General features: G+C 36.1%; 39 protein-coding genes, 4 tRNA genes and 1 pseudogene (1 of these 44 running past the window's edge). 23 read left to right on the forward strand and 21 right to left on the reverse strand.

The annotated features are described in order from the left end of the window. Together PVV59_RS06565 and PVV59_RS06570 are read right to left on the reverse strand one after the other, a co-directional pair. Positions 1-141, reverse strand: a pseudogene (locus PVV59_RS06565) (alpha-ketoglutarate permease); the annotation flags it as partial. Between the two features lie 1335 nt (positions 142-1476). Continuing rightward, entirely contained in the window at positions 1477-2784 is a 1308-nt protein-coding gene (locus tag PVV59_RS06570; RefSeq protein WP_273755366.1) for an MFS family transporter, read from the reverse strand. A gap of 219 nt (positions 2785-3003) precedes the next feature. Between PVV59_RS06570 and PVV59_RS06575 the strand changes: the two genes are divergently transcribed. The 7 genes from PVV59_RS06575 (at position 3004) to PVV59_RS06605 (ending at position 12018) form a co-directional block, all read left to right on the forward strand. Further along, positions 3004-3798, forward strand: coding sequence for a thymidylate synthase (locus tag PVV59_RS06575; RefSeq protein WP_273755367.1), 795 nt, complete (start codon positions 3004-3006; stop codon positions 3796-3798). After that, positions 3795-4304 carry a dihydrofolate reductase gene (locus tag PVV59_RS06580; RefSeq protein ID WP_273755368.1) on the forward strand — a complete coding sequence of 170 codons (510 nt, stop codon included), beginning with the start codon at positions 3795-3797 and terminating at the stop codon, positions 4302-4304. The genes PVV59_RS06575 and PVV59_RS06580 overlap by 4 nt, the downstream gene beginning before the upstream one ends. Before the next feature lie 119 nt (positions 4305-4423). Beyond that, entirely contained in the window at positions 4424-5572 is a 1149-nt protein-coding gene (gene hflK / locus PVV59_RS06585) for an FtsH protease activity modulator HflK (RefSeq protein WP_273755369.1), read from the forward strand. Positions 5573-5574: 2 nt separating this feature from the next. After that, entirely contained in the window at positions 5575-6510 is a 936-nt protein-coding gene (gene hflC / locus PVV59_RS06590) for a protease modulator HflC (protein ID WP_273755370.1), read from the forward strand. A gap of 150 nt (positions 6511-6660) precedes the next feature. Then, complete coding sequence (locus PVV59_RS06595) at positions 6661-8187, forward strand: Do family serine endopeptidase (protein WP_273755371.1); 1527 nt, start codon at positions 6661-6663, stop codon at positions 8185-8187. A 919-nt stretch (positions 8188-9106) separates the two neighbouring features. Continuing rightward, complete coding sequence (miaA, locus tag PVV59_RS06600; protein WP_273755372.1) at positions 9107-9979, forward strand: tRNA (adenosine(37)-N6)-dimethylallyltransferase MiaA; 873 nt, start codon at positions 9107-9109, stop codon at positions 9977-9979. 236 nt (positions 9980-10215) lie between these two features. Further along, positions 10216-12018 (forward strand): acetolactate synthase 3 large subunit, encoded by a 1803-nt coding sequence (locus tag PVV59_RS06605; RefSeq protein WP_273755373.1) that lies wholly within the window; start codon positions 10216-10218, stop codon positions 12016-12018. A gap of 661 nt (positions 12019-12679) precedes the next feature. Here the strand turns inward: PVV59_RS06605 and PVV59_RS09925 are convergent. The 4 genes from PVV59_RS09925 to PVV59_RS06625 all read right to left on the reverse strand — a co-directional run bounded on the left by PVV59_RS09925 (position 12680) and on the right by PVV59_RS06625 (position 16067). Then, positions 12680-12895 (reverse strand): TauD/TfdA family dioxygenase, encoded by a 216-nt coding sequence (locus PVV59_RS09925; protein ID WP_273755406.1) that lies wholly within the window; start codon positions 12893-12895, stop codon positions 12680-12682. 356 nt (positions 12896-13251) lie between these two features. Next, a complete protein-coding gene (locus PVV59_RS06615) occupies positions 13252-13683 on the reverse strand; it encodes a hypothetical protein (protein WP_273755374.1) in 432 nt (143 codons plus the stop codon). Between the two features lie 27 nt (positions 13684-13710). After that, on the reverse strand, positions 13711-14919 hold the full coding sequence (locus PVV59_RS06620) for an MFS transporter (RefSeq protein ID WP_273755375.1): 1209 nt from the start codon (positions 14917-14919) through the stop codon (positions 13711-13713). 212 nt (positions 14920-15131) lie between these two features. Beyond that, complete coding sequence (locus tag PVV59_RS06625) at positions 15132-16067, reverse strand: D-2-hydroxyacid dehydrogenase family protein (RefSeq protein WP_273755376.1); 936 nt, start codon at positions 16065-16067, stop codon at positions 15132-15134. Positions 16068-17107: 1040 nt separating this feature from the next. On the opposite strand from PVV59_RS06625, the gene PVV59_RS06630 reads away from it, so the two are divergent. From PVV59_RS06630 to ilvC, 3 genes are all read left to right on the forward strand, one after another. After that, complete coding sequence (locus PVV59_RS06630) at positions 17108-18229, forward strand: ATP-dependent RecD-like DNA helicase (RefSeq protein WP_273755377.1); 1122 nt, start codon at positions 17108-17110, stop codon at positions 18227-18229. Positions 18230-18307: 78 nt separating this feature from the next. Continuing rightward, positions 18308-19042 carry a pyridoxine 5'-phosphate synthase gene (locus PVV59_RS06635; RefSeq protein ID WP_273755378.1) on the forward strand — a complete coding sequence of 245 codons (735 nt, stop codon included), beginning with the start codon at positions 18308-18310 and terminating at the stop codon, positions 19040-19042. A gap of 1080 nt (positions 19043-20122) precedes the next feature. Then, a complete protein-coding gene (ilvC, locus tag PVV59_RS06640) occupies positions 20123-21142 on the forward strand; it encodes a ketol-acid reductoisomerase (protein ID WP_273755379.1) in 1020 nt (339 codons plus the stop codon). A 119-nt stretch (positions 21143-21261) separates the two neighbouring features. On the opposite strand, the gene PVV59_RS06645 is transcribed toward ilvC, so the two are convergent. The 5 genes from PVV59_RS06645 to PVV59_RS06665 form a co-directional block, all read right to left on the reverse strand. Continuing rightward, the gene (locus tag PVV59_RS06645; RefSeq protein ID WP_273755380.1) at positions 21262-22653 is read right to left on the reverse strand and encodes an amino acid permease; all 1392 of its coding nucleotides are present in this window, start codon (positions 22651-22653) and stop codon (positions 21262-21264) included. Between the two features lie 707 nt (positions 22654-23360). Beyond that, positions 23361-24761, reverse strand: coding sequence for an amino acid permease (locus PVV59_RS06650; protein ID WP_273755381.1), 1401 nt, complete (start codon positions 24759-24761; stop codon positions 23361-23363). Positions 24762-26113: 1352 nt separating this feature from the next. Further along, on the reverse strand, positions 26114-26722 hold the full coding sequence (locus tag PVV59_RS06655; protein WP_273755382.1) for a fumarylacetoacetate hydrolase family protein: 609 nt from the start codon (positions 26720-26722) through the stop codon (positions 26114-26116). A gap of 314 nt (positions 26723-27036) precedes the next feature. Further along, positions 27037-27243 carry an NAD(P)-dependent oxidoreductase gene (locus PVV59_RS06660; protein ID WP_342752508.1) on the reverse strand — a complete coding sequence of 69 codons (207 nt, stop codon included), beginning with the start codon at positions 27241-27243 and terminating at the stop codon, positions 27037-27039. Positions 27244-28252: 1009 nt separating this feature from the next. Continuing rightward, positions 28253-29836, reverse strand: a complete 1584-nt coding sequence (locus PVV59_RS06665; RefSeq protein ID WP_273755383.1) for a TerC family protein — start codon at positions 29834-29836, stop codon at positions 28253-28255. Positions 29837-30286: 450 nt separating this feature from the next. Here PVV59_RS06665 and PVV59_RS06670 point away from each other — a divergent pair. Then, positions 30287-30362 (forward strand) — tRNA-Lys (locus tag PVV59_RS06670). Positions 30363-30951: 589 nt separating this feature from the next. Here the strand turns inward: PVV59_RS06670 and PVV59_RS06675 are convergent. The 3 genes from PVV59_RS06675 to secD all read right to left on the reverse strand — a co-directional run bounded on the left by PVV59_RS06675 (position 30952) and on the right by secD (position 36289). Beyond that, positions 30952-31905 (reverse strand): YbhN family protein, encoded by a 954-nt coding sequence (locus PVV59_RS06675; RefSeq protein WP_273755384.1) that lies wholly within the window; start codon positions 31903-31905, stop codon positions 30952-30954. 27 nt (positions 31906-31932) lie between these two features. Continuing rightward, positions 31933-33678, reverse strand: coding sequence for a YbaL family putative K(+) efflux transporter (ybaL, locus tag PVV59_RS06680; RefSeq protein ID WP_273755385.1), 1746 nt, complete (start codon positions 33676-33678; stop codon positions 31933-31935). A 97-nt stretch (positions 33679-33775) separates the two neighbouring features. Next, positions 33776-36289, reverse strand: coding sequence for a protein translocase subunit SecD (gene secD / locus PVV59_RS06685; RefSeq protein WP_273755386.1), 2514 nt, complete (start codon positions 36287-36289; stop codon positions 33776-33778). A gap of 636 nt (positions 36290-36925) precedes the next feature. Between secD and PVV59_RS06695 the strand changes: the two genes are divergently transcribed. The 3 genes from PVV59_RS06695 to PVV59_RS06705 all read left to right on the forward strand — a co-directional run bounded on the left by PVV59_RS06695 (position 36926) and on the right by PVV59_RS06705 (position 41081). After that, positions 36926-39289 (forward strand): mechanosensitive ion channel domain-containing protein, encoded by a 2364-nt coding sequence (locus PVV59_RS06695; protein WP_273755388.1) that lies wholly within the window; start codon positions 36926-36928, stop codon positions 39287-39289. Beyond that, positions 39283-39555 carry a hypothetical protein gene (locus PVV59_RS06700; RefSeq protein ID WP_273755389.1) on the forward strand — a complete coding sequence of 91 codons (273 nt, stop codon included), beginning with the start codon at positions 39283-39285 and terminating at the stop codon, positions 39553-39555. Before PVV59_RS06695 ends, PVV59_RS06700 begins: the two co-directional genes overlap by 7 nt. A 590-nt stretch (positions 39556-40145) precedes the next feature. Beyond that, positions 40146-41081: an outer membrane protein gene (locus PVV59_RS06705; RefSeq protein ID WP_273755390.1), complete on the forward strand. Its 936-nt coding sequence runs from the start codon at positions 40146-40148 to the stop codon at positions 41079-41081. Positions 41082-41445: 364 nt separating this feature from the next. Here PVV59_RS06705 and PVV59_RS06710 read toward each other — a convergent pair. Further along, positions 41446-41531: transfer RNA gene (locus PVV59_RS06710), tRNA-Leu, on the reverse strand. Positions 41532-41678: 147 nt separating this feature from the next. Here PVV59_RS06710 and ilvA point away from each other — a divergent pair. The 3 genes from ilvA (at position 41679) to PVV59_RS06725 (ending at position 45189) form a co-directional block, all read left to right on the forward strand. Continuing rightward, positions 41679-42956 (forward strand): threonine ammonia-lyase IlvA, encoded by a 1278-nt coding sequence (gene ilvA, locus PVV59_RS06715; RefSeq protein WP_273755391.1) that lies wholly within the window; start codon positions 41679-41681, stop codon positions 42954-42956. Positions 42957-42991: 35 nt separating this feature from the next. After that, the gene (locus PVV59_RS06720; protein WP_273755392.1) at positions 42992-43522 is read left to right on the forward strand and encodes a hypothetical protein; all 531 of its coding nucleotides are present in this window, start codon (positions 42992-42994) and stop codon (positions 43520-43522) included. A 284-nt stretch (positions 43523-43806) separates the two neighbouring features. Then, positions 43807-45189, forward strand: a complete 1383-nt coding sequence (locus PVV59_RS06725) for a DEAD/DEAH box helicase (protein WP_273755393.1) — start codon at positions 43807-43809, stop codon at positions 45187-45189. Positions 45190-46523: 1334 nt separating this feature from the next. On the opposite strand, the gene PVV59_RS06730 is transcribed toward PVV59_RS06725, so the two are convergent. Then, positions 46524-46598, reverse strand: a tRNA-Asn gene (locus tag PVV59_RS06730). 186 nt (positions 46599-46784) lie between these two features. Here PVV59_RS06730 and PVV59_RS06735 point away from each other — a divergent pair. The 6 genes from PVV59_RS06735 (at position 46785) to PVV59_RS06760 (ending at position 53963) form a co-directional block, all read left to right on the forward strand. After that, positions 46785-46858, forward strand: a tRNA-Cys gene (locus PVV59_RS06735). 237 nt (positions 46859-47095) lie between these two features. Continuing rightward, positions 47096-47770 (forward strand): protein-L-isoaspartate O-methyltransferase, encoded by a 675-nt coding sequence (locus PVV59_RS06740; RefSeq protein WP_273755394.1) that lies wholly within the window; start codon positions 47096-47098, stop codon positions 47768-47770. Between the two features lie 57 nt (positions 47771-47827). Then, complete coding sequence (locus tag PVV59_RS06745) at positions 47828-49129, forward strand: TolC family outer membrane protein (protein WP_273755395.1); 1302 nt, start codon at positions 47828-47830, stop codon at positions 49127-49129. Positions 49130-49376: 247 nt separating this feature from the next. Further along, positions 49377-49943 (forward strand): DUF2497 domain-containing protein, encoded by a 567-nt coding sequence (locus tag PVV59_RS06750; protein WP_273755396.1) that lies wholly within the window; start codon positions 49377-49379, stop codon positions 49941-49943. A 52-nt stretch (positions 49944-49995) separates the two neighbouring features. After that, entirely contained in the window at positions 49996-52719 is a 2724-nt protein-coding gene (locus tag PVV59_RS06755) for a valine--tRNA ligase (protein WP_273755397.1), read from the forward strand. A gap of 452 nt (positions 52720-53171) precedes the next feature. Then, positions 53172-53963: a tetratricopeptide repeat protein gene (locus PVV59_RS06760; RefSeq protein WP_273755398.1), complete on the forward strand. Its 792-nt coding sequence runs from the start codon at positions 53172-53174 to the stop codon at positions 53961-53963. A 103-nt stretch (positions 53964-54066) separates the two neighbouring features. Here the strand turns inward: PVV59_RS06760 and PVV59_RS06765 are convergent, their stop codons facing one another. The 5 genes from PVV59_RS06765 to xth all read right to left on the reverse strand — a co-directional run. After that, positions 54067-54813: an amino acid ABC transporter ATP-binding protein gene (locus PVV59_RS06765; RefSeq protein ID WP_273755399.1), complete on the reverse strand. Its 747-nt coding sequence runs from the start codon at positions 54811-54813 to the stop codon at positions 54067-54069. An 11-nt stretch (positions 54814-54824) separates the two neighbouring features. Then, positions 54825-55541 (reverse strand): amino acid ABC transporter permease, encoded by a 717-nt coding sequence (locus tag PVV59_RS06770; RefSeq protein WP_273755400.1) that lies wholly within the window; start codon positions 55539-55541, stop codon positions 54825-54827. Between the two features lie 2 nt (positions 55542-55543). After that, entirely contained in the window at positions 55544-56296 is a 753-nt protein-coding gene (locus PVV59_RS06775) for an amino acid ABC transporter permease (RefSeq protein WP_273755401.1), read from the reverse strand. A 140-nt stretch (positions 56297-56436) separates the two neighbouring features. Next, the gene (locus PVV59_RS06780; protein ID WP_273755402.1) at positions 56437-57342 is read right to left on the reverse strand and encodes a transporter substrate-binding domain-containing protein; all 906 of its coding nucleotides are present in this window, start codon (positions 57340-57342) and stop codon (positions 56437-56439) included. Positions 57343-57465: 123 nt separating this feature from the next. Next, on the reverse strand, positions 57466-57671 hold the 3' end of the coding sequence (gene xth / locus PVV59_RS06785) for an exodeoxyribonuclease III (protein ID WP_273755403.1). 577 nt of this gene lie beyond the right edge of the window; 206 of the gene's 783 nt are visible here — the last part of the coding sequence; its start codon lies beyond the right edge, outside the window; it ends in the stop codon at positions 57466-57468.

Here is a 57671-nt window from a genome sequence, read left to right on the forward strand (position 1 = left end):
AAATTGTGATGCAAAATAAACCGATGCAAAGGAGTAAGCATAAAAGTCGTACCATTCTACCAGATTTCCTGATGCACTGGATATGATAGCAAAAATACGTTTCCTTGTATCATGTGGATCTACAGTTGTTTGGTTACTCATGAAATTTCCCCCTTTTAGATTGATAACTTTTCTGCTCGTTAAAGTTGTTAATGATGTATAGCATAAAAATACAATTTTATAATGATAATTTATTAGAAAAATATTTTATTTAAAATTTAGATAGAATAAATAAGTTTATATTATAATAAATAAAATAAACTTTAATTGAACTATAGTATGAAATATAACTTAATTTATACTGTTTATAATTAATAAATCGTCTTTTATTTCATGCTTAAACGCTTTTGTATAGTTTTAAAACTTATGATGATGAAAGAATGAGCTTGTACATTTAAAGTTTAGAACTTTCATTGTAAGATTTTTCTAGAGCGATTAATGCTGTTTTGAGCTTATGGTGTATTATTAAATTGTGTGCTTTTAGAATCTTTTAAGGCTTTTTTTGTTTCATTGTAAATTATTGGCATATGAGAGTGTTTTTGAGGATATGGATATTCTTTGGCTTATGGGTTTGATGTTGTGTCGTAAAATGGTATTACTGGCTATTACATGTGAGATTGGTGTGTGGGTAAAAATCTATTGATGAACTATTTCAAGTATCAAGGGAATGTGCAATTTTAAGGACTAGAGAATAGAGTATAGTAGAGCTAACAAATAGTAGAATGATAGCCGTTTGCACTTTTATTAGTATTAATTATGAAGATATTAGTATTAATTATGAAGAGGTTGGTCCACAATGTTAAGGAGTTCTTGAGCCCTTTAGTTTTTGAGACGGTTTATAAGAGCCATTTTTAGTCCTTTCTTATACAATTTTATCCGCCATGGCTTTTCCCCTACTTGTAATGTGTAAACGAGAGGTGTTTTAAGTTGGTTCAACATAAAAAAATATCAAATGAGAAAACCTTACGTGATGTTGGGTTTTAATTCAAGTTAAAAGATGCTAGATATATCATTATAAATCAATGTATTGTGTGATTTATCCTTCTCAGAGGGCTTTACTGTTATGCTCTTTACGGGTGTCATCGTGAAATGGATTTGAGTCTATTTGAGAAATGCATCTTAAAAAAAGTGCGGAAATTCATAACGTAATGGGCCTTTTCTATTTTTCATGGGGGCTTTAATTTTGATGAGGAATAGAAGTATTAAAATAAATCAAACGTCTTTTTGTCTTCAGCAAACGAAATTAAGCCAAAGAATCATCTCTTCATAACAGTGCGGAGCCACCGCTTATTTTTATAAGTGCCCTATGTGGGAAGAGAGAAAATTTCTTCTTTAGTGAGTTTAGAGGGATAAAAATAAAAAATTGCAAGCTTTAATTTCTCGTAGAATAGATACAAAAAAGCCTAGAATTCTAGGCTTTTTTGTTAGGATCAAAAGTTAATCAATATCATCTCCTTGTAAATATCCTTTTTTGCGAGCATCTGGCATTAAGAGAATTGCGATGAAGGCGATAATCATCATGCCTGCTATGTAAAAATGAAATATAGATTCATAGCCGACTTTTTTAAATTCAAGCGCGACAGCTTCAGCAGAACCACCAAATAGTGCGTTAGCAATAGCATAAGAGAGACCAACCCCCATTGCTCGGATTGAAGCAGGAAACATTTCTGCTTTTACGATACCAGAGACGGATGTATAAAAGCTCATAATACAAAGCATGCCAATAATAATGGAGAGAGCAACCCACATATCATTAGTATTTCCAATAATTTTAAGTGCAGGAATTGTAAAGATGATAGATAAGGAACTCCAAATAACCAGTGAAGCTTTTGTGCCAATTTTATCTGCGAGAGAACCAAAGAGGGGTTGGAGTAGCATAAAAACAAATAGTGCGGCCGTCATTATTGTTGTCGCAGTATGTTTATCAAATCCGGTTGTTGTTATCAAATATTTTTGCATATAAGTGGTACAGGTATAAAATGTCAGCGATCCTCCCGCTGTAAAACCGATAACTAAAAGGAACGCTTTTCCGTGGTTGCGTAGAAGTTCTTTAAGACTACCAGCTTGTTTTTTAGAACGGCTTTCTTTAGTGGTTGTTTCGTGAAGTGAACGACGTAGATAAATCGCAACAATTGCGCCACATCCACCAATCGCAAAAGGAATACGCCAGCCCCATGCTTTTAATTGATCTTCAGAGAGATAGAGGGCGAGAATAAACATAACCAAACTTGCAAGAAGTTGACCTCCAATGAGCGTGGCATATTGAAACGAGCTAAAGAAACCGCGACGTTTTTTTAGAGCAACTTCACTCATATAAGTCGCTGTTGTTCCGTATTCACCGCCGACTGAGAGCCCTTGAAGCATGCGGAGTAAAATGAGAAGAATTGGTGCTACTGCTCCAATCGTTTCATATGTAGGAAGAAGGGCGATGAGAAACGAACCACCACACATCATAAAAACGGAAATTAGCAAAGAGCGTTTACGTCCATAACGATCCGCAATGAATCCAAAGAGCCAACCGCCAATGGGACGCATGAGGAAACCTATAAAAAAGACGAAGGAAGATTTTAAAAGTTCGGCAACAACATCTCCATTGGAGGGAAAAAACTGTGAGGCAAAATAAATAGATGTAAAAGAATAAACATAAAAATCATACCATTCCACCAGATTCCCTGATGCACTCGATATGATCGAAAGAACACGTTTCCTTGTATCATGTGGTGCTAAAGATTCTTGTTTTTCCATAGTCAATCCCTTATTTTACATTCAGCCATCTTTGTTCATTATCCCTCTATGTTATTTTCTTAGAATCTGTCTATAGTATTTTATCTTTTGCATCAAAAATTTAGTCAGATCATGATAATTTCTTGTGTAAGATGTTTTGGGAAAAAGATTTGAAGTATGTTTGTACAGATTTTATAGTTTTTATTTTCTATAATGAAAAGAATCGGACATAATAGCTCCATGAAGTCATATCTTACTCTTTTATCTCACGTCTTAAATCAGGGCATTGATCGCACAGATCGAACGGGTGTTGGAACGCGATCTATTTTTGGGTATCAGATGCGCTTTGATTTGCAAGCAGGATTTCCATTGTTGACGACAAAGAAATTACACTTGCGTTCAATTATTTATGAGCTTTTGTGGTTTCTTAAAGGCGATACAAATACCGCATGGTTGAAAGAGCATGGTGTGTCTATTTGGGACGAATGGGCTGATAAACAAGGAAATCTTGGTCCTGTTTATGGGTATCAGTGGCGTTCTTGGCCAGCTCCTGATGGGCGTCATATTGATCAAATAAGTAATCTGTTGACTATGATTAAGGAGATGCCTTATTCTCGTCGTCTCATTGTATCAGCATGGAATCCCGCATTGATAGAAGAAATGGCTCTTCCACCTTGTCATTGTTTCTTTCAATTTTACATTGCTGAGGGTAAATTATCCTGTCAGCTTTACCAGCGTTCGGCGGATATTTTTTTAGGAGTTCCATTTAATATTGCGTCCTATGCATTGTTAACGATGATGATTGCGCAAGTCAGTGGCCTTAAAGTTGGTGATTTTATTCATACATTGGGGGACGCTCATCTTTATTCTAATCATTTTGAACAGGCAAAATATCAATTGTCTCGTGTACCAAATGCTTTGCCATGTATGCTTATAAATCCAGCGGTAACAGATCTTTTTTCTTTTAAATTCGAGGATTTTGAATTGCTTAATTATGAAGCACACCCCCATATTAAAGCCCCGGTAGCAATATGAAGATTTCCATTTGTTTAATTGCCGCTGTTGCAGAAAATGGTGTTATTGGTTGTAAAGGTACAATGCCTTGGCATTTATCAACAGATTTGCAACGCTTTAAGGCGTTGACGTTGGGTAAGCCTATTATAATGGGGCGAAAAACTTGGGATTCTATCGGAAGACCTTTACCAAGGCGCACAAATATTGTCATTACGCGCGATTGTACTTTCAGCGCTGAAGGGGCAGTTGTTGCACATTCTTTATCACAGGCTTGTTCTCTTGCCACAACTGTTGCTTCTCAAAATGATGTAGAGGAAATTTTTATTATTGGTGGGGGTGAAATTTTTAAACAAGGGTTTGGACTTGCTGATAAAATATTTCTTACAGAAGTTTTAGCTTCTATGGAAGGTGATTGTTTTTTTCCTATTTTTGATAAAGAAAAGTGGACTGTCGTGCAAACACAAGATATTCCAAAAGGGGATAAAGATAGTCATCCGACACGTTTTGTTGTTTACGAGCGGAAATGATTTTTGTGATATGAAGTGTAAAGGGTTTATTAGCTGCGTAATTGAGATAAGAGAAACCCTATAGGCTTTAAGTGAAGGATCGGTATTTGAATGAATGGTAATCAGTTAAAGAGGTGATAATGCCCTGGACAAATCAAAATGGTGGTGCCCCATGGAGTGGCGATAAAAATAAGAACAGCGGTGACAAAAAGACATCGGCTAATAAGAATATTTTTGGTTCTGGTGGCAATAATGGTGGCGGAAATGGCCCCAATCTCGATGATATTTTGCGTAAAGGACAGGACCATTTTAAACAATTTAGTCGGGGCGGCATTTTTGTTTTGTTCCTTCTGATTGCCGTGTGTTTTTTTCTCTATCAGTCACTTTATATCGTTCAACAAAATGAGCAAGCAGTAGAATTGCGTTTTGGTGTGCCTAAAGAAGAAATTATCGGTGATGGTTTACATTTTCATTTTTGGCCAATTGAAACTTACATGAAAGTACCTTTAACGGAAAAAACAATTGCAATTGGTGGACAGCCTGGACAGAGACAACAAAGTGAAGGCTTGATGCTGTCGAGTGATCAAAATATTGTGAATGTCAATTTTTCTGTTTACTATCGCATTTCACATCCAGGACAATTTTTATTCAATGTGAATGATCAAGAGGGAACTGTTCGTCAGGTCGCTGAAAGTGCAATGCGGGAAGTTATTGGCTCAAGACCTGTTGATGATGTTTTACGCGATAAAAAAGAAGAAGTTGCTAACGATGTGAGAAAGATTACCCAGTTGACTGTCGATAAGTATCAGCTCGGGGTTGAAATAAGCCGTGTATCGATCAGTGAAGCTGCTCCTCCTACCAAAGTTGCTGCAGCGTTTAATTCTGTTCAGCAGGCTGAGCAGGAACGTGGACGAATGATTGAAGAAGGAAATCGTGTGCGTTTTACGAAGATTGGTTTAGCAAATGGTGAAGCTTCACGTACACGGGAAATCGCAAAAGGTGAAAAAGCACAAATGATTGAAGAGGCAACAGGGCGTGCTGAACGTTTTCAGGCCATAGCCCGTGAAGCTGCAGTTTCACCAGAGGCTGCACGGTATCGTCTTTATATGGAGACGATGGGGCGTATTTTTTCTTCACCCAATAAATTGGTTCTCGATCAAATTAATTCTCCTGCGGTGCCTTATCTTTCTTTGAATGAATTGCTGCGTAATAATTTATCAGAAAAAGAAAAAATAAAATCAGCACGTTCTACATCGCTCTTGAATACTCAGATTTCCGGAGGACGTTAATAATGCAGCAGTCTCGTTTTTTGTTTGTTTTTAGTACCATAATATTTTTTTTGATCATGTTGTGGATGTCATTTTTTATTGTCTATCCTCGTCAACAAGTTGCTATTAAGCGTTTTGGACAAATCGTTAAGGTAGAATCTAATCCTGGAATTTATGTAAAAATACCTTTTGTGGATAAGATGATTGTGGTGGATAATCGTTTATTGCGTTATGATGTTCCTACACAATCTGTGCAAGTTCGTGGGGGGGCTTATTATGAAGTGGATGCGTTCTTTATTTATCGTATTACGGATCCTAAATTGTTTTTACAACGTATTGCTTCAGGGCGCCCGCAAATTGCAGCGCGTGAAAATCTTGCACCACGTTTTATTGACGCTTTGCGAGCTGTTTATGGTAAGAGAGAATTTAAAGCAGCCTTATCGGATGAGCGAGGCGCGATGATGGCCGAGGTTCAAAGGCAATTTTCTATAGATGCAGGTTCGCTAGGTATTAGAATTGTTGATGTGCGTATTCGAAAAACCGATTTAACCGATGCTGTTTCGGAAGATGTTTATCGGCAAATGGCTGCGGAGCGGGAAGCAGTTGCGGAAAATATTCGCGCTCGTGGTCAACAAGAGCGAGATCGTATTGTCGCAGAGGCAAATCGTGAATATGAAGAAATTGTGGCGGCTGCAAAGCGTGATGCTGAAATTACGCGCGGTGAAGGACAGGCTGAAAGTATTCGCATTTTACTCAATGCGAGAGAAGCAAATCCATCTTTTTACGATTTTTGGTTAGCGATGGAACAGTATAAGAATTTAGAGAAAATACCGATGGTGATTTCACCAAATGAGGATTTCTTTTTTTATTTTAGAAATTTTCCGCAAGCAAAGAAAAAAAATTCATCAGCAATGAGTCCTAGTTTGAGTAAAACTGATTCAAAGTCCAGCGGAGAATAGATGAAACAGTGTATAGAGCGTACTCGTGTGGGAAGTATGCTCTATCGCTGCTTGTTTTTATGATGAATGTAAAAGAATGTTAAGCCATACCGATTTTGCATTAATAACTATTAAGTAAGGATCTTTACAGCTTTGGTTTAAAGGCATGTCATGGGTAGAAGTATCGTGAGTAGAAATATATTTTTGAAGTTTTTTATCACAAGAGTTGTTTTTTGTGTGATTTTATTTTTATCAGGATCCATGCGTTTGTCTTGGAGCGCAGAGATAAATAAGACATTGCCTTCTGTTCCTGATTTAGCTTCTGAGCTTTTGGAAACGGTTGTAAATATTTCTACGGCACAGACTGTTGAAGGAACAGAACAGGATGAAAATACTTCGATACCCGTTATTCCAAAAGATTCATTGTTGGAAGAATATTTTAATGATTTTTTTACACCCAAAGAGGGGGAAAAAAATAGTCAATTTCAAAAGGTGCGTTCTTTGGGGTCTGGTTTTGTAATTGATGCGCAAAAAGGGCTTATTGTTACAAATTATCATGTTATCGTTGATGCTGATGATATTGAAGTGAATTTTACGGATGGTGCAAAACTTAAGGCGAAGCTTCTTGGCAAGGATAGTAAAACGGATTTGGCGTTGCTTCAAGTGGATGCGGGAAGTAAAAAATTAAAAGCTGTGCGTTTTGGTGATTCAGAAAAAGCACGTATTGGTGACTGGGTTATGGCGATTGGTAACCCTTATGGTTTTGGAGGGAGTGTAACGGTTGGTATTATTTCTGCACGTAATCGTGATCTTAATGCTGGTCCTTATGATAATTTTATTCAAACAGATGCAGCGATTAATCGAGGGAATTCTGGTGGTCCGTTATTTGATAGAAATGGTGAAGTCATTGGCATTAATACAGCCATTGTTTCTCCTTCTGGAGGATCGATCGGTATTGGGTTTGCTATTCCATCGGATATGGCTCTTTCTATTATTAATCAATTGCGTGATTTTGGAGAAATAAGACGTGGTTGGCTGGCTATTCGTATTCAACCGGTGACAGAAGATATTGCAAAAAGTTTAAAACTAGAAAACGCTGTAGGAGCGTTGGTAGCTGGTAAAATAGAACAAATGGAAAAAAATAATGTCGATAATAGCCAGTTGCAAACAGGAGATGTTATTCTGTCTTTTGGGAATGCCAAAATTAAGCATGCACGTGATTTCCCCCGTTTAGTCGCGGAGAGTTCAGAAGGGAGCGTTGTGGATGTTACTATTTTACGGAATGGGCAAGAAAAAATCGTAAAGGTTACGCTTGGACGTTTGATTGAGACCGATGACAATGAAGATACAGAAGAAGAAGTCGATGATAAAGAAAATAATGATCTGCCGAAAAGTGTGACAATGCAATTGATGGGCATGACATTATCTGAATTAACAGAGGATTTGCGTCATCGTTATTCAATTTCAGATAAACTTCGAGGACTCGTGGTGACATCTGTTACACAAAATAGTACTGCGGATAAAAAGCGTATTCGCGTTGGTGAAGTGATTGTTGATATCAATCAGAGTGCTATTATAACAATTGATGATGCTAAAAAACGTTTTTATAAATTACGTGAAGCTGGACGCAAAAATGTTTTACTCATTGTAGCGCGTCCAGATGGAGAGTTGCGGTTCGTAACGATCCCAATGGATTGATGCCTAATGGATTGATGTTTGAAGAATTTGTTTTTATTAGTCTTACATATATAGGTATTTAGGTAGCTCAGCGTGACATCTATCTAGTATCTTTAAGCTCATTTCATGATGGAGCGTATTGATTGTATGACATAAAGTCCATTGGATGGCTCCATTTTGCGCTAAATAAAAGTGCAAGTTAGCAATTGTATTTACCGTCTTTCTTAAAGTAACTTTCATCTCTTTGGATTACGCAGGTGAATGGTATTGATCTCATGCCTTATGAGAGAGGGGGAAAAATAAATCAATCTTATGGAGCTTGCAGGTAAATTGCAAAACGCTTAATTATTATTGTAAATAATGTTTTACTGAGGGAAACTTTCAGCCTTTGTAATTATATTTTTTGTACTGTAGAGAACGTTTTTTCTCTTCAGTTTGAAAAAGTTATTCCATAGAAAAATCGTATTATACTCAATCAAGTTATTGATGTATTAACATCTTATCTTTATGACAAATGAAAAAATAGTTATAAAAAAGAAAGCATGAAGAAAAAAGCTTTAGAGCCTCTTATTATAAGTCAGAGCAATATGCTGGTGTTATAGGAAAAATAAATCTGTTTGATTTTATAAGGTTAGCTTAGTATTATTGTCATAAATGAGAATGAAAAGCCTACTTTTAGTGGTCTAATGGACAAAATGATTATGGCTAGGGTTTATTATTGAAGTATGATCGCAAAGATTCTTGGGAAATTCCTTTGATGTTGTTATTAAACCCATTTTTTTTCTTTTATAATTTTTATAAAGTTTTTCTTTATATTTAAGGTGAGGTCTTGTTCGTATTTTTATAAAGGTTTTCTTTATGATAATGAAGAAAAATACAGAGGCTTTGCAGGTAGTTATGCATGTTGCAATAAGTTTCTGATTGATAGGAATTGCTCTTCATGACACAGAGAACAATTACATTGATAGCAGGGCCCACGGCAAGTGGAAAATCAGAACTTGCTTTGCAAATGGCTCAAGAAAGAAATGCTCTCATTATTAATACGGATTCCATGCAGGTTTATGACGTTTTAAATATTTTAACGGCACGGCCGAGGGTGGCTGATACCGTGATTGTTCCACATTATTTGTATGGTCATGTGAATCCTTCAGTGAATTATTCAGTAGGACAATGGTTGTGTGATGTTGAGAAGCTGTTGGTTACTTTTACATCGAGATCCATTATTTTCGTTGGTGGAACAGGACTTTATTTTCGTGCTCTTTTGGAGGGGATTTCGCAAATTCCTCATGTTCCAGATGTTGTGCGGCAGAAATGGCGCTTGCTGCTTGATAAAGAGGGACCTGAAAGTCTTTATCGTCAGTTGTTACAGATTGATGCTGTTGTTGCTGAAAAAATTTCTTCGCAAGATGGGCAGCGTATTGTTCGTGCTTTGGAAGTTTATGATGCAACAGGTAAGAAATTAAGTTGGTGGCAGAAGCAAAAAACAACGCCTCTCATTGCGTCCCATTGTGCTGAAAAAATTCTTCTCATGCTACCACGTTCTTTGCTTTATGAACGCATTCATAAACGTTTGGACTCTATGATTGAAAGAGGGGCATTAGAAGAGGTGGTGGCCATAAAGAAACTTATGCTTTCTTCTTCGTTACCAGCGATGAAAGCGATTGGTATACCTGAATTTATGGCTTATTTGGATGGATATAGAAGCTTTGAAAATGCTCTGGAAGCGGTGAAAACACAAACGAGAAGATATGCAAAAAGACAAATGACATGGTTTCGTCATCAATTTGATGAAGAATGGAGGCTTAGTTCTTGATGAAAAAACTGGAGCTTTAAGAAGAAACTTTGGAGAAAATATTAATTTTTTATTGACGAATGGGTTCAATGGAATTAGAGATTTTTCTGTAAAGGATTTTTTTTATATATTTTGTGCATTAGAATAATGGGGGAGATCATACAATATGTGTTGTGTAGAGGACTCCTTGAGAGTCTTTTTTTATGGGCTCCGTTAGGGGCTTTTTTATTGTCCTATCAAGTAGGTGAGTGGGAAAAATGACAAATGATCCAAGACAGCAAGAGAGTGTAGATGGAAAAGTAATGTCGGGGGCTGAAATAGTGGTTCAAGCTCTTATAGATCAAGGGGTTAAACATATTTTTGGTTACCCTGGTGGGGCTGTTCTTCCTATTTTTGACGTTCTTTATCATCAAGATACACTCCAGCATATTTTGGTACGTCATGAACAAGCAGCGGGGCATGCCGCTGAAGGCTATGCACGCAGTACTGGAAAGGTCGGTGTTATGCTGGTGACTTCTGGTCCAGGGGCAACGAATGCTGTGACACCTTTGCAAGATGCACTCATGGATTCTATTCCTCTTGTTTGTTTTTCTGGTCAGGTAGCGACAACGCTGATTGGAACAAATGCTTTTCAAGAGGCTGATACGGTTGGAATTACAAAGCCTTGTACGAAGCGTAATTGGTTGGTTAAAAATGTCAATGATCTTGCAGATATTATTCATGAAGCTTTTTCTTTTGCACGTTCGGGACGCCCAGGACCGGTTTTGATTGATATTCCTAAGGATGTTCAGTTTGCTTCAGGATTTTATAGGGCGCCTCAAGTCCAAGAATCTTTACATTCTTCTCTACCGCTGAAAGGGAATAATCGTGATGCCATCAAATCGGCTGTTTCTCTTTTAGTTGAGGCAAAACGCCCTGTTATTTATTCTGGTGGTGGTGTTATTTCATCGGGGGGGGAGGCTATCCAGCTTTTGCGTAATTTGGTTCAATGGGGAGATTTTCCAATTACTTCAACCTTAATGGGACTTGGTGCGTATCCTGCTTCTCATAAAAATTGGCTTGGAATGCTGGGAATGCATGGAACCTATGAGGCGAATATGGCTATGCATGATTGTGATGTCATGTTGGCTGTTGGTGCGCGGTTTGATGATCGTATCACGGGGCGATTGGATGCATTTGCACCTCATGCACGTATTATTCATATTGATATTGATCCTTCTTCAGTCAATAAAATCGTCAAAGCAGAAGTTCCACTGATTGGCGATGTGGAGCATATTTTGACAGATATAATGCAACATTTGCATAGAGATCAATTAAAGTTTGATCAAGAAAGTCGAAAAATATGGTGGATGCAAATTAATCGCTGGAGAGCTCGTAATTCATTGACATATATGAAAAAAAAAGATGTTATCATGCCCCAATATGCTCTTGAACGGCTTTATGCACTGACCAAAGAGGGGGATACTTATGTGACGACGGATGTCGGACAGCATCAGATGTGGGCAGCACAATATTATCATTTTGATGAACCAAAACATTGGATGACTTCTGGTGGTCTTGGAACGATGGGGTATGGTCTTCCTGCGGCTATCGGTGTTCAAATAGCACATCCTAATGCGCTTGTTTTATGTATTTCTGGTGATGCCTCCATTCAAATGAATATTCAAGAGCTTGCAACAGCTATTCAGCATGACACACCTGTAAAAATTTTTATTTTAAATAATCAATATATGGGGATGGTTCGCCAATGGCAGCAATTGCTGCATGGTAATCGTCTTTCTCATTCTTATACGGAATCGATGCCTGACTTTGTAAAATTGGCACAAGCTTATGGAGCGGTGGGAATTTATTGTTCAAAACCCGATGAACTTGATGATAAAATTCAGCAAATGATTGATTGTGATAAGCCAGTTCTTTTTGATTGTCGTGTTTATCATTTAGAAAACTGTTTTCCTATGATCCCATCGGGATGTGCCCATAATGAGATGTTATTACCCGATGAGGCAAGCGAGGAAGCTGTTGCAAATGCTGTTTCTTCTGAGGGAAAGATTCTTGTATAAAATGAATATGTTAACAAAATAGTAAAGGATAATGATGAAGTCTTTGGAGTCTTCATCTCTGTCTCTTCTTTGTGGAGAGTTCCTATTATCCTTAGAGCTCATTTTATGATTTTCATTTTTTGTTTAAAGACATGGGGTGTATTATTATTTGCTCATCTAAAAAATATTATAAGTCGTGTGCCCAACTATGTTTGAATTTATTTGTACGCGATGTTTATTTTTTAATTCATATGTTCACATTAATAGCTATTTCGTTGCATTATTTTAGATAATACATTGCATTATCTGTTATAAATTAATTATGTTATCTCAATATATGAAAGATTCCATCGTGCAAGAAAAAAAGCTGCCGTGCTTGAAAGGTGCAACTATGCAAACCGTCATACTTGTGAAAACAATAGAAAAGTTTGTCACTATGTTTTGGTTTTGCATTATGAAATTACTCCAAATCACTCTTTTAAGGGCTTGATAGGATAATCACCCTAGCGGCTTGGAAGGAAAGGCAAAAATAACAAAGATCAAATGCAGTCATAGAAAATTAATTGACCACTATAGCTTATAATCAGGTAGTAACCTCACTTGATTATGCAGGAGAAATCTATACATATGAGATGTATCGTCAATAATATATAATACTCACCATCATATCATTATCAGGACATTAGCATTGAAAATCAAAGACTCTTTCTTTTATTTGTTCTACATATCGATGATTCCATAAGTCTGCAGACACAAATACTCTTTGAATCCACCGCATTGGATTTTTATAACGATCAAATGATCCAGAAAATTTATCTCTAGAGTGTAGAGCCATTCTGTTATCAATGTATAATAATCTTCCTGGTTGTACATCAATTCCAAAAGATACAGCCTTAATAGCTTCATAAAAATGATCTAAAGCGTCCTTGGCTTTTTTTGGACTGTGGTTCTAACATGCCCGGATAAAAAACAGCGCTGATATCTGGGAATTCACCGTCCCCTTGAACGAGGGGCACTTTACTTGTAGAGGTTACCCCATTTTTTCTCCATCTCATAGGGAACATTAATTATATATAAATTATCCCTTAAACTCCTCAAATCCTCTTCACTTAAAAGTTTTAAAGCTAGACGTGCATCAGATATTCTCGTTAACGGGCCATCAACATCATTGCGAACACCAGTTAAAAGTATCCCTTTAGGAGATAAATTTAAACCTTTTATAAATTTTAGTGCAGCATTTTCTCTATGAAAATCTCACTCAACTTCAGATCCTAATCCTGTATAATCTTTTTTATTATCCTCTAAAGGAACCAGGTTATTTACTATATGTTTGCCTTCAAACTTAATTGAATAAGGCTCTCCGATCAATAAAGAAAACATCATAATTAAATTTTCGCTCATATAGCTACTTTTACAAGACGCATCTAAATTATAAGGATTAGGTGACGTATTAATTTTTCTATCAATAGGAAGGTTTTCAAAGACTAAATATGGTCTAGGGGTAATAGACATCTTTTGGTTCATAAGAATTGCCAAGATTCTATGGGGTAGCAGCGAAAATGCTATTTTTTTTAGCTTAACCGAATATTCAATACCACCGTATGGATCATAAATAATATGGTCTAAAGCCTCCCAAAGATTGTCTCTTTCGACATTGCTCAACTCAAAAGTATTTTCATTTATCATTATAGTTTCCTCCCCAATTATATTCCCCTACTTTTTTATTAAGAAAAGTGAAAAAACAATCATTAAAATTAAAATCAACCATGTTAGTAAATAAGTGTCTGTAAAATCTTGGATTAATCCAAATAATGGTGGAGCAGCAATAATTGCGATTTGATTGACAGACATTGCTAATCCCAGAGAAAAGCCAACGCTTTCTTTCGGCGAGGAGTCTACAATATAAGCAACCCAAGGGCCATACCATCCTAATCCAAAAAAACCTAACCAAGCAGATAAAAGAGTTAAATAAATTATGGATCCGCTCAAGCTCAAAATTAATATTAAAAATCCCAAAACGACTGCAATCATGCAAAACAAGACAGGAAAAAATCGTCCTTTTTTACAATGATCACTCCACGCTGCTAAAATAATTCTTCCTAAGGCACCAGAAGCCTGTGAAACAAAAAACAAATAAGTACTTTTATCTAGAGGCAGGTGATAGATTCTATAAAAATAAACAGTTATAAAAATGGTTAAAACATATTGGACGATCACAAGTGAAACGCCTGAAAAAATAATATTCTTCATATGCGGCGCAGCCAACATCGCAAGACGAGACCTTACATTTGCATAGAACGAAACTTTTGCCTTGCTTTTTGGAACGATAGCGACAACTTTTGCGGGTGCGTGATAAAAGATAATAAAGATACATCCCCCTAAAAAAGAAACGATGGCACCGACCAAAAACGCACCTTGTATGCCATAGACAAGCGCACTCGCAGGAAGAACCATCCCAGCTAATGCCCCACCTAATGGTAGTCCCGCCTGCCTTATTCCCATTGCAAATCCGCGTTGCGATTGTGGAAACCATGCAGAAACAGATTTAGCGCCACTAGGTTGAGCAGAACTATAAAATCCCCCTACAATGAGCAAACAAACCAAAAGGAAAATATAGTTATCTGCGATTGCTCCCAACAAAAGAGCGACAGAAACGCCGAGTGCGCCAACGCCAACAATATAGCGCTCGTTAAACTTGTCTAGTAATTCGCCAGCTATAAGTAAGCCAATAATAGGTAGGAATTGCGCTGCTGAAGACAGCAAACCTATTTGAGAGTCACTCAGCGAGAAATCCTTCTTAAAAAATTCAGCTAAAGGACCAATCCCTTGAACAAAGAAGCAGGCTGATGCTTGAGAGATAGTGGCAACAAGCAATACAATCCATCGATAATAATTTTTTTCTATAAATTGATGATTGCTCACTCAGCCCCCTACAATGAGAGGATATTGGTAGTCTTTTTAATAATGATTGCAACAATAAATGAGGTATTTTATGCGGATGACATAAAAATTTGTTAATATGATTGGTATTAATATACAAGCTAAGGAATATGCTTCATTTAAGGAAATAAGCTATTATGTGTCGTGCAAATTTGATACGCTAGCGATATAAGATAAATTTTACAAACATTAGCTCAGCCGGCATTAAGCGTCTTCATAAAAGACGCTATATTTTGGAAAGCTTTTTCCATATAATTCTCAAAGCTTTCTTCAGTCACATAGCCCAGATGTGGTGTGCAAAGAACTCTCTCTGATTGCAATAATTTGCTCTCATATACTGGCTCGCTGTCATAAACATCCAGTGCAAAGTAAGTTGAATTTTCCAAACTTAGTATTTTTTCTATTGCCCCTTTTTCAACCAAAGCTGAACGCGCCGTGTTGACAAAAAGAGCATGGGGTTTCATACTCAACAGATCATCTAGTTGAATGATTTCTCTGGTTTTATCGCTTAAACGTAAATGTACAGATATAATGTCAGGACGTGTAAAAAAATCATTTTTTGAATGCGTAAAATAATAACCTAAATTTTTTGCTTCTTGTGTTGAACGCTCGCTCCCATAAACCAAAATGGACATGCCAAAAGCTTGAGCATATTGAGCAACCTTTTTCCCAATACGCCCAAACCCGAATATTCCAAGAGTAGCCCCTTTCATTTGGTTGCCAAATGTTGTTTGCCATCGTCCTTTTTTCATATCAGACACAGATTTACAGAATTTTCTCCGCGCAGACATCATTAAGAGCCAGGCAAATTCAGCAGCAGAAGTTGGATCTCCACCACCATCTAATATTTCAATTCCTAAGTCTCTACAAGCTTCTATGTCAATATGTGAACCTATAGGGCCTGTTTGGCAGATTAATTTTAAATTTGGCAGTTTCAGGAGAAGATTTCTATCAACTATAGTCCGCTCTCTGATTAAGATAAGAATATCTATCTCTTTGAGCTTATCTTCTAAATCACATTCTTGAGCTAAATTATTTATAACCAGCACTTCATGCGATTTCATTAATTTTTTAATAGACTGTAATGTTAGGGTGGCTTTTTGATAGTCATCTGGAATTAATATTTTCAATTTAAATCCCCCGTTTTATTCATCAATATTTGAGCCATTATTTCATTTCTAAAACAACCAAAAAGCAATCTCACTGCTGATTTTTTGACATAACGCCAAGCCTATTAACAAATTATACACCTTGATTTCATTGTATTTCTAGCAATAAGAATAGTATTAATCAGTTAGTCTTTATAAACTTTAACACATTGCGACAAAAAGAAAAAGTTTGATTGAGTAAATGGAGAATTGCGCTTTTCTCATATTCTCGGGGACAAACCTGAAGTGCTACGCTGGACATGAAACCATGTCCCAGTTTCCTTATAATAGACTAGCAAGAAGGTCATACTTACGAACCAGATTTTATTGTCGAAACAGAAAAAGCTCCATATTTGTGCGAGATAAAGCGTGCTTCATATAAGCGTGATGTCTCTCTTTGTCGTTGAGATATAACTTATTTGTAGCATGAAGAGTCAATTTATTAAAATCATGATAAGAGGGAGATAGGAACTTTATAGCTGTATCATCATAGGATTAATTAGGCTTGTTGAGAGCTATTTCTCTTTCTGCCAAAAGGTTCTTGATATATTTCATTATTATTTCGTAAGAGTGGATGTACTTTATTTTTATGTGCAAGAAAGCCGATTGATTGTGTAAAATAGTATTCATAAAATTACATTATTTTTATCTTGTTAAGGATATTTTTTCTAGCAAGGGTTTTGCAATTGCAATGCTCTTTTTCTCATTCTAAATTTTGGTTAGAAAAAGTGTATAGAGGTGTTATTTTAAATTTAAGATATGCATATTCCATTGTTGGTGTTACTGTTGTAAAAAATGATATTTTATTTGATAAGTATAAGGTGTTACAAAGAAGATCGATGTATAGATAAAATTTAGATTGCTACAATATCTTGAAAAAGCAATGGGTAAATAATTGATAATTGTGCTACGAAAGTTGTTAGATGGGCGTGTGTCAGCAATTCTTAATAAAAAAGTTTTTCTTGATAGTCGTTTTTTTTCAAAATACTGCTCTTTTTATGCAAATCTTATGTTGGTAAGCTATGCAGTTTTCACGGGAACAGGATAATGCATTGAAGGCTGTTGGTGCGTGGTTGAAGGAAGGGCGTTCTCCACTTTTTCGCCTCTTTGGCTATGCGGGGACAGGCAAGACGACACTTGCGCGCTATTTTGCTGAAACAGTTGATGGTTCTGTCCAATTTGCTGCTTTTACAGGAAAAGCGGCACAGGTTTTGCGTTCTAAAGGTGCAAGCAATGCTTGTACTATTCATTCGTTGATCTATTGTCCGCGTGGAGAAGAAGAAGTTTCTGACGAAGTAACAGGGAAAAAGTCTATTGCACCGACATTTGCACTCAATCGGAAAAGTGCTGCTGCGCAAGCTGCGCTTATCATTGTTGATGAGTGTTCGATGGTGGACGAACAATTGGCACGTGATTTAATGAGCTTTCGAACACCTATTCTTGTTCTGGGTGATCCAGGCCAATTGCCTCCTATCTCAGGAGGGGGCTTTTTTTCTAATGGTGAGCCGGATTTTCTTCTTTCAGAAATTCATCGGCAAGCACGTGATAATCCGATTGTCCGTTTGGCTATGGATGTGCGTGAAGGACGTGATATTACTTATGGTGATTATGGAGCAGCGCGCGTTATTACACGCAAAGAAGTGAATCAACAATTGGTGTTGGAAGCTGATCAGGTGTTGGTAGGAATTAACCGAACACGCCATCTTTATAATAAGCGTTTGCGTGCGCTGAAGGGATTTACATCAGATTATCCTCAAGCAGGAGATAAGCTTGTTTGTTTGCGCAATGATCCTCCTAAAGGCTTGTTGAATGGTTCTTTATGGAAAGTGATGACTTCGCAGAAGGAAACTGTTAAGCCAAGTATGAGCCTTCTTATTAAACCAGAAGAAAGCGAGCGTGGGGTAGCGAAAATTAAGCTTTTAAAAGCAGTGTTTGAAAATCCTGATCATGAGATTTCGTGGGCGTTAAAAAAGAGATATGATGATTTTGATTATGGATATGCATTAACTGTTCATAAAGCACAAGGATCTCAATGGGATAATGTTGTTTTGTTTGATGAGAGTTTTGCATTTCGCGATATGTATGCGCGGTGGCTCTATACAGGAATTACGCGTGCGGCAGAGCGTTTAACAATTGTTCGCTAGATAAAGAATTTTATTTTCTGGAATTATAGGGCTGAGGGTCTTTTTTCTGTCTTTAAGTATAGAAATAGAGGAGTGTGTATGGCAATCAAACTTTCTGTTAATCTTAATGCTATTGCTGTTTTGCGCAATCGGCGTAATCTTCCTTGGCCAAATGTCAACAATATTGGGCATATAGCACTTACAGCTGGTGCTGCGGGTTTGACAGTTCATCCACGTCCTGATGAAAGACATATTCGTTTTGCTGATCTACCAGATATACATGGTTTAATTCACAGCATGTTTCCTCGTGCTGAATTTAATATTGAAGGTTATCCAAGCGAGACGTTTTTGGATAGAGCAGAAAATTATGCTGATCAGATTACTCTTGTACCTGATGATCCAGCACAATCAACTTCTGATCATGGTTGGGATTTTGCGCGTCATGCAGAATTTTTAGCACCTATTATTCAACGCTTGAAAGCAAGAAAAATTCGGGTATCACTGTTTGCTGATCCTATTGTTGATGGTCTTGATATTGCTAAAGAGATTGGTGCTGATCGCGTGGAATTTTATACTGGACCTTATGGGGGAGCATTTAACGATAAGACAAAACAGGAACAAGAACTTAATAAGCTTGTTTTAGCAGCAAGAAAAGCTCAAGAGCTGAAGCTTGGTGTTAATGCAGGGCATGATCTGACAATGACAAATCTCCCTGCTCTTGTTCATCATATTCCTTGGCTTGATGAAGTTTCTATTGGGCATGGGCTTATTGCTGATGCGTTAGAGTATGGAATGCATAACACTGTTCAACGTTTCATTCGGCTATTGGGGTGATTTTTCTCTATACAATAAGACATAGTGCGTTTTTATACAGTTCTGTTTTTTTGTAAAAAAAATGATTTTGCATAGGTTTTGTGAAATAACATTGTTAGCACATAATAAATATTCTATTATTTCTCTGTTTATAGGTCGCTTTTTGTTCTTTTTGAGTGCATGAGATTTTTTATTTGCACCGTCATTCTGAGCGACTTTCTTACTATAATTTCTTTAAAGGGATAAAAATAGGGGGTGAGAGATAAGAAATAGGAAAGTACTTTTCATTATAAGGAGATTCCTGGAGTTTTTAATGAATGAGTATACAGAATTTTCTTGAGTTCATTTCATAAATTTTTATGTGTTTCTACAACATGGGGAGAAAAAAGCTAGAGTGATGATATCAACTTATTGCTTTAGGAGGAAAAGAGGGCCAAATAAATCTTAGACTTTTACAAATTTTAGGCTAGGGAAAATTTTATAGGGTTTCTTGAAAAGGGCTCGAGCGTAGTAAAAGATTTCTTTAAAAAACGTGTGAGTAAATAACATAGGAATATTCATTTTTGGCATTTTGTTTTGTCTGAAAGGCATGGCTATTAAAGAATGTAAAAAGTAAAATTTGTAAGGGAATGTATATTCTCTATTATTTAAAAGATATGGCTGTATATATGTTTTTGAAAGCTGTCTTAAAACGGTGCTTGTTATTTTGTAATTTTTCTTGCTATCCATATTAATTTGGTTCATGTTAGAAATTGTATGTTGTATCTTAGTTTTTAGGCTATAATGTTTTGTTGCGCGATAGAAAGATAGAATCTTAGCAGATATATTTTCTTTAGAAATTTTATTTTGTGTAAGTATCGTCTTTGTAGGACAGCAGTTGTGGTTTATTTGGGGATCCGTATATGTTTTGGGAATGTTTGGGGGCTACAGTTTTTCTATGCAATATGTGAACTTTAAAAGATTATTCAGTTGCTGTGTTCTTATAAGCGGCGTTTTTTATCTTTATCAGTGTGTGAAGCACTGAAGGTCGTTTTTTACTTTTTATTTTAATAAAAATAATCTGAAATTTAGTTTAAATGTTAGAGAGAAGGAAGTATTTTTATGCGTGTTTATTATGATCGTGATGCAAATGTTGATTTGATAAAAGGAAAAAAAGTAGCCATTGTTGGTTATGGTTCACAAGGGCGTGCACATGCTTTAAACTTAAAAGATTCCGGTGTTCAGAATGTGCAAATTGCTTTGCGTGGAGGGTCGGCGACAGCTAAAAAGGCTACCGTAGATGGCTTTGAAGTTGTGAGTGTTGCCGAGGCTGCAAAATGGGCAGATCTTATTATGATGGCAACACCAGATGAATTACAAGCGGATATTTATAAAGAACATATTCATGATCATTTACGTGATGGTGCGGTCATTGCTTTTGCACATGGCTTGAGTATTCATTTTGGCCTCATTGAACCTAAAAAAACAGTTGATGTTGTGATGATTGCTCCTAAAGGTCCAGGCCATACTGTCCGCAATGAATATCAACGGGGTTGCGGTGTTCCTTGCTTAATTGCAGTTGCACAGGATGCATCAGGACAAGCCCATGATGTGGCATTGTCTTATGCATGTGGTCTTGGTGGTGGACGTGCAGGGGTGATTGAAACAACATTTAAAGAAGAATGTGAAACGGACCTTTTTGGTGAACAAGCGGTTCTCTGTGGTGGTCTTGTTGAGCTTATTCGAGCAGGTTATGAAACACTAACAGAAGCAGGTTATGCGCCAGAAATGGCTTATTTTGAGTGTTTACATGAGGTTAAATTGATTGTTGATCTCATGTATGAAGGTGGCATTGCAAATATGAATTATTCAATTTCCAATACAGCGGAGTGGGGAGAATATATGTCTGGCCCACGCGTGATTACCGATGAAACAAGAGCAGAAATGAAGCGTATTTTGAAAGATATTCAGACGGGTAAATTTACATCAAATTGGATCCAAGAATATAAAGCTGGTGCTGCTCACTTTAAAACTATGCGGCGTTTAAATGATAGCCACCCTATTGAAGAAGTGGGTAAGAAACTCCGCTCTATGATGCCTTGGATAAAATCTAATGCTTTGGTTGATAAAGAACGTAATTGAAGTCTCTCCAGAGATATTTTTATCATTTTAATAGATAAATACCCAAAAAGGGTAACTTAGGTTACCCTTTTTTGATGTGTTTCTTGCACATAGGCTTTACTTTTTAGGAGCTTTATTTTTTAAGTTTTTGCATAATTTTTTCTTCCAAAAAGAAAATATACAATGCCTAAAAATATAAACCATGCTGGAGTGTATTTTAAAGCTATGGCTGTATCTGCTTCTAATGATAATAAATAAATAATGAATGCAAAGAAAACGAGAAGCGCCCAACACATAACAACGCCCCCCGGCATTTTATAGGGAGAGACAGTATGCTGGAGAGGACGATTGCGACGATAGACAATATAGCTGATCAAAATGATAGACCATACAAATATAAACAATGTTGCGGCAATTGTCGTAACAATTGTAAAAGCAGCTATGAGGGTTTGAGATAACGTTACAACCGTGTAACCTATTAAGATGCATATACATGAAAAGAATAATGCGTTGGCTGGAACGTGATTACGAGAAAGTTTTCCTAAAAATTTAGGAGCCCCTTTTTGTGTTGCTAGACCATATAGCATACGGCTGGTAGAAAAAATTCCACTATTTGCAGAAGAAGCGGCTGCTGTGAGAACAACAAAATTCATCAAACCAGCAGCAATTGGAATGCCGATAAGTGCATACATTGTTACAAAAGGGCTTTTTTCTGGACTGATTTGATCCCAAGGTGTTACTGACATAATCACAAGAAGAGAAAAAATATAAAAGAATATAATGCGGATTGGTATTGAATTGACAGCTTGTGGTAGGGCTATTTGAGGCTCTTTTACTTCAGCCGCCGCTGTTCCTGCGAGCTCAATGCCAACAAAAGCAAAAATAACAATTTGAAATCCAGCAAAAAATCCTGTAATCCCTTGTGGAAAAAGATTTCCACCATTCCATATATTGCTAAGAGAAGCAACTGTACCGTTTGGAGAGATAAAACCGGTGAAAATCATATAAAATCCCACAACAATTAAAACCAAAATTGCTACGATTTTGATAAAACCAAACCAAAACTCAAGTTCGCCAAAGAGTTTTACGGCGACGAGGTTAAGGATTAAAAAGGACATAAGACCAATGATAACAGGAATCCATGGATTGAGTTCAGGCCACCAAAAGTGTGCATAAGTGACAATAGCAATAATTTCAGCAGTTCCAGTAACAATCCAACACAACCAATATGTCCAGCCAATAAAAAAGCCAGCACATGGCCCTAGAAGATCGGTCGAGAAGTCAATAAAAGATCGATATTGTGTATTAGAAAGCAATAATTCTCCCATAGCGCGCATGACAAAGTATAAAGCACAACCAATAATTGCGTAAACGAGGAGGATTGAGGGACCTGCTACACTGATTGTTTTTCCTGATCCCATAAAGAGACCTGTTCCAATTGCACCACCAAGGGCTATAAGTTGTATGTGGCGGTTATGGAGTCCACGTTGCAATTTCTTCTTCGTTTTTTTTTCTAAATTTTGTTTGTTCATTTTTGGGAGTTTCCCTTTAGTTATTTTAAAATAAAAATTACCTTAAAAAAGATAATCTCTTCTATCGGAACATGATATGCTGGAGGAGTAAAGGATTTTTTTTCTATTATTTTATATAAATAAAGAAAAAAATCACAAATTAATGAAATAATTATTTTATAAAAATTTATGTCATATAATTTTTATTATAAAGTTTTATTTTTTTATTATTTATACATATTTATATTAATATTATATAATATTTTACTTATTATATAAAATATATTTAAAATAGTTTTTGAAAAATAAGAATTTATAGTTTACTAAAAAAATATTTTTATAGAAAAATTTTACGGATGTTTTAGGTAAAATCTAAATATTTTTTAGTAAACAATGCAGGTGAATTTTATAGAAAATTCTTTACAGAATATCTCGTGTCTTATCCTATTATGCCCTACAACATCGTTGTTTAGAGCAGTGATAAAGCATAGAAAATTTTATACATTAGGTATTTTTAGAATGTGTGGTCAGTATTTAGGGTAGAAGCTGCCCATAGAGCCTTATGGAGGTGAACCATATAAGCGGTTAGCGGCATTTCCCTTAACAGATCAGATTTTTTTTACAAAACAGTGCTAGGAGAAATCCTCTTTTTTTGAGGTGTCAAAAGAAGATTAAGTAAAAAAAAGAGTAACTTTAGTTACTCTTTTTTGAGACATTTTGTATAGATTTTATTTATTTTTTGGAGCAATTTTTTTTCTTATAAACATAAAATACATTATGCCTAAGAAAATAAACCAGAAGATACTGTATTTTAAAGCTGTGAAGGTATCGTGTTCTAATGTCAACAAATAGAGCATGAAAGCAAAAAATACTAACACAATCCCACATATGATGGTACCACCTGGCATTTTGTAGACGGATTCAGCATGTAAATGAGGGTGATTGCGACGATACACAATATAGCTAATCAAAATAACGGACCATACGAATAAAAATGCAATCGCTGAAATACTTGTCACAATTGTAAAAGCACTTATGATGCTTGGAGATGATGACGCAATTGTGTATCCTACTAAAATACATAGGCAGGAAAAGAACAGAGCATTGGCTGGAACACGGTATTTGGAAAGCTTTCCTAAAATTGGAGGAGCACCTTTTTGTGTTGCAAGCCCGTATATCATGCGGCTAGTTGAAAAAATACCACTATTTGCTGAAGAGGCAGCCGAGGTGAGAACAACAAAATTGACTAAACCAGCAGCTATTGGAATGCCTGCAAGCCAAAACATGGAGACAAAGGGGCTTTTTTCTGGAACAATTTGATTCCAAGGTGTAACGGACATAATTACAGCAAGAGAAAGGATGTAAAAGAGTACAATACGCACTGGTATTGCATTAATTGCTTTAGGGAGAACTTTTTTAGGTTCTTTGACTTCAGCTGCCGTTGTTCCAGCAATTTCGATACCAACAAAAGAAAAAATGGCAATTTGAAATCCAGCAAAAAAACCTGTAATTCCTCTGGGAAATATATCACCGCCATTCCATACATGGTTAAGAGAGGCAACAGTACCATTTGGAGAGGTAAAGCCTGTAGCGATCATATAAAATCCAACAATAACTAATGCTAAAATTGCTACGATTTTGATAAGACCAAACCAGAATTCAAGTTCACCAAAAAACTTTACAGCAAGGAGATTAAGAATTAAAAAGAAACCAATGCAAGCAAAAACAACGATCCATGGATTAAGTGTTGGCCACCAGAAATGCATATAGTTAATGATAGCTATAATATCTGCAGCTCCAGTCACAACCCAGCTTAGCCAATAGTTCCAGCCAACAAAAAAAGCCATTCCCGGTCCTAGCATATCGGTTGAAAAATCAATAAGAGATCGATATTGCGAATTAGAAAGCAATAATTCTCCCATAGCACGCATGACAAAGTATAGAGCACAACCAATAATCGCATAAACGAGAAGGATTGAAGGACCTGCTACACTAATTGTTTTTCCTGACCCCATGAAGAGTCCTGTTCCAATAGCACCACCCAGAGCTATAAGTTGTACGTGACGGTTATCGAGGCCACGTTGCAGTTTCTTTTGAGGATTATCTTTTAAATTTTGTTTATAGTTCATTTTTTGAGGGTTCCCTTTGAATTATTTTGAGATTAAATAACACTAAAAAGATATATTTCGTATCGAAGCATGATATAAATGAGGTGTAAAGGAAAAAAACATTTTTTATAATTTTGTGTGGATAAAGAAAAGAGTATGGTTTTGAAAAAAGAGGATGCTTTTCTCTTAAAATAACATAACAGATATTTGAAGAGGGCGCTTTTTATTGTTTTAATAACAGATAAATGGCTCCTAAAAAGGTCTCGATAGATTTCTTCTTTGAAATTATTTCTGAAAATTGTTAGCTTTTTTTATGAGTTTATAAAAATTATCATTTATAATCAGTATGTTGTTATTCATAATAGAGAGTGTTTTAATTTTTTCTTAAGTAGCATTATAGAGTTGTCATCTTAGTTTAGGGAAAAGTCCCTAATGATAGAAAATTTAAATGATTTTCTAAAGTCACTTTTTTATTTTTATGATACTATCATAAGTGAAAAGGAGCTCTTTTCTTTTAAAGTGATGAATAAGAGTTTCATTTAGATATTGATAAAATATTGCGAAAAATTCACATTGTTTATATACAAGGTCTTTAGACTATGAGAGAGAAATGCAGCATCATTCAGTTATCCAAAGAACATAAGAAAACACTTGTGATTGTATAAACCTGTTAAAGGTGGAAATATTCATAATGAAAGACAGAATCACGGAAAGATTAGTCTGTTAGCTTTGCGAGCCCTTATCAAAGAGGGAAGTGTTATCCCAAAGAAAATGAAAAAAGAAAATAGTGATAAAACTGTTCCTGTTGCACTATTAATATACTCTTTTCTTTTTTTAAGTGACGCTTGCAAATGATATAAAAATAGTCATTAAAGTAAATCATGCAAAGATGTTGAAGGAATGTATCGTGACAACTTCAAAACCTTTTTGATTACCACCGCCAGACGCCAAAAATTTTGGAAAGGCCGTGATATAAGACATGGATATTTTAGGATTGAGTATTTGTGTCATAAAACCATCCATATAGCTGGTAAAACTTCACTTTACCTTCAGTATTTTTTTCGTTTTTTTGTATTATTTCTTTTGAATTTAAGGTGTTAACTCCAGATTTAATCGATTTAACACCCATATATAATAAATAGTAGCCACCCATGAGCTTTACTAAAAAAAGAGCGTTTTGTTGTTGAGAACAATTGCTGATACACTTAATATGGAAAATGTGCCATGCACATATGTTGCTGTACACAATCCTAAAATGTTAGCAAATGCATTCTTTTTTCCACTGTCGTTGCCTTATCAATGATAAGGGCCATACTCGGTCAAGTGAGATGACTAAAAAAATGAAATGATGAAAAAGGTGAGTATTTGATGATTCATTTGACCTTTATTTCTGAGATTAATGTATCTTTGAGATATAGTTCTATTTCATCAAACTTAGAGAGTTTTCCTACGCCTTTTGGAGTGCCTGTATAGATGATATCATCACGCCTTAGTTGAATGTAGTGACTTAAAAATGATATTATTTTTTCAAAGCTAAAGATCATATTTTTCGTATTGCCAACTTGCCTCGTTTCGCCATTTAGCTTCATTTCAAAAGTTATTGGATCGTTTATTTTTTCCTTTTTTATGAAGTCAGAGACGTATGCGGCGCCTTTAAATCCCTTAGATAAAAGCCAAGGAAGCTTTTTTTCTTTCAGTTTTGTTTGCAAATCTCTAGCGGTGAGATCAAGACCTATTGCTACAGAATCATAACATTCTTCAGCTTCTCTTTCATTGACCATAAAAGTATCCTTTGAGATTCTAAGCACAATTTCAGTTTCAAAATGTATTTCTTCAGAAAAATTAGGAAGATTAATTTGATTTCCTAAGATGAGTGAGCTGTTCGGCTTGCTAAATATAACAGGTTCATCTTCAACAACATTACCTAGTTCATAGGCATGTTCCACATAATTACGTCCAACGCAGTAAATATTATTAATCATAGGAAACTCTCAAGCTTTTCTTTTCTTCTTGTATAGAAAAGATATTACTATGGAAACAATATTTTTCCTTATATAGATCTGTAAGTTTTGTAAAAATATGTATTATGTGGATTAATGATCAATCTTGAGGATAACAAGCCAGTATTGTCTCTCCAAGCTTTAATAAGAGGATGGTCATTTAGTGGGGCCACAGGGAGAACATCAAGGAATGCTTGAAATTCATGATTTTCGCTTGGATGTTTTTTTAAGGAATCAAAATCGCTGAGGATTTTATTCTTTACGGTGTTCACTAAGATAGTGTTTTTCTTCATCTGTTAAAGGAATTCTAAATTAATCATTCTTATTGTTTTGTTTGTAAGAGGACAGTGTAGGGATACCACATCAGACTTTTCTAGAAGGGTATTCATATCTTCTAAGAGTTTGAAGATGAGTGATTTAGCGTGCTCCTCATCAATATATGGATCATAGATAAGAATCTCGAATCCAAAAGGCCTTAAGCGTTCTAGTGTTGCTTTCCTTATTTTTTTTGAATTCGGTCAACTCAATGGTTTTATGCTTTGGACAGAATGTTTTAAGATTGTTTTCTTGCCATATTTTTTGCTAAATCATTATGTCTGGACACTTGCCTGCATCCTTCCAAAATCATTGTTAATGCAGTGTCAGCTACTTCATCTACAGTAAAAAGGATATCCGCAAATTTAGCACTGTGTTTTTAAACTCTTCGTAATTTACTTGATCTTCATAACCGATACCAAATTTTACTGCTATTTCACATTTACGCAATTTTTTGGCTGTTTTCTCTGTTATTTTTGCATGCCAGATCAATAAGGCATCAATTTCTAAAGCTTTTTTCATTATTTATTGATAAAATTGCAGATGCTGAATGGTGTATTTCCAATTCATTGAGTCGTATACTCTCTTAGTTTTCTTTCAAAACGATCTCTTTTATTTTACTTCTGTTTTCGTCATAAATATATGATTTGCTATCTTCAATATTATATCTGTCGATCTTTATAAATCTCTTCAGGTGTACAATTTCCTTGTATTCCTTTTTTAGCTACATATACAATAACTTTGGCAATTATCGAAAAAAAGATAAGGAATAGCTCCTTAAGAAATATAAAAAATCTCAAATTTTATAGAAAATAGGGTGTTGCTCAAAGCTGCCTTCATCGGTTAAGTGAACGCATTAATGATGGTAGTTTAATGTTTAAAAAAGCTTTTTTAATATGAAGATGACAGGATGTTTTAATAAAGAAATAATAAATAATTATTATGCATCAATATGTTGTATAAAATTATTATTTTTAAGATTAATTTTACCAATATAATTTACGCACCATTTTTCCTTTTAGTTCTCTTCACAAATCATCAATAAAACTTTTTTGTACTAAAAATTCATTGATAACTTAATTTTTTTATATTCATTCTTTCACGTTTTAAAAATATAAAGTAAGGGCAATAGAATTAAGCTATCAATTTTCTATTCTTTTCACTTTCTCATCATGAAGAAAAATCTTTTTACTTATCTTATGGATCAAAAGAAGTAGCTTTTTCTGGTAACACAAGTGGAGAAATAAGGATTTTAGATATGTTTCGGCGTTCCATTTCAATCACTTTAAAGCGTAAACCTTCCGTTTCAAAACTTTCTCCTTCATTCGGCAAATGACCAAATTGCCAAAGCATAAAGCCTGCTAGAGTCGTATAACGGTCTGCCTCATCAACAAGATTTCGTCCAAGATAACCACTTAAACGACGGATATCAGCATATCCCTCTACAAGAAGGCTGCCATTTTCAAGTTGTTCTGCGATCATGAGTTCTTCATCGTCATCAGGAAAATCTCCTGCAATAGCTTCAAGAATATCAGTTGGTGTTGCAATACCTTCAAAAGAACCATGCTCATCAACAATAATTGCAAGTTGAATCGAAGAATGACGTAATTGTTCCATTAATCGTAAAACACTTGTGTTTTCATGAACAACAAGCGGTTCTCGCATCGCTTTTTTCCAATTAATCTTTTTACCCTCAGCCAGATTTAAAAGAAGATCTTTTGTTAACGCGACGCCAACAAACTCATCCACTTTTTCACGCGCAAGAATTAAACGGCTATGTTTAACATTTTGTAATTCTTCACGCATTTCATTTTCATTAGCATTTAAATCTAACCACTCAATTTCATTGCGCGGCGACATGATAGAGCGAACAGGACGATCTGCTAAATCGAGAACTCCACGAATCATCTCTTTTTCTTCTGGTCTAAATAACTCAGAAGCTGCGGCTTGTTCAGCAATGACATCTACAGTTTCAGCAAGATGACTATCTTTATTTCCCCCTCCTAAGAGCCTTAAAACAGCATCAGCTGTTCTACTGCGTAGATCATTCGTCGTAATCATCTTTTCACGGTTACGACGTCCAATTTGATTAAAAGCTTCGATGAGAACAGAAAAACCAATAGCAGCATACAAATACCCTTTGGGAATATGAAAACCGAACCCTTCAACAATGAGCGTAAAACCAATCATCATCAAAAATCCAAGACAAAGGATGACAATGGTGGGATGACGATTAATAAAACGCATAAGAGAGCCTGAGCCATACATCATGACTCCCATCGCAGTAATGACCGCAATGTACATAACTGCTGCTTGCTCTTTTGCAATCATACCTGTTGCGGTGATAATACTATCGAGTGAAAAAACGGCATCCAACACCACGACTTGAACAATTACTTGCCAAAAAACAGCATAAGCAACGCCTGTTTTTCTTTCATGAGATACCCCTTCTAACCTTTCATGTAATTCTAACGTTCCTTTTGCTAGCAAAAAGGCTCCACCCCCAATTAAAATAAAGCTATGCCAACTAAAGACAAAGGATGAAAGTGAAAGAATGACCGTATCGAGTCTCATAACCCAGCCAATAACTGTAAGAAGAAAAAGCCGCATGATTAGTGCTAAAGTAAGACCTATCAAGCGTGCTCGATCACGCAAATGTAGTGGCAATTTTTCAGCTAAAATTGCAATAAAGATAAGGTTATCTATTCCTAAAACAATTTCGAGGAAAACCAACGTGACTAAACCAAACCACGCATGGGGATCTGTGATCCATTCCATCATTTCTCACCTTTTAAAAGCTTAAAAGCGCGCGATTGACAAAAAAATCATGGGCTTTTATTCGCATATTGGATCATGAATTTTGAATGTAAAAAAACTTACATTCAAAGAGAAAAATAGAAAATATTGCTTAAACACATATGATTTTAAACGCATATGATTATTAATAAAATAAAACAACGCCCCATTCCGCTGACAATGACAAGAAGGTTCCTCTAAATTTTGCTCGGGCATTATGCTCGATAATCCTCCAATTATAGATTCTGTATAACAATCAGAATATTTATTTATAGAGCTTATTATAATGGGTTTATTTTTGTATAAGATCAAGTGGTCAATAGCATATTTTAAACCCTACAGACAATGAGGCTGTATAAAAAACAATAAAATATCTAGACATCCCCCCTTAGGAGCGTTATAGAAACGCTCATTCTTATCTTTTGGGAAGCTTATGGGTGATTAGCTCAGTCGGTAGAGCAGCTGACTCTTAATCAGCGGGTCGTGGGTTCGATCCCCTCATCACCCACCATTTATTTTATATTATAAATAATTTATTGATTGCGTGAAATCTTTTTTAAGATATAAGGGGTTCAGTGGAATTGGGGAGAAGGAAAAAGCCTACACCACACACTTTACTCGTCCCAATATTATACCTCTTGTCCTTGAAATGGTTTAGAAGAGGTATTTTAATTCTTTCTTGTACAGTTTCACGTCACACGGTTCTTCCTGCTTATAACATGCAAAAGACATGGTTTTGATTGATTCAACGTGGCAGAGATTTGAAATGAGAGAATCTTACGGTATTCAAGGTTCTCATTCACCTTGAATAATGATAAATTATCGTTATAAATCAACATGTTGTATGTTATGGAAACGATTGTTTTCTACACGGGTAGATATTTTCAAGTTTATGGAATTTCTTTGAAGAAAAATAGATAAATATTTCTCTGTTTTTTTTAGAATAAGTCTCTTATAAAGATAAAGAAAGCGTTTCAGGTTCGAAGGTAAAAAAGATAAATAAAAACAATGATTATATTAATTTACAGATGCAACATGAATCTCGATATGATCCTATCATTTATAGGTATACACCAAAGAAGCCATTGATAGCCTTTTACTTATTTAGGAGGTATTTTGGGGGCTCTTTTCCAATATTGTTGTGCTTCAAAAATGGCGACCACAAATAACGAAATGATGAGTGGTATAATCAAATAAAGTATTCTAAAGACAATAAGTGCTGCGATAACATCGGTTGGATCTATACTCGGCATACCTGTTATGAAGAGCGCTTCAAGAACGCCTACACCTCCTGCAGGTGCATTGGAGAGAAGTGTTATCGTAAAAGATGCTAGGAAAACACCAAGAACAGAAATAAAATGAATATCTGCATTGTAGGGGAGAACAGCATATATAATTCCTGCTGCGCCTAAAAGCTCTAGAGGGCTAATAAGGAGCTGTTGAATAACAATTTTTAGCTGTGGATAGGAAAGCTGAATTTTCTTGCCCAAGCGTAAGGGCTTCAATTGAAGCCAACTCCCAAACGTATAAAGTGCTATGCAACTAAGTAAAATTGCTCCAACTGTCGTTCCTAGCCATTCAGGAAGCTCTTCATGAATGAGGGTGATAATTTCGGGTTGCAAAACCAAAACAATCCCCAACAGTAAGATTGTACCGATGACAAAAGTAAAAGAACAAAAACCTACCAATATGGCGATTTCTGTTCCATTTAACCCTTTCATTTTATAGGCCCGATAACGCACAACGGCACCAGAAAAAACTGAAGCACCAATATTATGTGAAAGAGCATAAGTTGTAAATGAACAGATGGCGATAAAAATCCAAGAAATTTTATGGCCTAGATGTTGCAAAGCGATACGATCATATCCAGCAAGAGCAGCATAAGCAAGCAGAGAACATAAACAGGCTAATAACCAGTGTTGTATATTTAAATCGCTCAAGCGTTCCAATACGTCTCCGAACGAAATGGCAGAGAGCTTTATATAAAGAATCCGAACAGATATCAGCATTGCTAAGATACCAATTAAGGGCCATATAAATTGCTTTATTTTCACGCTTCTTTATCCATGTTATGTTTTCTATCAATTTTCATGATTATGCATATTCTTCACAGACCTTTGTTCTGTTGTTATATGCTCTATAATGCCATTGGCAATTTCTTCATCATCCGTTACTACAACATCAGCCCCTAAATCAATGAGATAAGCTGTTTCTGTGTCAGATAATGCATGTGTGATTATCTGGATATCCTTCTGCATATCACGTATATTCACGATACATTCTCCGACTTCAATGGTACTTCGCATTGTAATAACAACTTTATGTGCATGATTTATATTGGCTGCGTTCATTACTTCTTGTTGAATAATATTGCCACAAATAACCTCAAAGCCATCGGCAATTGCTTTATCAGCGAGGCGTTTTGATTCTTCCACAATTACTATGGGTTGATCTCTATTTATTAAAGATAATGCAATACATTGACCAATACGACTATAGCCAATAATGACGATATGGTCGTTTTTTAAGGTCATTATTGGTAAAAAATCTTGGTCAGGATCTTGAGGATCAATATCAATAATTGTTTGGGTATTTTGTGAAGAGACAGAAATTTTTTCTAGACGTTTTTTTATTTTGTTACAGGCAATGAAAACGAGAGGATTGAGCAAAATAGAAAAAATTGCTCCTCCAAGAATTAAATCATGGGCATCATTGTTTAAAAGTCCTAAGCTTAGACTTAAACCAGCAAGGATAAAGGAAAATTCTCCGATTTGGGCAAGGCTTGCAGCAATCGTTAAAGCCGTTGCGTTTGAATAGCGAAAAGCTTTAACGATGAAAAAAGCGACAGCAGATTTTCCAATGACGATAATGAATAAGGTTGCTAAGAGAGGAAAAAAATGAGTTAAGAGCTTTGCTGGATCAAATAGCATGCCTACAGAAACAAAAAAGAGAACAGAAAAGGCATCGCGCAGGGGTAAAGATTCTTCGGCAGCATGGTGACTTAATTCTGATTCGCTCATAACCATGCCGGCAAAAAAAGCACCAAGAGAAAGAGAAACACCAAATAAATGAGCGGCTCCAAATGCTACACCTAGGGCAATAGCAAAGACGCTGAGACGGAATAATTCGCGTGATCCCGATTGTGCGCTCATTTTTAAAAGCCATGGTATAACACGCCGCCCAATGATAAGCATCAATGCGATAAATATAATGACTTTCAGGATGGTGAAACCAAAAACACCCCAAATACTTAAATCCAACCATCGAATAAGAGGATCCAATGCTTCTTTGTTTGTATGGTTGAGGGTGCTTGCCAAGGAGGGAATGAGGACAAGTATAAGGACCATTGCTAAATCTTCAATAATCAACCATCCAATAGCAATGCGGCCTTTTTCTGTTTCAATAAGATGACGCTCTTGTAAAGCACGTAACAGGATAACAGTACTTGCTATGGATAAAGCAAGTCCGAAGATCAAGCTCCCGCTAAAGCCCCAACCCATAATCAAACCAAAGCATAAGCCTAGAAAAGTAGAAAATGCCATTTGGGCAATAGCAGCGGGGACAGCAATGGCTTTGACAGATAAAAGGTCTTTTAAGGAAAAATGTAGCCCAACACCAAACATGAGTAAAATAATACCAATTTCAGCAAGTTGATTGATAATAACGGAATCTATTTTAAATCCGCCTGTATTGGGACCCACAATAACACCAGCTAACAAATAGCCCACAAGGGGTGAAATCCGCAAACGGCTAGCAATCATTCCCAAAAGAAATGCTAAACATAAACCGGCAACAATGGTTGTGATAAGTGGTGTATCGTGGAGCATGAATTATTTACTATTCTTGATCAAAAAGCGAATGAATGAAAATACCTCTTTCTTCGAGAAGTGAGGAATGATGTATCATATGCATCAAAGGACATTTTCATTTCTCCTTAGTGTTTACACGATTATTTCGTTCACGCCACCAATTTCCTAGCAGGAGTAAAATAGGAGCAGCAATAAAGATAGAAGATGATGTTGCAATAATAACCCCAAAAACCATAGGCAATGCAAAATTATGAACGGCACTTCCACCCCATATCGCCATAGGAAGCATAGCAAGAATTGTTGTGGCTGATGTAAAAAAGCAACGGATAAGAACTTGATTAATTGACAGATCAATCAGTTCGCGTAACGGCATTTTTTTATAAAGGCGTATATTTTCGCGCATGCGATCATAAACAACAACCTTATCATTTATAGAATAACCAACAATCGTTAGCAGAGCGGCGATGGCTGTTAAATTGAAATCAAATTGGAATAAAGCAAAAAAACCAATCATTTTGGTAGTATCTAAAATAAGCGTTATAATTGCACCAAGTGCAAAGAACCATTCAAAGCGTAACCATATATAAAGAGTCATGGCAATCGCTGCGAGAATAACAGCAGTAAAAGCAGCTGTAGCAAGTTCACCTGAAATTTTAGGGCCAACAACTTCTATTTGATCAAATGTGGTATCAGGATAGATATTTTGTACAGCCGTTTTAACCTTATCAATAGCGATGGTTTGTTGGGCTTCGCTCCCATTTTGTTTCTGCATGCGAATGAGTACGGTATTTTCGTTATCGATATTTTGCAGAGTAATTTCACCAATATTAAGGGTAGAAAGCTTGGAACGCAGGGTTGCTAGGTCTGCTGGTACTTTCGTGGTAATACTCATTTGGCTACCGCCAATAAAATCAATTCCGAAATTCAAGCCAGGTTTAAAAAACAAAAAAACTGAAGCTATTGATAAAATAATTGAGACGCCAATTCCAATAAATCTCGCTTTCATAAAATGGAAAGTTGTATTTTGGGGGAGAATGTTGAAAGCAGAATAAATATGCAATTTTTTAATTTTCCATTTACGAACAATCCAAATCATCATGATACGTACAATGGTTATATTTGTGAACATGGAGATGATAATACCAAGCAACATGGTTACGGCAAAACCACGAACGGGACCGGTACCAAACCAAAAGAGTAAAACAGTCGCTATAATTGCCGTGACATTCGCATCAACAATGGTTGCAAAAGCCTGTTTAAAACCACGATCTAGGGCTGCAAAAGCACTCACACCTTTTCGACTTTCTTCACGGATACGTTCATTGATGAGAATATTCGCATCAACGGCAATACCGATGCCTAAGATAATACCAGCAATACCAGGCAGGGTTAGTGTTGCACCGAGGAGACTGAGGGCTGCAAATGTTAAAATCGTGTGGAGTGCTAGGGCTATATTGGCAATGAGCCCCCAAATTCGGTAGAGGAGAAAAATAAAAAATGTAACAAGCATAAAGCCAATTATGCCGGTGTAAAGCCCCATTTGTATGGCGTCAGCACCAAGATTGGGACCTACAGTTCTCTCTTCAATTACGGTGAGGGGGACAGGCAGGGAACCAGCGCGGAGCAAAGCAGCCAGAGTTGAGGCTTCTTTTGGATCAAAGTTTCCTGTAATTTGCCCTTGTCCGTTAGGGATGACACTATTGATGGTAGGAGCGGTCAAAACTTTGTTATCAAGAACGATAGCAAAAGGACGATTAATATTTTGTCGTGTTATATCGGCAAATATTTTTGCACCAGCAGAATCTAGTGTAAATGAAATAATAGAACGTCCTGGTATTTGCGGGTCAAAACCAGCGCGGGCATCTTTAAGAACATTTCCATCTAAGGCAATTTGATCATAAATTGCATAATGTTGTGTTTCATCAGTATATCCAGGAAGAATGGAAACACCTATAGGGGGATTATTGAGATCCACATTAGAGGGAACAAGGTGAAAACTCATCTTAGCGGTCGTGCCTAAAAGATCTCGCAGTTGTTTTGGATCTTGTAAGCCGGGCAATTGGACCATAATACGATCATTTCCAACCTTTTGGATCGCTGGTTCTGAAACACCAACTTGATCGATACGGCGACGGATGATTTCTAAACTTTGTTCAATGGCGTTGCTTACACGATCTTTTATACCGGCTTCCGTTAACGTGACACGGAGTATTTCATTTTGAGCACTAATGGTGATGTTATGTTCTGTTGTCCCAAAACTACTGTGTATGGGGGTTATTAATGTTTTTAAGGCTGAGAGAGCTTTTTCAGTTTGTGATGCATCAGAAATAAGGGCAACAACGCTATCTTCGATGATACGAACACTTGAGGTACGGATTTGTTTTTCACGCAACGCATTGCGCACATTGCTTAAAACGGTGTGTAATTGATCACGTTTTAATGTTTTGCTATCAACCTCGAGCAGGAGAGAAGAGCCTCCTTGAAGATCAAGACCAAGAGCTACACGGGTGTCAGGTAAGAATTTTGAACTTTTAACCTGTTCTTGCGAAAATAAATTAGGCAAGGCAACATAAATGCTGCTTAAAAGAATCAAACAATAAAAAGTGGTTAACCAACTAGGTGTACGCATGATATATTCCGCTAATAGGCAATCTAATAGTTATAAAAATGGAAGACAAAAAACGATATCAGAAGATCGTTGCATAATTCAAGCAAAAGGGGGGAGCACGTTTATTGGCAAAATATTGCATTTGAATATGCCTAAATTGTCTACAAAAAATTATGCTCGTTATTAAAAAGAGATTCAATGCTAGAATATTCTGAATAATATTTATAGGTAGAATGGAATTTCTATAAAGTGTTACAAACTTTTTGTTTTCGGTTGTTGTAACATTCAAGTGAATACATTCGTTTTGTGGATCAAGTGTGTTCGTTCTCACTATGTTATTTGCTTGGGATTGCTTGCTTAAACAAACTAGCTTTTCTAGGTTGCTCGTCAATAATACGCTAAAGCTGGACAGGAGCAGCCAGGTCGTAAAAGAGAGAAAATTTTCTTTTTTGCAATAAAAGTGCAAAAAGAGCATGTTAGAATGCCTCCGTTATCTTCTTAAGCTTCATAAGCCTATCGTTATCCTTTTTCTTTATTATCAGTATTATGGGAGAAGGAAAAGCTTTTATAAGCTTATTCTATAAAAGTTGAAAATATTTATTCTATGCCATATTTTTAGGAGGGGTATAGATTCCTCTTTATACATCTAAGGCAGACATGTATTCATTTTTTAGAAAAAAATTACGCGTCCTTTTCTTTATTTTTGGATTCATTGTTGCATTCAGTTGTTGTGCAGGGGGGAGCTTTGAATCGCAAAATGCGATCATTGGACAAGGAGATACTTCTTATTCCATTGATGAAATTATTCAACAACAACAGCATCTTATTAAGACTCTTGAACAAAATACAGAAACTTTACAAAAAGAATTTGAAAATAAATTAGAGGATGAACGGGCTTTGGTGGAGCTGCGGTTACGCGCACAAGATATCAGTAAACGTGCCCTAGAAGCAGCCTTTGTTTTGCGTGCTCCTCTTAATGATATTAATGCACTTCTTGATCAATTGGAGGAGCTTCATGATGATTTGAAAAAAACAGTGGATGAGCGCTCTCAATTGATGGAGAAAAAAGCTGAAATTAATAGTATAGTTCTTCGATTTGAAGCAATCTTTTTGGCTACAAATAGAATAGTTGAACTTGCTATTTCTCAATCTCGAGAGCTTTTTAAACGCACACTTACACATAGGCTTGAGTTTTCAATGCCTATGGTCAAACATCTTGCCCAAAAAACCAAAGAGGCTGCATCTGATTTTCTTTTGTTGTTGAGTTCATGGTGGAATTTTGTATTTTATTTCAAATTGTTAGATCTGTTTCTTTGTTTTTTGATTCCACTTTTTATTGCTTTAGGGCTTTTTTATTTTTCTCGCAAAATTCTGGCGCATGTGCGCTGTCATTTGATGAAGAGTAATGAAGAAATATCTTATTTACAACGCTTATTGGTTGCTTTTATTTCAGTTCTTCTTCCTTCACTTATATGTGTTGTTTGTGTCTATCTTATATTATTTTTGTTCGATAGTTTTGGTTTGGATCCAGGAAAACTCACAACGGTATTTGAGACGATAGGATATCAAATCGTATTCGTTTTTTTAATCAATCGCTTAGCAGTTGTTCTTTTAGAATCGAATAAGATCCGCGCGAATCTTTTCAATATTATACCGTCTGCAGCATATCAACTGGTGGTTTTAGTTACTTTTTTAGGTGGAGTTTTGGCATTTGATGCTGTTTTCGATAGTATTTATCAAATTATTTCCGCCTCTCTTTCTTTGACGATTGCGAAAAGTTTTATTACTGTTTTTCTTGTCGCGATATTGCTGTTTATTATCTCATTTATACCTTTACGCATTAGACGTGGGATCGCTCAAGGGAAAGAAGAGCCACGTTTTTGGCCATTTTATATACGTATTCCTCTCATTGTGTTGGGAATATTGCTGATTGTCATGAATTGTTTGGGTTATGTTGGCCTAGCACGTTTTATTGTGCAGCAGATCATAATTGGTGGAGCGTTTTTAGTTCTCATGTATTTGGGAATACAAAGTGCTCAAGCACTTGGAACTAAAGGACAATTTATGAAAACAAGCCTTGGTCATACTCTGATGCACCGGCTGCATTTAGATGAGAAAACAATGAATCAATTGGGGGGAATTTTGAGTATTTTTCTCAGTTTGGTCGTCGTTGTATTTTGTGCAATGCCAATTGCTGTACAATTCGGATTTTCATATTCTGATTTAAATGCGGTGTTGTGGCAGTTAATGACCGGCTTTCAAATTGGAAATGTATTCATTTCTTTAACTTCTCTTGTAACTGGAATTGTTGCTTTCTTTATTTGTTGGTTTCTCATCCGACAAATTATCGGTTGGTTAGATGGAACTGTATTAGAGCATGGGGAATTTGATTCTGGAGTTCGTAATTCTATCAAAACAGTCATCGGTTATAGTGGTATTGTCGTGTCGGCTTTGATAGGAATATCAATGGCCGGTTTTGATCTTAAAAATTTTGCGCTTATTGCTGGTGGGCTATCGCTTGGTATTGGGTTTGGATTGCAAAATATTGTGCAAAATTTTGTATCTGGACTTATTATTCTGATCGGAAGACCATTTAAAATCGGAGATTATGTGGAATCTGGATCTGTGGGTGGTATTGTTAAACGTATCAGTGTGCGCGCGACGGAACTTGAAACATTGCAGCGTAAAACGATTATTATTCCTAATTCAAGTTTGATTAATAACAATGTTAGTAATTGGACTAGGCAGAGTAAAATGGGGCGAATTGATATTCCCGTTGCTGTTTCTGCCAATATTGCTCCAGAGCGTGTTGTTGAAATTTTGCTAGAGATTGCTTCTACAACAGAAGGAGTTTTAAAAAACCCAGCTCCACAGGTGAGTTTTACTGCATTTGATAGTAAAAAATTTTCATTTAATTTAGCTATTTATGTTCCTAATATTACTTCACCAACTAAAGTCACAAATGTTCTTCGCTTTGTATTATATAAGCGTTTTGTTGAGGAAGGAATCCTAGAATGCTAAAATATATTCATGTTTTTATAGCAGCTGTGCTATGGGATAGTTTTGCCATGACAACTTTTGCAGCAACGGTGAAAAATACTGATGCAAAAGTGCAATCTCTTATCATTGTTGAAGGGAGTATACCTTTAAATATATCGTTGAGTTCTCAGCAAACAGTTACAATTTGTATGAAAGGATGCTTTATCACTTTTCCTAATAAAGACCGTTTTGTAATAAAGGCAGATGATAATATAGAAATTAGTAGGGGAAGGGCAATTTTTAAATAAAAAGATTAAAAACTTTTTTGGAGACAAGTTTTAGAAGGATAATAAACTTGCATATGCTCACCATCTTACCTTTTGAAAAGTGATAGAAAAAGGCGATGATTTTGTGTAAGATAGGTGTTATTTAATAATTATATAGATAATCTATAGTATTTATTATAAATATAAAATATTGATTTATATTTATAATAGTTTTTAAATATTTATTTTATAAAAATTATTACATCATTTTAAGCAATTTTAATAATTTATCTCATTAAAGAAGATATCAAAATATTCTTTTTGTGTTTTTTAGTGAGATATTTTTAATGCAAAATGTTTTATGTTTTTTATTTTAAAATATATAATAGATTTTTTTATTAAATATTTGTTATATTAATTATTTAAATATAATATATTTAATAATATATTTAAATTTATTAAAATTTATTTGCTAAACTTAAATTTTGATGTAATGATGTATTTATATGGTTATTATTTTAAATGTAACTATAAAGGAGTACATGTGATTTTTTGGTATAAATTTTATAAAACTTTGTTTTTCTAAATGTAAATTTTGATTATATTTAAATTTAGCAATGGGGTATAATTTTATGAATACAAAATTTCTAACAGCATCTGTTTTTTCTTTTATTTCACCTTCTATAGTACAGTCTGCCGATGTGGTGGCGCGAGAAGAGCCTGTACATCCAGTACATGTTGCTTCAGAAATTGTTTCTTCGTCACCTTTTTCTTGGGCAGGTTTTTATTTCGGAGGTCAAATTGGTGGCTTTTCAAGTAAAGCTTCTGCAACAACGCGTGATGTTAATATTCCACTCTATCCGGATGAGGAGAGTAAAAGTAAGCCATGGGTCCCCGTTGAAAAACAGTATATGCCTGACCTTTCTGGGTTTGTAGGTGGTTTATATGCAGGTATTAATTTTGATGTTGGTAATAATTTGGTTGTTGGACTTGATACGGATATCATTTTAACGGAAAAAAAGGATACAAAAACGAAATTTCAAGCTGATAAATCAGGTGCTGGTGGATCGGGTACTGAAGGAACTGAGTCTAGTGGATCGGGTACTGATACTGAAGGTACAGAAGATGGAAAAGAAAAAAAGGCTAAATTTTCCAGTGGAACGGGGAGAGGTTTTCTTCGATCTGATCCAGAGGATAAAGAAGAGAAAAATAGTTTAACTTTTAATCATACTTTAAAACAAAAATGGACGGGTGCTACACGGGTACGTTTTGGGTTTTCTGCTGGTCGGGTAATGCCTTATATTGCTGGTGGTGTCGCTTATGGACAGTTTGAAGATATTTTATCGACAGTTATTACAGGAGAGAACCCCTTCAGTAAGACACATGATGCTACAAAAACGATGATGGGTTATACGCTTGGTGGTGGTATTGATTTTGCGATGACAGATAATCTTGTTGTACGTGCAGAATATCGTTACTCGGATTTTGGTAAAAAGAAATTTAAAGATGAGATTGAAGTTAAGTATAAGACGAATGACTTTCGTGCAGGAATAGCTTATAAATTCTAGTTTTTGTGGAAATCAAGAAGCTCCAGTCAAGAGGTCCTATCTTTAAATAGGACCTTTATCTTTTGAAATTTTATGCATAGTAAATGCTATTTCATGATAAAGAAATAGATCTCTTTGGTTTTGAGTAATGAGGAGAGGGGGTAAAGAAGTGTTACTCAGATTCTTAATTATTAAGAATTAAATTTCTTTAATTCATAAAGTATGGCCTGAATATTTATTTGCAGAGAAGGGGAGATTCTCTTTTCGCATTATTACAGTTTCATTTTATATCCTTATGATGAGGTTTCAAAAGGTGGTTTAGAAAACCTTTTAATTTTTTTATTTTCAATAACTTACTGAAAAATAAAGGAAAATCTAAATGTTCTGGTGCGGACGGCGGGACTTGAACCCGCAAGGTCTTCGACCGGCAGATTTTAAGTCTGCTATGTTTACCGTTTTCATCACGTCCGCAATGAGAGTTCTCTCATAAGCTATATCTTTTATTGAATCAAGAATTAATAACAAAAGAAAAAGAATTCATTTTTTTCGTGAAATTTTGACTGACAATGGTTTTCTTTATCGCTAGAAAAAGCCTGTATAATATAAACAAAGCATGAAATGATCACTGTTATGAGTAAATTTATTCAAGACGTTACAAAAGCTATGGCGGGATTGCATCACGTGTTTGCTGAAACTCCTCTTCAAAGAAATGATTTTCTAAGCCAAAAATATGATGCAGAAATTTATTTGAAGCGTGAAGATTTAACACCAGTACGGTCTTATAAGATTCGTGGTGCTTTCAATTTTGTTTCAGAAATGCTGAGCAGTATATCTTCAGATTCGGCATTTGTGTGTGCTTCAGCAGGGAATCACGCACAAGGGGTTTCTTTTGTTTGTCGTTATTTTAAACGTAAAGGTGTGATTTTTATGCCCATGACAACGCCACAACAAAAAATTGAGAAGACACGTATTTTTGGTGAAGAGTTTATTGATATTCGTTTGGTTGGTGAAACATTTGATCAATGTTATGAAGCTGCGCAATCTTTTGTGGTGGAGAACGGTGGTGTGATGGCTCCTCCGTTTGATGATATTCGCATTATTACGGGGCAAGCGACAGTGCTCTGCGAAGCTGCTTTGCAATGGAAAAAACTCAATGGAGAAAGTGAGCCGGATTTAATGATTGTGCCGGTAGGGGGAGGTGGTTTGGCAAGTGGGGTGAGCAAGTTTTTAGGGGAATATGGTTGGAACACAAAGCTTCGTTTTGTTGAGCCCCAAAGAGCTGCAAGCTTACTTGCTTGCCTGGAGAGTGGAAAACGGGTTAAACTTGACAATATTGATACTTTTGTAGATGGGGCTGCGGTGGCTGAAATTGGTGCGCTAAACTATACCATTTTAAAGCAATTTTCTCCTGATTGTGTCATTACAGTTCCTGAAAATCGTGTTTGTTCTACGATGGTTGAAATGCTTAATGTAGAAGGTGTGGTTCTTGAACCGGCTGGTGCTTTATCGATTGATGCGCTTAACAGTATTTCACCTCAAGAGTTAAAGGGTAAAAAAATTCTACTCGTTATTTCAGGAGGTAATTTTGATTTTGAGCGTTTGCCAGAGATTAAAGAACGTTCTTTACGTTTCCAAGGCTTGAGAAAATATTTTATTTTTAGTTTTCCACAGCATCCTGGTGCATTACGTCATTTTCTATCCACATTATCACCCGATGATGATATTGTGCGTTTTGAATATTTTAAAAAGTCAGCGAGAAACTTTGGCTCTGTATTGGTTGCAATTGAAACAAAAAAATACGATAATTTTCGTCTCTTAGAGGAAAAATTTCAAGCGTTAGGTTGGCGCTATCGTGATATTACAGATGATCAAACATTATTTGATTTTGTTATTTAAAAAATTGAAATTTTACTAAAACAAGAAGTGTAAAAATGAAGTCTGTTTTTTATTTTGTGCTGAGTCTATTTTTCTTTTTGATTGTTAATCAACAAAGTTTAGCATCTCAGCCAACAGCACTACAGAAAACTGAACTATTCAAAATAGTTGTTGATGTCAATAATGCTATAAAAAGTGAGGACTTCTCGCTTATATCTCATTATATGCCTGAGCGGCTTTATAAAGAGATGGCACGTCGATTGAATACAACAGAGGATGCTTTACGTGATAATTTTCTTCAACAGTTGCATAAGCAATTTGAGAATTTTCCTTCTGGTGCTTATTGTTTAGATAAAGAAAATATTGAGTATCTTCAAACAGATAACGGCACTTTATATGCTTTAATTCCAACGATTCTGGAGATGAAAGATCGCATTATTCAATATAAAACTTTGGCGATTTTTGATAAAACACAATGGTATTTAATTTATGGCGGTCAAAAAACTTTACAAAATCCAGTTTTTCTCGAGATTTATCCTGATTTTATCAAGGTGCATTTACCGATGGAGACAATCATTAAGAAATGAATGATTTTAATATTTTGGGGGCGCGATAAATGTATTTCGTAAAGTTCTTGCTTTTTTTCATAATCCAAGGATAATAAGAATAAAGGTATCTAAGCTGGTTTGTTAGCTTTTTTAAGTTAAGTTATATGCTTTTACCTTGATTTTAAGGTACTCATGAGTTGCGCAGGTCGCTTTTCAAGTGTTGCTTCGTTTAAAATGTCAAGAATTTCTCTTGCGCGGATTCTTGAGTGGAGAGTTCAGCTGATTGCTTCGCAAAAGTTGTTCAGCTGAGGAAAGATTTTATTTTGTCTATAAAAAAAGAAGATGTTTTTAAAAAGTTAGGTTTGCCTACTCTTTTGATTAAAAATTTACGCATTTCAGGGATGAGTCAACCTAAGCCTATACAGGAACAAGCTATTCCAATGATGTTGAAAGGAAACGATATTTTAGGGATTGCACAGACAGGTTCTGGAAAAACTTTGGCATTTGCTTTACCTATCTTAAGTCGAATTTTAACTTTGGGTGATAAACGCTCTCCTAAAACTGCACGCGCTTTGATTTTAGCACCAACGCGTGAACTTGCTGTTCAGATTGATGAAGCAATTCGTACTGTGGCGAGAGGGACACATCTTTCGACGTGTCTTATTTTTGGGGGGGTACCACGTTTAAAACAAATTAAGCGTATGGAAGCAGGTGTGGATGTTTTGATTGCAACTCCAGGGCGTTTGAGAGATCTTGTGCGTGAAAAATGTATTGATCTTTCTCACTCTTGTTTTTTGATTTTGGATGAAGCAGATCGTATGTTGGATATGGGATTTATTCATGATGTTAAGCAAATTGCAAAGCTTTTGCATCAAGAACGTCAGACAGCACTTTTTTCTGCAACAATGCCAAAAGAAATTATTGCTCTTGCAAAGTCTTTACTCAATGATCCGGTGAAGATTGAAGTTGCCCCTCAAGGCACAACAGCTGTAGAGATTACCCAGAAATTATATTGTGTTCCTACGCATGAAAAAAAGAATGTTTTAAGTAAAATTTTGACAAATCCAGCTTTTAATTCGGTTATTGTTTTTACTCGAACAAAACATGGGGCTGATACTGTTACACGTCATTTAGCAAAGATAGGCTATTTAGTTGCAACAATTCATGGGAATAAATCACAAGGTGCTCGCCAATCTGCCTTAAAAGCATTTCGTGAAAGAGATGTACGGATTCTTGTTGCAACAGATATTGCTGCACGCGGTATTGATGTACCAGGAGTAAGCCACGTGATTAATTATGATTTACCAGATGAAGCTGAGAATTATGTACATCGCATCGGCCGTACTGGGCGCAACGGTGCATCTGGTGAGGCACTTACACTTTTTGATGAAAAGATAGAAAGGACTCGGTTGCGCGCTGTAGAGAACTTGATTCGCATGAAATTAGTTCCTGAATCTGTTCCAGAACAATTTGCAGCATTTCCAGAAAAGCCGATTCTTCCAAAAAGTGAAGAGAAAGAAAACAATAAAGAACGCCGTTTAAAAAAATCTAAATGTCAGAAGCAGTTTTTAAATCGAAAAGATGATGCTGCACAGTTACAGCGGAAGAATTCTTCATCTTCAAATGAGAGGCGTAAAAAAGAAAAAGTGGCTGTAAAGCTTGCAAGGGCTTTTCGTTTTCGCAAGTCAGTCAAGAAAGCGGCTTAAATAAAATCTTGAAAAGAGATTATGCCTTAAAGGTTTTCATTTCTAAAAAATGAAAACCTTTGAACGTTTGGACTGATTTAAAGATCTTTTGAAAAAAAACATTGCACAAGAAATTACTTATTTGCTTTATTTCAATTTTTTAAAATAGGGATAAAGATGCATTTTATTTATATAAAAGATCTGTTTTATCTTTCATGATAACTTTTAATTTAAAAGTTTAATTATATCATGACAAATTATTGTTTTATATATTAAATAATCTATCTCTATCGTAAAATTTTCTCATTTCGAATCTGTTTATATTGATCTCTTAAAACTATTTGTTTGCATATTAAAAATGAGATTTTCGTGTGGATAAACATTTAAGTAATCAATAAAATATCTCTTGTAACCTTTTGTAAAGGAAAGGAATATTTCTAACATCGAGCGTGAGAAAATAGTATGATGGTATGGCTTTTATTGTAGATCAAAGATGACGCTCATCAATGTTTTTTATTTTATACTATTTACGAGGGCTATTGTGAAACGGCTTTAGGGGATTTAAGGGGTGTCTCTTTAAATATGGTGTAGATGCATAATATAATGGAAATAATGAAGAAAGCGCCTATGATTTGTTAAAGATTTTCATAGGATTCTTACCAACTTAGATTGATATACTATTTGTGCTGTAAAACACTCTTTTTAGGGGCATTATATAAAGCTCATAACATTTTACATACTTCAGTGTTTTTATGACGATGTGATGAGTATTCAAGGCAAGGCTATTTGTAGGTTTTATGAAGTGATGAGAAAAAGCAATCCGCTAGATAAGAAGCTCGATTTTTACAAACTTTTTGGTTGGGAGTTCCTGCTTTCAGGGAGATCGGTATGGGGTGTATGGCTATAATATAGATGATTTTGATTGTTATTCTTCCGTTTTTTTTAATGATTGCTTCAAGAGCATTTTTTGAGATTTATTGCTTTATTGAAGTAAAAATTATTTTGGGGCTGGAAAACAAAGCTTATACGAAACTTTTTTCGTTATTGATGGCGTTTAATAATTTCCTCTCATGAAATAAATCGTAATTTATAACGTACCAATAATTACAGTGTTTTCTGATAAAGGTGTGCGGTAGGGTAGTTTGAAAAAACAATTATCTTGAAATTAACCCATAAGAAAAAATTTGTGCAATAACTTTTTTAATGGATCAATCATTCATTGTAAGAAACACATCCTCTCGGATATTGTATTTCTATCTTATTGCAAAAATCTTATTCCCTTACACTTATTCGGGCATCCCTAACTTTAAAAAATATTACCAAAAGCAATAAGTTATATGAAGAAAAGAATTAAATGGCTCCCCGGGCCGGATTCGAACCAGCGACCAACCGGTTAACAGCCGGTTGCTCTACCGCTGAGCTACCGGGGAACGATACTCAACCATCTAGCTGAAGAGCCTATAGCAAAGCAATACTGATTTGCAAAGGATAAAATTACTTTTTTTAAAAAAAATATGATAAATTGTATAAGTAAGAGGAAAAAAGGTGATAGAAGGTTTCTACAGCTTGACGGATGCTTTGCATTCCCTTATTGAAACCTCTATATTTGTTGATGAGGCCTTGTGGCGGAATGGTTACGCAGAGGACTGCAAATCCTTGTATCCCGGTTCGATTCCGGGCGAGGCCTCCAGCCGATTTTAAATGAAACGGCTTTTAGGGGAGGCATAAGATAGAGATTATTTCCCTCTACAGTTATAAAGGCACTTTTATATAAGAATATAAAAACGCTTTTGTATAAGAAATTGTCCTGTTAGAATCGAGTTGTTGACTGTCGTATCTTTTTTTGTAACACCTACAGTGTAAGAGATCTTAGTCCTTCATTGTTACTGTTTTGTTTATTTTTTGTAGGTTAGGAGAAATAGTCGTTATGGTTGCAGATTTTGCTGAGCTTCGTCGCAAAATGGTTGACAATCAAATTCGTACAGTTGATGTAACGGATTTATCAGTTCTTGAAGCGTTTTTAACGATATCTCGTGAAGATTTTGTATCGGAAGATATGAAAGCATTAAGCTATCTTGATACCGATATTGTTTTATGTCCAGTGCGCGATGAAGCTCCTGCACGCTATTTGATGAAACCGGCATCTCTCGCAAAATTGTTACAGCTTGCTGCTGTAAAATCATCAGATGTTGTTTTAGATATTGGTGCAAATAGTGGTTATTGTGCGGCCTTGCTTTCAAAACTTGCAGGGTCTGTAATTGCGTTGGAAAGTAATCAATCTCTTTTTGAACATGCTCTTGAAGCTTTGGAACATAATCAATGTGATAATGTGGTTGTCATTCTTGGTCCATTAGAGCAGGGATATACTGTTGAGGGACCTTATGATGTGATTTTTATAGAGGGATCTGTCGATTTTATTCCACAAGGTATCTTTGATCAAATGAAAGACAGTGGACGTCTTGTTGTGGTTGAAGGGGATGGAAATGCTGCTGTAGCACGAATCTACATAAAAGAAGATGGAATCATTTCTTGCTGTCGAGCTTTTAATCTTGCCGTAAAGCCTCTTCCTTGTTTTTTAAAAACACCTGATTTTGTATTTTAGTACTTGTTCATTTTATGAATAAAAGATAGTTTGGTTATCTATTTGGGGTTTGTTATTGTGTGTATTGTGTTTAAATTAAGCAAGAAGTTTCAGGCGTGTTTTTTGTTGGTATTGAGTCTTTTACTCTCAGAGACTGTTTGTGCTGAAACATTGATGGATGCTTTTTCTAAAGCTTATAAACACAACGCTAAGTTGAATAGTGAACGGGCGGCTGTTCGTATAGCCAGTGATGATGTTGTCATCGCGCGATCAGGGTTATTACCACAAGTTGAAGGAGTTGGAAGCTATGGGCGGAGTAAGTCTTTTACAGGTCCTTATGTAACTTCTGGATCTATAGGGGTAAGATTAAACCAAAGATTATTTGACGGTTTTATCACGCAAAATATGTTTTCTTCAGCTCAAGTTAAGCTGCAGGCGCAACGTGAGTATCTTCGTAATGCTGAACAAAATACCTTTCTAGAGACTGTGACAGCTTATGCGAATGTCTATCAGGTGCGTCGTGTTGCCGATCTTCGGAGAGAAAATTTAGCAGCTCTTGAAGAGCAAGTTCGTTCCAATAAAGCAAAATTTGATGTGGGTGAGGGAGGGCGTGTTGATCTTGCTCAAGCCCAAGCTGCACGTTCCGTGGCGGTTTCAGAACTGAGTCTTGCTCGTGCTGATGTAAAAGCAGCAGAAGCAGTGTATCGACAAATTATTGGTTCTGATCCTGAAAAGCTAAAACGTCCACCCGTTGCCACAAATCTTCCCGTCAATCTTGATACGGCTTACCAAATGAGCGTTGTGATGCATCCAGCAATCCTTTATGCTCAATATTTAGTCAATGCGAGTGGTTACAATGTAAAAGCGAAAGAAGGAGCACTCCTTCCTAAAATTGATTTTTCTGCAACAGCATCTTATAATCGGATATACAGTGGTGCTGGTCAGGATGGCTTTTCTAAATCGATAGGGTTGTCGTTAAGTGTTCCGATCTTTGAAGGGGGGCGTACGTCTGCACAGATTCGCCAATCGAAGGAGCAGCTTGGACAGGCGCAGCTTCAACTCGATTTGGCCCATAGTAATACGAGACAAGCCCTTACTTCTGCTTGGTTCCAGTTGGAAGCTGCACGCGCATCTGTTATTGCTTACCGTGAAAGTGTTCGTGCTGCTGAAATTGCTCTTAAAGGTCGTGTTCAAGAAAATCACGTAGGGCAGGCAACAACATTAGATGTTTTAAATTCTCGTACTCAATTGATTAATGCTCAAATTGCGCTCGCAATGGCAGAGCGTAATGCTGTTGTAGCGAGCTATAGTGTTCAATCGTCTATTGGTAAATTAACACCGAATTATCTAGGCTTAAAAACAATTCAATATATTCGATAATGCATAAAAATAGCTCCTTTGATTTCAAATAATTTTAATTTTTAAAAAATTAGTTAATCCGTTGTTGGATATGTTGAAAAATAGAGCAGTGATATGTTCTTTTAAAATGCAGGAAGTTGTGTGTAGCGCCCTCTTTATGATAAGCATATTTGAAAATATCACGAGAGGCATGTTGATCTTATAATTCTTTTGCATACACTGAAAATATGATTCTATTTGTTGTTGCGTCTTTGAGAGGTTGTAAAGTATGGTACAGAGTTCAAGCGTGTTACGTGAGCCAAGTATGGATGAAATTTTGACATCTATTCGTGAAATAATCGAAGAAAATGCTGTTCAATCTAATCATTTTTTAAATGAAGATGTCGCAGTAAATGCTTCGGAAGATCATTCAGAAGTTGCTTCAGAAGGTATTTATGATACAACTCTATCGGTTGATGATGCTATGAAAGCTTTAGCTGATCGCATTGGTCTTTCTGCTGAAAATCAAGGCGGAGGGAGTGCACAAGAGAAAGAGGATACAGCGGTAGAAAATAATACAGTTGGTGTGGATGTGCAAAAGATGAAGCTTGCTTCTGAAGAACGGAATTCTGTTTATAAAGCAAAAGAATATGAAGATGAGATCAGAAAGCCACAATCAGAATCTGGAAGGACTGGTCGTGTAGAGTTGTCTGCGTATTGTATTTCTTCTGCAGAAAAGATTGCAAGGGATGTGTTGCGGCCGGCTATAGCAGAATGGTTGCAGTCTAAATTGCCTGTTTTGCTGGAAGATATTTTACGTGAAGAAATTGTGAAGGCGATTAAAAAGTCATCTTAATGATTTTTTGACATTATTTTTATGTTTTTCAGCGGCGTTATGGATGGATAGAATGTTAGAAAAAAACTATGATGCTGCTTCCATAGAGCAACGGGTTGCAAAGAGATGGGAGACTCGTGGAGCTTTTAAAGCGGGAGCGGGTTCTAAAAGTGGAGCAGAACCTTTTTGTGTTATGCTTCCACCGCCTAATGTTACAGGCTCACTTCATATGGGTCATGCGCTCAATACGACAATTCAAGATATAATGGTTAGATTTCAGCGGATGCGTGGCAAAAATGTATTGTGGCAGCCTGGTATGGATCATGCTGGGATTGCTACACAAATGGTTGTAGAGCGTCAGCTTGCAGAACGCCAAGAGCCAACGCGTCAAGAAATGGGAAGAGAAAAATTTATTGAGCGTATTTGGGAATGGCGTCATGAAACGGGAGGTGTTATTGCGAACCAGTTGCGCCGTCTTGGCGTTTCATGTGATTGGTCGCGTGAGCGCTTTACAATGGATGAGGGGTTGTCGCAGGCTGTTCGTGAAGTCTTTGTCACACTTTATAAGCAAGGATTGATATATAGAGATAAGCGCCTCGTCAATTGGGATCCTAAATTGTTAACGGCTATTTCGGATCTTGAAGTTGAACAAAAAGAAGTTCAAGGGCATTTGTGGCATTTTAGATATCCGCTTGAGGGTAAAGTTTTTGATCCAAATGATGCGACAACTTTTATAACAGTGGCGACAACACGACCAGAGACAATGCTTGGTGATACAGGGATTGCTGTTAATCCTGAAGATGAGCGTTATAAAAATCTTATCGGTAAAAATGCTCTTTTGCCCCTTGTTGGTCGTAGGTTATTGATTGTCGGTGATACGCATGCTGATCCTGAAGCAGGAAGTGGTGCGGTAAAAATCACACCAGCCCATGACTTTAATGACTTTGAAGTAGGACAGCGTAATGATTTACGCTTAATCAATATTTTTACTCAAAATGCCGAGATTTTTCTTTGTGAGAATGAAGCGTTTTTTGATGGTTTGGTTTTATCAGATGAACTAAAAATGTTAGTAGAAAATCTCGATAAAGCTGATCGTTTTGTTGCACGCCAGAAGATTATTTCTTTGATGGAAGAAGGAGGATATTTAGCTTCTGTTGATGATCATTCCCATATGGTTCCTCATGGAGATCGCAGTGGTGTACCTATTGAACCTTTTTTGACAGATCAATGGTATGTTCATGCTGCTGAATTAGCAAAGCCCGCGATAGAGGCTGTTCAACAAGGAAAAACGCAGTTTGTTCCCGATAACTGGAAAAAAACCTACTTCAATTGGATGCAAAATATTCAGCCTTGGTGCATTTCTCGCCAATTATGGTGGGGACATCAGATTCCTGCTTGGTATGGTCCTGATGGAACAGTTTTTGTTGAAAAAAGTGAAAAAGAGGCTTTAGATTCGGCTTTTGCTCATTATGGTGAGGTGGTTGAATTAATCCGCGATCCGGATGTTTTAGATACTTGGTTTTCATCAGCTCTTTGGCCTTTTTCAACATTAGGATGGCCCGATAAAACGACTGAATTATCGACTTTTTATCCAACATCTTTATCCGTGACAGGATTTGATATTATTTTTTTCTGGGTTGCTCGTATGATGATGATGGGACTTCACTTTATGGGTGAAGTTCCTTTCCCAACGGTTTATGTGCACGCTCTTGTCCGAGATCAAAAGGGTGCAAAGATGTCAAAATCAAAGGGAAATATTATTGATCCCTTAGAGCTTATTGATCAGTATAGCGCTGATGCCCTTCGTTTTACTTTGGCTATTATGGCAGCGCAAGGTCGTGATGTAAAACTTGATACTTCCCGTATTGCTGGTTATCGCAATTTTGCTACGAAATTGTGGAATGCTACCCGATTTGCACAGATGAATGGTGTAAAGCATGATTCTACTTTTAAGCCAGAATGTGCAAAGCTGGCACTTAATCGTTGGATTTTAACAGAACTCTCTAAAACAATTTCAGCAGTGACGACGGGTATTGAAAATTATAAGTTCAATGAGTCTGCAGCTACACTTTACCGTTTCATTTGGAATACATTCTGTGATTGGTATTTAGAGCTTCTCAAACCTATCTTTCAGAGTGAAAATGAAGAGGCTAAAAATGAGGCTCAAGCTTGTACTGCTTGGATTTTAGATGAAGTCTATAAACTTCTTCATCCCTTTATGCCTCATATGACAGAAGAGTTGTGGGCTCTTACAGAAACGCAAGAGATCAAGCGTGAAGATATGCTCGCGTTGACAAAATGGCCAGAGAAAACATTGATAGATGAGGCTGCTGCTGCTGATATTAATTGGCTTATTGATGTGGTCACGGGGATTCGGTCTGTACGTTTTGAAATGAATATCCCAGCGGCTACACGAGCACCTCTTGTCGTTGTCGAAGCAGGAGACGTGACGCGAGAGCGTGTGCAGCGTTATGATGCACTTCTTAAAAAGTTAGCGCGTATTGAAGTCATTGATTTTTCTGATAAGGTTCCGGAAGTATCGGCACAAATGATTTCGGGAGAGGCTGTTTTTTGTTTGCCATTAGGGCAGTTGGTTGATTTGGAGGCTGAACGTGTTCGTTTGAGGAAGGAGGTCCGTAAAATTGAACAAGATATTGAAAAAATATCGCTTAAATTAAATAATCCCAAATTTATAGCAAATGCAAAAGCAGAAATTGTTGAAAGCGAACAAAATAGGGTGATAGAATTACGTGCTGCGCGAAAGAAGGTATCTATTGCTTTAGAGCGGTTGGGTTGATTTTTACTTTTTTGATGGATAACTTCATAGCATTATTCGGGGATCTCATTCAATAAAAAACAGAAAATTATTATTATAAATCAATATATCATCTATGAAGAAAAGTATATAAGGTGACCAGAAGTTAGAATCTATCAAAAAAATGGATTGTTTACAGATTGGTGGGAGTGGGAAACTTTATCTTTAAGCTGGAGAGATAATTGTGAAGGGATAAGTTAATGATCATCATTATATTTTATCCATCTTGCATGTTATTTTTTGTAGTTAAATGTTACCATTCATCATGATTTCCTCCATTCTTGAAATTTTGTTCAATGCGTAGGTTATTTTATTGAACAGTTTTGATAGTTTTCATTTATTAGAATTTCTCGTATTTTTACTAAGAAGAAGCTTTTAAAGATATACAAAGAAATTTAAATAGATAGAACAATTAACATTGAGAGAGGGGGAAAATGATCAAGAGTTTTCAGATATGGAAAAAAGCTACGATTATTGTGACTTTAGGAGGATTTTTTTCGACTGTTTATGCCATAGATGTTAATAGCTTGCAGGAATTGCATGATGGTTCGTTTTATTTTTTTAAACGTGGCATGTCTGCTTATAAAAATGGGCAGATAAATCAGGCACTTTCAGCTCTATTTTGTGCCGCTAAGAGGGGCCATATTGGCGCAAATTGGAAACTTGGCTCTATCTATGCAAACGGTGATGGTATCCCTAAAGATGATTACAAAGCTTATCATTTTTTTGTATATATCGTTGAAAAAGGTGCTGATCTTGGCTCAGAGGATGAAAGTTATGTTTCTGATGCATTGGTTAAGCTTGCTGGCTATATGGAAAAAGGTATTCCTCAATCGCCTGTGAACCCTAATCCTTCTTATGCCATTCGTTTTTATATGCAGGCTGCGGTGAACTATGGAAATTCTAAAGCTCAGTATCATTTAGGAAAAATATTTTTAAAGGGAGAGGGAAGGGAGAAGAATCTTATACAAGCAGCACGGTGGTTTCAACTTTCAGCAAAAAAAGGAAATTCTGCTGCCCAAGCGATTCTTGGGAATATGTTGATTCAAGAAGGAAAAATCATTCGCGGGACGGCAATGTTAGCTGCTGCCTATGAAAAAGCGAATGTAAAAGACAGAAATTGGATTTACCCTTTGCAAGAGCAGGCTTTTACTCTTTGTAATGAATTTGAAAGACGTACAGCAATTTCATTGGTTGCGGATATTTTAAAAAATAAGAACTTTTGACTATCTGCTTGTAATATTCTTTACATCCTCTCATCTGCTATTAAACTTTGTTATTTTATATTCAAGTTTATAGTAGAGAGAGCTTTTTCCGATGATATAACGGCTAATGACTTAGGATTTTAGACAAAAATTCTTGCGTTCTTGGTGTTCTGTCTTGCTGATTAGAAAAGAACTCTTTAGATAAACAGTCTTCAAGAATTGTTCCTTGATCCATGAAAATAACACGCTCCGAGACTTTTTGTGCAAATCCCATTTCATGGGTTACACAAATCATCGTCATTCCTTCTTCTGCTAAACTGATCATGACGTCAAGTACTTCACCTACCATTTCAGGATCTAAAGCAGAGGTTGGTTCATCAAAAAGCATAACAAGTGGATCCATGGTTAAGGCACGTGCAATAGCAACACGCTGTTGTTGCCCTCCAGAAAGTTGTCCCGGATATTTGTCTTTATGTTCAAGGAGCCCAACGCGTTCAAGATATAACAAACCACGTTCAAGTGCTTCTTTTTTACTTCGTTTCAGGACTTTTATTTGTGCAATTGTCAAATTTTCTGTGACAGATAAATGAGGAAAAAGTTCGAAATGCTGAAAGACCATTCCTACATGGCTGCGCAATTTAGGCAGATTTGTTTTTTTTGAATGAATTGGTGTTCCATTAATCCAAATTTCACCTTTTTGAAAAGGGACGAGAGCGTTAATCGTTTTAATGAGTGTTGATTTTCCTGAGCCTGATGGTCCACAAACGACAACCACTTCTCCTTTGTTAATATTGGTTGTACAATTTTTAAGAACGTTAATTTCGCCATACCAATTAGAAACATTTTTTACTTCGATCATATGCGTAGACATTTTTTTTCCTGTTAGCGAATAATGGATACTTTTTTTTGTAAATATAAAACGATTTGTGACAATGTAAAACAGATCACAAAATAAAAAATAGCTGCTAAAATATAAGCCTCTTGTTTTACACCAAAATTATTAGCAGCAATATCAAAGCCATTCAAAAGGCTATGACCACTGATGGCGTACACGAGGGTTGTATCCTGAAAAAGGATAATGACTTGTGTTAAAAAGACAGGAAGCATATCTCTAAAAGCTTGAGGAAGAATGACAATATACATACTTTGCCAATAATTCATCCCAAGAGCTTGTCCCGCATATTTTTGTCCTTGCGGAACTGAATTGATACCAGCCCGCATAATTTCAGCAAAATAAGCCGTTTCAAATGCGGTAAAGGTAATAAGTGCTGATTTATTAGCACCGATGGATGTTCCCGTTAAAAAAGGTAGAAGCACAAAAAACCATAAGATAACCATCACAAGTGGTATTGAACGCATCGCTGTTATGTAAACGATTGCAATCCAAGAAAGAAGTTTTACGGAAGAAAGGCGCATCATCGCTAAAAGTGTGCCGAAAACAAATCCTAATACCGTTGCAAAAAGTGTTAGAAAAACGCTAAAGAGTAAACCTGATAAAATGTAAGAACGAAATACATCAAAGGTAAAAAAGGAAAAATCAAAGTCGGAAAAATTGAAAGGAAAATAAAGTCCAAACTGAGAGCTTATGAAATTTATCATATTCAATTTCCCTTTGTTTGAAAATTAGGAATTTTGAGCATTTGTTCAATAACTGTCATCACAATGAATACAAATAAGGCTATGAGAATATAAAGAATCGTAACAAGTAAATAGTTTTCGTAAACATGACTTACCTCTTCAATTGTTTGGTATTGAAATTGCATGAGCTCATTTATTGAAACAGCGAATGCTATAGATGAATTCTTCACAATGCCCATTGCTTCTGAAGTAAGCGGTGGCATAATTGTACGAATAGCACGTGGTAGTATAATATAGCGATAACTTTGATAAGTTGTAAATCCCATTGCCATAGCAGCATAGCGTTGTCCTGAAGAAATCGCTTCAATGCCTGAGCGAACCTGTTCTGCAATACGTGCCGATGTAAAGAATCCCAATGCACATGTTATTAAGAGAATGGGGGAAAATTTCATCGCTGGGGGATAAATCTTAGGAACAACAAAATACCATAAAAATACCTGTACAAGAAGGGGAATGTTACGCATAACTTCTACCCAAATAGTACCGATAGTGCGAAATATATAATTGATTATCGATGTTTTGGGTAAAGTGCGCATTGTTCCTATAATAACACCACAAAATATAGCTAATATAAGTGAAGAGATGGACAATATAACCGTATTTTTTAAGCCATCAAGAAGTGTATCTAAATAAGTATGACTCACGCCGGGAGTGCCCAAGCATCCTGTTACCAGTGTCTGAGTAAGGTCATCTCTACAAAGGAAAGAAAAATCCATTAATTAATATTCCCTCAAATTAGTCATTCACAAATAGAACGATAAATCAAGCCTATCTACATAAGCAGAATTTATTAAAAAGTGAACTAAAATATAAACCACACTCAATTTTCAAAGAGTGTGGTTCTTCTTTTCAAATTCTATAAATCTTTTTCTGTGTAGCTTTCGCGAGGCTTATTGTTTGGATGATCCCAAGCATATCTCGTCTGTTTTGATAAGGGAAGGTTCATAACAGTATTCGCAGGAGGAATCGGTTTCATGAACCACTTATTATAAAGCTTTTCAAGTGATTCGTCTTTAATCTGACGTAGGATACTGTCATTGATTGCTTGTTCAAATTTTTTGTCATGTAATCTCAGCATGCAGGCGATGGGTTCAACTGAAAGTACGGTGTCAAGAATGACATAATCAGATGGATTCTTTGATTTTGCAATATTTCCAGCGAGAATTGAGGCATCCATAACAAATGCATCGGCACGACCCGATTCGAGTAATAAGAAACTATCTGCGTGATCTTTTCCTTTGATGACCTTAAAGTGAATGTTTTTTGCACGTTTGTTTTTACGAATAAGTTGAACAGATGTCGTACCGGTGGTTGTTGCAACTGTTTTTCCATTTAAATCATCAAGAGATTTAATGTTAGAGTTTTTCTTTACAGCAATCCGAACTTCTTCAACGTATGTTGTATAAGCAAATGCTGCTTCTTTGCTACGTGCAATATCATTTGTTGTTGAGCCACACTCAAAATCATAGGTTTTATTTTTTAAGAGAGGAATTCTATTTTGAGATGTGATAGGAAGATAATGGATTTTAATCGGTTTACCAATTTTTTTTGAGATATCATCAATGATACGTTCTGCCATTTCTGTATGAAAGCCTACATATTTATTATTACCAAGGGCGTAGGCCAACCCCGATGCTTCACGGACTCCTAAAGTGATTTGCCCTGTTTGTTTTATTTTTTCAAACGTATCATTTTCAGCATGCGCGACGCTTGTGAGCCCAATGGCTGCTGCTGCAATAAACATTAACAATGATTTCTTCATTTATGTCCTCCATTTATTCATTTTTATTTTAGTTACTTAAGATATACTGTTTGAATGATGTAGCATAGTTATTTTTCTGAGTGGAATTTTTTTGTGGTCTTATGAAATAAGGGCTATACTTCCTTAATTGATATTAAGATGAATCCAAACAGGAACGTGGTCAGATGGTTTTGGGTATCCCCTTACTTCTGTTTGACTATGAGCGCAAATAAGGTGATCAATTGCTTCTGGTGATAAGAGTAAATGATCAATGCGAATCCCATTATTTTTAGGCCATGCTCCAGCTTGGAAATCCCAAAAACTGAAGGAGGGTGTATCGGTGACATTTC

The sequence above is a fragment of the Bartonella sp. MM73XJBT.G genome, assembly GCF_028618435.1.
GTDB lineage: Bacteria > Pseudomonadota > Alphaproteobacteria > Rhizobiales > Rhizobiaceae > Bartonella.

Excerpts from the sequence above, each read along its gene's own strand:
- PVV59_RS06570 (WP_273755366.1), bottom strand. The coding sequence starts at position 2,784 with ATGGAAAAACAAGAATCTTTAGCACCACATGATACAAGGAAACGTGTT.
- PVV59_RS06575 (WP_273755367.1), top strand. The coding sequence starts at position 3,004 with ATGAAGTCATATCTTACTCTTTTATCTCACGTCTTAAATCAGGGCATT.
- PVV59_RS06580 (WP_273755368.1), top strand. The coding sequence starts at position 3,795 with ATGAAGATTTCCATTTGTTTAATTGCCGCTGTTGCAGAAAATGGTGTT.
- hflK (WP_273755369.1), top strand. The coding sequence starts at position 4,424 with ATGCCCTGGACAAATCAAAATGGTGGTGCCCCATGGAGTGGCGATAAA.
- hflC (WP_273755370.1), top strand. The coding sequence starts at position 5,575 with ATGCAGCAGTCTCGTTTTTTGTTTGTTTTTAGTACCATAATATTTTTT.
- PVV59_RS06595 (WP_273755371.1), top strand. The coding sequence starts at position 6,661 with ATGGGTAGAAGTATCGTGAGTAGAAATATATTTTTGAAGTTTTTTATC.
- miaA (WP_273755372.1), top strand. The coding sequence starts at position 9,107 with ATGACACAGAGAACAATTACATTGATAGCAGGGCCCACGGCAAGTGGA.
- PVV59_RS06605 (WP_273755373.1), top strand. The coding sequence starts at position 10,216 with ATGACAAATGATCCAAGACAGCAAGAGAGTGTAGATGGAAAAGTAATG.
- PVV59_RS06615 (WP_273755374.1), bottom strand. The coding sequence starts at position 13,683 with ATGATAAATGAAAATACTTTTGAGTTGAGCAATGTCGAAAGAGACAAT.
- PVV59_RS06630 (WP_273755377.1), top strand. The coding sequence starts at position 17,108 with ATGCAGTTTTCACGGGAACAGGATAATGCATTGAAGGCTGTTGGTGCG.
- PVV59_RS06635 (WP_273755378.1), top strand. The coding sequence starts at position 18,308 with ATGGCAATCAAACTTTCTGTTAATCTTAATGCTATTGCTGTTTTGCGC.
- ilvC (WP_273755379.1), top strand. The coding sequence starts at position 20,123 with ATGCGTGTTTATTATGATCGTGATGCAAATGTTGATTTGATAAAAGGA.
- PVV59_RS06645 (WP_273755380.1), bottom strand. The coding sequence starts at position 22,653 with ATGAACAAACAAAATTTAGAAAAAAAAACGAAGAAGAAATTGCAACGT.
- PVV59_RS06650 (WP_273755381.1), bottom strand. The coding sequence starts at position 24,761 with ATGAACTATAAACAAAATTTAAAAGATAATCCTCAAAAGAAACTGCAA.
- PVV59_RS06655 (WP_273755382.1), bottom strand. The coding sequence starts at position 26,722 with ATGATTAATAATATTTACTGCGTTGGACGTAATTATGTGGAACATGCC.
- PVV59_RS06665 (WP_273755383.1), bottom strand. The coding sequence starts at position 29,836 with ATGATGGAATGGATCACAGATCCCCATGCGTGGTTTGGTTTAGTCACG.
- ybaL (WP_273755385.1), bottom strand. The coding sequence starts at position 33,678 with ATGCTCCACGATACACCACTTATCACAACCATTGTTGCCGGTTTATGT.
- secD (WP_273755386.1), bottom strand. The coding sequence starts at position 36,289 with ATGCGTACACCTAGTTGGTTAACCACTTTTTATTGTTTGATTCTTTTA.
- PVV59_RS06695 (WP_273755388.1), top strand. The coding sequence starts at position 36,926 with ATGTATTCATTTTTTAGAAAAAAATTACGCGTCCTTTTCTTTATTTTT.
- PVV59_RS06700 (WP_273755389.1), top strand. The coding sequence starts at position 39,283 with ATGCTAAAATATATTCATGTTTTTATAGCAGCTGTGCTATGGGATAGT.
- PVV59_RS06705 (WP_273755390.1), top strand. The coding sequence starts at position 40,146 with ATGAATACAAAATTTCTAACAGCATCTGTTTTTTCTTTTATTTCACCT.
- ilvA (WP_273755391.1), top strand. The coding sequence starts at position 41,679 with ATGATCACTGTTATGAGTAAATTTATTCAAGACGTTACAAAAGCTATG.
- PVV59_RS06720 (WP_273755392.1), top strand. The coding sequence starts at position 42,992 with ATGAAGTCTGTTTTTTATTTTGTGCTGAGTCTATTTTTCTTTTTGATT.
- PVV59_RS06740 (WP_273755394.1), top strand. The coding sequence starts at position 47,096 with ATGGTTGCAGATTTTGCTGAGCTTCGTCGCAAAATGGTTGACAATCAA.
- PVV59_RS06750 (WP_273755396.1), top strand. The coding sequence starts at position 49,377 with ATGGTACAGAGTTCAAGCGTGTTACGTGAGCCAAGTATGGATGAAATT.
- PVV59_RS06755 (WP_273755397.1), top strand. The coding sequence starts at position 49,996 with ATGTTAGAAAAAAACTATGATGCTGCTTCCATAGAGCAACGGGTTGCA.
- PVV59_RS06760 (WP_273755398.1), top strand. The coding sequence starts at position 53,172 with ATGATCAAGAGTTTTCAGATATGGAAAAAAGCTACGATTATTGTGACT.
- PVV59_RS06765 (WP_273755399.1), bottom strand. The coding sequence starts at position 54,813 with ATGTCTACGCATATGATCGAAGTAAAAAATGTTTCTAATTGGTATGGC.
- PVV59_RS06770 (WP_273755400.1), bottom strand. The coding sequence starts at position 55,541 with ATGATAAATTTCATAAGCTCTCAGTTTGGACTTTATTTTCCTTTCAAT.
- PVV59_RS06775 (WP_273755401.1), bottom strand. The coding sequence starts at position 56,296 with ATGGATTTTTCTTTCCTTTGTAGAGATGACCTTACTCAGACACTGGTA.
- PVV59_RS06780 (WP_273755402.1), bottom strand. The coding sequence starts at position 57,342 with ATGAAGAAATCATTGTTAATGTTTATTGCAGCAGCAGCCATTGGGCTC.